Source organism: Wolbachia endosymbiont (group B) of Lycaena phlaeas, from assembly GCF_947251875.1.
Lineage (GTDB): Bacteria > Pseudomonadota > Alphaproteobacteria > Rickettsiales > Anaplasmataceae > Wolbachia.
In genome coordinates this window covers 1,093,715-1,151,385 of the sequence record NZ_OX366392.1, presented here as the reverse complement: position 1 = coordinate 1,151,385, position 57,671 = coordinate 1,093,715, and the positions used below count along the sequence as shown (strand labels likewise).

Genomic DNA, 57,671 nt, shown 5'->3' with positions numbered 1-57,671 from the left:
GTTGTTTCTGGGCAGCCGGCCTATAAATGTCTAAAGAGGCAAGCATCACTTTTTTCTTTTGCTTTTTTAGCTTGAAAGCAAGCTTTCCTGAGGTGGTTGTTTTACCCGCACCTTGTAGGCCCACCATCATAATCACAGCAGGGGGTTTAGCTGCTAGGTTTAAGTCGCTTTTCTCTGATCCGAGAACTGCAACTAAATTATCCTGCACAATTTTGATTATCATTTGCGATGGAGAAACGCTTTTTATGACTTTTTCCCCAATCACTTTATCTTTAATGTCATTGATGAATTTTTTCGCAACTTCAAGTGAAACGTCAGCTTCAATTAAAGCTATACGTATTTCACGCATGGCAAGGTTAAAATCATCTTCAGAAATGATTGACTTTCCTCTCAGTTTACTAAATACAGAATTTAAACTTTCGGTTAACGATTTAAACATAATAGCGCTAGTAGAATACTCATTAAAAATAGAGAAGAAGCTGAAACAAAACTCACTGAGTTATAACTCAGCACTTCTTTAAGTTTAGTAATATTATTAAAGTATAAACTAGCAAGTGAATTAGTCAAGTTTTGCAGTACGTTGGCAGACATTTCTCTCACTTTAAAGACCAGTTGATTGAACAGCAAGACAGTATAAGGTATGAAAGCTCTAAAAATCCAATCAACATCCATTTTAAAATTTATTCTTGGCAAAAATAACTTGCGTAAAGGAATAAACAATAAAGTGGTACATAGTAATAAATAAAACTGAGACCAAATGTTTTGTGTATTGTACACCAGATCAAAAATTGAAGGTTTATTGTAAATAGGTAAGTAAGGGTTGCCAGCGATTACGCATATAAATGCTAAAATAATCATAGTCATTTTGCCTCCCTTATCTGCTAAAGGTTTCGACTTACTTTTTGCAATAAATATGTAGTAAAGAAACTTGAGCCCCACGCTTAAATAAAGCAGTAAATTTAGAGTCTTGTATAAGTTTTTATACACTTCTAAATTAGCACTACTTGCTTCAATCTCGGCTGTAATGTATGATTTACTAATAAATCCAGCGGTTCCAGGAAATGCAGCCATTGTAAGTATTGCAATTATAGCACACATGCCTTCCACTGACATCAGTTTACCTACTCCATTAAAACTAATTGTTCTTGTTCGTGAAATAATCGAATTGCTGACCACAAACAATAATGATTGATAAACAAGAGAGAAGATTATATGCAGTATCAAAATTGGTATTGCCTTTTCCGAAGGGCTGAGTAAACCTCCTGCAATAATCAGTAAGCCCATTTGTCCTACAATATTATAGCATAAAAATCTACGAATATTTTGCTCAAGAGAAGCAAATATAATGCTGTAAATTGCAGTGATGGCGCCTACAAGCGCTAATATTTCAGTACAATCTTGCCATAGGTTATAAGTGTGTAAAAGCATCACTAAAAAAGAGACTTTAGTGGTAAATAAAGAGAGATATGTGGTGCCATGTAGCGATGCAGCAGGATATGCATCAACAACCCAAAATGAAAAAGGAAAACAAGCGCAGTTTATCAATAAACCCAAAATTATCAGGTTAGTGCTTTGAAGTGCCAATCCTGCTATTAATATAACTCCAACGAAAAAGTGTACACAAGCGTACCTTATTGCAGGTCCACTATCTCTACAGCCAGCTGCGATAGTAAAAAATGCACTGACGGTCATTAATTCACAGAATATTATAACCAATATCATCTGCTTGGATAAAATTGCACAGAGTGAACAGGTAGTGTAAGCAGCAAAAGATAGCATCTCTGAAAAAGTCAAATTTTGTGTTGGTAGAACAGCTAAAAATGCAACTGACAAAAAAGATATTAGTACGATACGAAAAGATAAATCAAAATCTAGAATTGGGAGAGACCAATTTACTGCAATGCTCAAATTTTCAGGTAATTTTAGAACTATAACTATTAATGCAGTCAGTAGAAGTAGCAGTGACGATTTATAAAGTTGCACAATAATTTAAACCAATATGGTTTATGCTATCTTAATATATGAATAAAATCAATTTGCATATTAACCACTAATTAAACTAATTACCATATAATTATATCAGGGTTTAGAGGGTTGTAGAGAAACCGGTCAGATTAGGTTTTTAATCTAATCTGACCGATAGCTTTAATAGTGAGGTAAGCTTTAATATAGCACTCCTAATTCATAGTGCTACACTCGTGCATAATTTATTTTTAATTTGTGCACGAGCGTTAGTAAATTATTTACTTTTTGAAATAAAGTTTGGCGTCACTTTAATACCAAGAACTTCAGTAACTCCACCAATTGAAAGTTATTTACTCGCTTTCTCTTAATTATCTGTACAAATCTAATGTAGCTAGTAGTTTTCAATTCACTCATTCAACTTTTATGACCTTTGCAATAGTTGATCCTATTAAAGAATTATTTGTTAATTTAGTTTTTTATGTTTTTTGGATAATGGTATAGATAGGTTCCACTAACAAGTAGCGGAATATTAGATTGTTTTCAGTCTATAGTCAAGTGCTGTAATTACGCATTTGAGCAGCAGATACTGGAACTCAGAAAGCTCTTGAGTAGCTATATAGTGAAAAATTAGATTATAAAATCCTCTAACAGTACATTCTGTGTTGTACCATCATCCACAACTGTGTAATCAATATCACACTTATTGAGCCCACTTAATATCCTATTGTGGAAGTATTTTTCACCATAATCTTCCATAATAACAGTGATATAGTCAACACTGTCAATATCAGGGAGCTTATTACATATTTTTGGATCTTTGACTGCATAGTGTTGCGTAAACTTACACTCATTAACGTCATCTTTACAAAAAGAAATTTTTCCTTTTTGTTTATCATCTGTAGTCATGATAAATCTGTTGCCTTCTTTATCTCTTGCTATAAATTCATAGCTGTTCTTGTCTATAGAGTATTTTTCCTTTGGAAATGACAGTGTTAAGTTGTATGTCATAATGCTACCTTAATAAAAATTATTATTGTAGTATAGATTTATTAATAAATAATATATATTATGATGTAATTAGTGCGAAGTGGGTTTACCAGTTGGACCCATAAAGATTATTTCCTCTCCTTCTCTTAAGCCTCTGCACAAATTAGTGGAGCCGCCAGTTTCAAGCACAATAGTGGAAATAATTCCTTTTTTTTTGTCTACTTCAGTGCCGGTTACAGCTATACCTTCCATAGCAAGGGTTGTATTATTGACTTTTCTGCTATTGATTGCAAAATTTTGCAACCTAAAGAATTGTCCGGGTTTAAAATTTTTTGCCGCAAGTGGTGCTTTGATCACTATTTCCACAACTTTGTCAGTTAAATATTGAATTTTTATAATCTTTGCGGTGAATTGCTCTTTGATTCTATTAAAAAATTTTTCGTTAGCCAGGTGTTCTGATATTATTCCAGCGCGTGACGCTTTAGTGTACAAATGCTGCAATTTGTAGGTAATTCGCATAGTAGGTGGTGTTATGCAAGTAGCTGACACTGTAATCCAGTTCTGACTATACAACCATCTGATGTACTCATTCAAAATTAAGTTTTCTGGATCCCAGTGTCTGGGCACTGGAATGACATCTTTTTTGGTGAAAGTTACTCTTACATTACAACATTCATACAAGTGTGCATATGACTCCGAGATTCTAGCTGGAGTGGGAGAAATGAAGCTAACTCTATTCAAAAGCTGAGAAATGATAGGGTAGCCGTTCTTAGCACTTGCCATAGCTTTCACGACGCTGCCGCTATACGAAGGGTGAAGATCACCAAAAAAGCTAATTGTTTTATTGTCTTGCTTATATACCAATATCCTGTCTTTATCCTGCATCTTAGGAGAAAATACTGGATCTATTTCTTTTCCTAATGAGTTTAAATGAATAAAATATCCATTACTTAGTTGAAAATGCTTTTTATCTTCTGTTGCAATAGCCGTGTTTGGTTCAGTGCCTGCTGCTATGAGAATAGAGCGTGCTTTGATACATTTAATTTCGTGGGATTTTGTATCAATCAGTTTTATCAACTCAGCATGATTATATTTGTCTGTAACAATTTCAATAGGCTCTAAGTTTTCAATGAAGTAGATTCCTTCTGACAATGCATTTTGCACCTCTTCGCTATTTAATCGATAGCTCGGTGAATCTTTTAGCTCTTTTCTGTATATAATTTTCACTCCCCCGAAGCTCTTAGTTAGTTCCAATATTTTTGCTTCTCTATTCTCTTTTTTTGCTAACTCTTGCTCTGCTTGGATCAATTTTGCGTGCGATATAAGCTCATTTGCAATTTCATATTCTTCTTCCGTCCAATCTTTTTCAACATATTTCTTTCCATACTTATCAACTAATATCTCATAACGAAGAAGAAATTTTTCTACTTGAATTGGATAATATGCTAAAGCTTCAGTGGCAGTATCAATTGCAGTGAGTCCTGCACCTATGACAACTATCGGCATGCGAACTTGCAGATTTGCTATGGAGTCGAACTTAAGAGCACCGGTAAGTTGTAATGACATCAGAAAATCAGATGCCATGCGCACTCCGCGAGCCAGCATATTCTTTATTTTGATCATTCGTGGCTTGCCAGAGCCAAGTGCTAGTGCGATGTGATCAAAACCCAAGTTGAAGGCATCATCAACATTAATCGTGCCATCAAAACGAATGCCTCCATAAAGTGCGAAATTCTCACGCCTTTCCAGTAGTAATCTAATAATCTTTAAGTAATTTTTATCCCATCGGGAAGTAATGCCATATTCTGCCACCCCACCAAACCCATCTGCCATGCGTTCACTCAATTTTTCGTGTTTGAAATCTTTAATTAGCTGAAAATTATCGATCAAAGGTTCAATCTTTAGTCCATCAATGGCGATAACGTTATGCCCATCGTTTAATAAATGATGAGCTAAATTAAAACCCGCAGGACCAAGTCCTACAACTAGAACGTTTTTTCCAGTATTTTCTTTTGGCAATGGACGCTGAAAATTTAAAGGATTCCAACGGCTAAGCAGAGAATATATTTCAAATCCGTACGGCAAATTGAGTACGTCGTCCAAAATCCTTGTTTCAACCACTGGCACATTTACAGGCTCTTGTTTCTGATATATGCATGAGTTTATGCAATCATTGCATATTCTATTCCCAGTAGCTGCACATAATGGGTTATCTATCATCACAATTGCAAGACTTGCTATGCTATATCCTTCGCTTTTTACCAGATTCATTTCTGATATTTTCTGCTCTAGTGGGCAGCCGTGCAGCTCAACTCTAAGTGGAGACTTTTTGAAAGTGTTGTCATCATTGATTAGCCCCTTTGAGCAGCTGTCCTTACTTTGCTTATGACAAAATATGCAGTAGTGAGCATTATCTAGTGCTTTATTCAAACTCACCTTTTTGCTTGTTAGATCAAAACCATATCTTCTTTTCACCTCATTTGAATACAGAACCTCAACCTCGTCTACTTCTTTTTTCAAGAATGATACGAGATTTTCGTAATCAATTTTCTTATGTATGCTAAATAGTATACTCTGTTTATTTTTTACTCTCCAAACTGCATATTGAGCCGCAAGTTCTATTTCTTCTTTGTGATCCTCTTTATTTTCAAGCCAACTCATTACCTGCTCAGAAAAGTTTTTTTCTGTTGTCGGTAAAGTAATGAAACTATTTAATTTGTTAGTGACATAATCAATATTTGCTACATCAGTGTATTTCTTCAATGCATAACGCTGAACAAATAATCTTTTGCATCTGTATATTACAGCAAAGTCATTGTGTTTTTCCTTTAACTCTTCTACTTCTTTTTCAATATTGAAAAATTTTGCAATAAATTCATCAAGTAAATGTGAGAGATCCATTATTAACTGGCTATTACAACCATCTTTCATCCAAGCTGGAATCCATCCTTCTTGTTTTCTGGATCCCAGTGTCAAGCACTGGGATGAACACTGGGATGACATCGAAGAAGAAGCTGCTTTTTCTCTTGCTTCAACTAATGAATAAAACAAGCTTTCATCGCACGATTTTATGTAATCCAAAAACGCCTTATCTAACTTTATTAATTCATTACGAGTGTATAAGTTTGAAAATGAGATTTTGAAATTCAGTTGCATCTTTATACTATACAGTGTACATACTGTTTCTTATAGATGAAGATTTTATTTATCTTGCAGTTTTGCTAAGATTGTTGCTCCTGCAACCTCTTCTTTTCCAACAGATGCAACACACTTAAATTTGTATACACCTAAACGCAAACCTTCAAAGTTAGATTGAAGAATTAAGGTATCTCCTGGAGTGACTGGCTTTCTGAATTTTGCGTTTTCAATGGACATAAAGTATACAACTTTATTTTCTACTGTTTTTTTACCGAGAACACATATAGCAGATGCTTGAGCTAAAGACTCAATTATCAAAACTCCTGGCATTATCGGATGGCCAGGAAAATGACCAATAAAAAATTGCTCGTTGAAAGTCACGTTTTTAATTGCTTTTATACTCATACCAGGATCGCATTCTATGACCCTATCTACTAAGAGAAAAGGATAAGAATGTGGTAGTATTTTTATAATATCATTGATATTACATTGCATAAGTCTATTCAATGTTTTGCAAAGCAAATTCGGGTATTTCCTTGTTTACATTTTTTAATACTACATCCGATAAATCTACTTCATCCATAGAGTATAAAACTTGATTCTTTTTTGAAATAAATAGTACCAAATCTATGTTGTTTTTTTCTGCTGTTCTTTTAGCAACTTCTTTTATCTTGTTAAAGACACTTTCTACTGCTTCTCTATAATTTTCTTCTAAATGTGACATTTTCTTAGCGTAATTATCCCTAACACTTACAGTATGCTTACTAAATTGTTCTGTCTTTTCTTTTTTTGCTTCTTCTGACAAAAGGTCAAATTCTTCTTTCGATGGCTTAAATTTTTCTAACTCATTTTCAAATTCCTTCTGTAATCTAGAATTCTGCTCCTTTATTTGTTGTTGTATATTTTGCAGAGCCAGAGATTCATTGATAACCTTATCACTATCAATAATGGCAGCCTTTGTATTAAGCGTGCTCTGAGGTTGATACCCTACAAACTTATACCCCACAAATAAGGAAATAATTAAGGCAATAACTGATGTAAATAACTGTATATATTTCATTTAAATCCCCGCTTCAATAGAAATTTTAACGTTTGTCGATGGTATTGTGTCATAAGCTTCCTTTACTAAAGGAAACCCAAAATCTAATCTAATTCTACCAAAAGGAGAAGGCATTGAAAAGCCAAAACCTGGTGATACTCTTATAAGCTTACTATCGTAATATTTCCCACTATATCCCTTCTTTTCATCTAAACCAAAAAGTGTTGCATAGTCAACAAATAGTGAGCCTTTGATACCAGCATAGTCGTATAATTTAGATAGTGGAAAATCTACTTGCTGTGTTAAATTAAAATAAGTTTTGCCTCCCAATGAGCTTTGATTTTTGTCTTCTGCTCTTGGTCCAATGCCGGAAAGGTCAAATCCTCTAATCTCATTGCCACCTTTAAAGAAGTGCTGGCCAATGTTTAGATCTTCATCGGTATAAGAAAAAATATGACCTGCTGCTACTTTAAAGCGCAGTGTTATATCATCATCAATTTTGCTTAATATAGGATGTGTATAAAAAGATAAGAATTCAGATTTTAGGAAATTTACATTTCCCCATAATCCTGAAATATCCTGACTTAAACGCAATAAATATCCCTCTTTAGGAGTATAGAGGTTATCCAGTTTATTGTACGCTAACGTGTATCCCACTGATGAAACCTGATACTCACCTTCTTGATCTCTTATTATCTCAGAGATATCCTCATCTTTTCCACCCTTATTGTCCATGTGTATGTGATTATACTTATAAGAATATTGAAAGGAATTGGTTAGATTTTCTGAGATTTTATATGATACTTTTGCTATTCCTCCCCAGTTGCAGGTATCGAAAGTAGTGTTTGGTTTGTCTTGTTTTTCATAAAAAACACCCATGCCTAGTGAAGTATCAGAGTCGTTAAAATTATTTTCAACAGCGTCTATACTAGTAGAAAGAACATATTGACTTTTTTCAAGAGCAAAAGATACTTCTTTACCACTACCAAATAAATTACGATCTGTGAAATCGGTTTTAACAAATACTCCACCAGGAAGAGACATACCACCTGTTAAAGATAACGAGGCAGTTCTTTTTTCTTTAACATTTAAATCAAGATTCACTGCATTGTCATCCACTGTATAACTATTTATTTTTACTGTTTCAAAGAAATCACTATATATCAATTTTCTACGTGATTTTTGGATCTCAGATGTGTTATATGCGTCACCTTCTGCCATGCTAAGTTTTCTTCTAATTACTTTATCTAAAGTGCGGTCATTGCCATCAATAGTAATTTGGTTTATATAAATCTTTTTACCTGGTAGCACTTTGTAAGTTACATCCACAATATTGTTATGTTGTGTATATTCTGGATTAACTTTTGCAAATATATATCCTTTTTCGCTTAAATGTTTACTTATTTTTTCTGCTGTATTGTTAATTTTAACTCTATTAAATATTTGATTATTTTCCTCTTTGATAAATTCTAATATTTCTTCCCTTAAACTTAAATCCTGAATCTCAGTTTCAATATCAACTTCATTATTTCCAAATAAGTATTGCTGCTTTTCATCAATCAAAAAAGTTAACTCTATTTGGTTATTATTATCAACCTCAACAATTGGTTGGATATTATTTTGAATATATCCCTTAGATGAATAGAAGCGATCAAGCAGTTCTGTGTTAATCAGTAGATATTGAGGTGAATAATGAGTTCCGCTTTTAAAAATGGCTCTAAATAACTTACTAAATATATCATTGCTATGCCTTTTGATAACTTGCTCTAACTCATTTGCTGAAAAGTTTTTATTACCTATAAATCGTAAACCCTTAATTTTAGAAGTTCTTCCTTCTTTTATCTTAAAAATTAGGTTTATCCTATTGCTACCAAGCTTATCTAGCTCATATGCAATTTTAACACCAATTTTACCACTGTTCCTATAAAGAGTAGCTAGATTTATTAAATCGTTTTGTAATTTTGTTTCAGTGAAAATAGTTAGTGATTTTGACTGGATAACGTTATTTAGCAACTCTTTACTGTTAAATAACTTATTGCCTTTCAATATTACTTTGTTAATCAATGGATTCTCATGAATTTTTACTACTAAGTTTTTTTCATCATCGATATAGGCGTTAATACTAGCAAATAACTTTGTTTTATATAAATCTTTTATAACTGAATCTACATCATCATCATTTATATGATTACCTGGTTCTAATTTTGTATAAAACCTTATTGTTTGATCACTTACTCGCTCATTGCCAATATACTTAATATTTTTTATCTGTACTTTTTCCTTATTTTCTAGAGCAACAAGTAGAGTGGGAAAAGAAATAAATATTATTATTAGTATGTGAAATAACTTTTTCATATGTATCTTAAAAAAGATGCCTAATATCATTTGTGATTGCAACTGCCATCAACAAAAACAGTATGGTAGCACCAAAAGTGGCTGCATATTTTTGATATTTCAAACTCAAATCTCTACGTATAACTGCTTCTATAATATAATGAAATAAATGCCCACCATCTAGTAGTGGTATTGGCAGCAAGTTAATTGCAGCTAAATTCGCTGAAATAATTGCCATAAAATATAGAACCATAATAAGTCCCTTTTTAGCTGATTGCCCTGAATATTTTGCAATTTTTATTGGCCCACCTATTTCATTTATACTCCTTTTACCAACAACAATTTGAAAGAGTGCTTTGATTGTTAAACACATAGTGTGGTAGGTTTCATTCACTGATAGGCTAGCAGCTCCAAGAAAAGATGACTGTTTTAACCCTATCATATTAATTGAGGTAATTCCTATAGTTTTTCTTTCTATTATGTTACCAAAGACATCTCTATCCTCAACTGTAAACGGAGTTAGAATAGTTCTGTACTCTTCGTTATTTCTGCTATACTTAATTTCTATTCTTGTTTCAGGGTTGGACATTATCACGCGTGAAATATCTTCAAAGTATTTTATTTTGTACTCATTGATCTGTGTAATAGTGTCACCTGGTAATAGGCCAGCTTGCTTTGCTGCACTTTCTTCAATTACATTACCAATTACTGGTGGAGTACGATAATAACCTGCCACGCTGAAAAATATTGTGAAGGCTATAACGGTAAATATCATGTTTGCAAAAGGCCCTGCAAAAACTATTGCTGCTTTTTGATATCGAGGTTTTGTATGGAATGAGTATAATTTTTCTTCTTCAGTTAATTTTTGTTGATCAACAGGAACGCTTGCTGCATTAGTATCCCCTAACATTTTAACGTAACCACCCAATGGAAAGGCACTTAATTTCCATCTAGTTCCAGACTTGTCGTTAAAACCAAAAATTTCAGGACCAAAGCCTATAGAAAAAGATTCAACTTTAACCTTGCATGCTTTAGCGACAATATAATGCCCACATTCATGCACGAATACTATGATAGAAATTATTAAAGAAAACGATAAAAAATAATATATTCCAGCGCTAAGTTGATGAGAAATTAATTCCACCTATGTTTTAAATCTTAATCAAACGTTGAGTATATTAAAATGCGCCTTGCTTGACAAGTATTTAGTTTAGTCTTTAAATTAAAAAAAAGTTTAATGACAATGATAGATATCTCCTTATTAAGAAGAAAACTGATGTATAGGAGTTGGCATAGGGGTTGTAAAGAAACTGATATACTTTTAGGGCATTTTGCATTGAAATATCTTGATAAATTTTCCTTAAGTGAACTAATTGAATACGAAAAAATAGTTGATCTTGATGATTGCGAATTATATTGTTACATAACTCGTAAGAGACTTCTCCCCCCTGATTTGAGTAGTGAGGTAGTCGATTTGATTGCTTCCTTTAATCACTTATGCACCCAATAATCTTGTTTACCCTATCTAATACTTCAGCATATTCTACTCTTTTTTCCTCCTTATACTTTTTGCATTCTTGATTTATTTCGTCTAATCGCTTTGTTAATTCTAAAATTTTGTCTTCGAGAGTCAATGCTGCAAGTAAGAAATTTAATGCATCTGAGCCCTTACCTCCAGTTCTTTGAGATATGGAGCTAACTAGCTTGTTGAAGCTATTAGCAAGTTGTAATAAATGGTCCTTCTTTTTACTTTCGCAAGATATTTTATATGTGTTATTATGTATAACTATTTCTACTACTTGCATATGATGCTATATTGTACAACTTTCAAATTTACAATATAGATTTTCATTCATTTATCAAGAGGGATAACTTTTTACTGCTACGAAAATAAGTTTTAAAGTATTGATGTTTTGCAACCTTCTGTGACGTCAAATTACTTGCTTCTTTCAAGTTATAGCTTCTAATTGAAAAAGAACCAAACCCCCTGATTTCAACTCTATTATGATATTTTAACGTGTTTGAAAACACTCGAAAAAAACTATCAACTATGGCTGCTATAATAACCTTATCTAACAAAAGGTTTTTTTTTGCCACTTTTGCTATTATATCAGATTTCGTTGCCATTTATATGAAGCACAAGAAGTTATTTGGCAGATAATATTATATTATATTTTTCAACACCTACTACTTCAACTTGTATTTTTTCTGATATAGAAAACTTTTTATTTTCTGGTAAATGCTCTTGATCTACTAAAAGGGTTACATTGTTCTCAATTTCAACGATTAGACCATTTTCCTCTCTCTTACTTACAGTAACCTGAATTTTATCCCCTACTTTAACTTTCTCTATCAGTTCTTCAAGAGGATCATACTCTATTTGTTTTACTCCAAGATAAATTCTTGTCCGATCTACGTTAGCCCTTATCACTTTTGCTTCTATTTCATCACCTACATTATACTTTTTTATCTCATCTGAATTGTTTTTCGACCAACTTAGATTTTGCATATAAATTGTTCCTTCTACGTCCTCAGATATCTCAGAATTATCAAAAGTCACAGATATTTGTGAACCATTGTTGCTTTTAACTTTACCAGAAACAATAGAACCAAGAGGATATTTATCAATAAATACTTGCCAAGGATTCTCTACGCACCTTTTTGTGCTTAAACTCATCTTATTTTTAATAATGTCAATACCGAGAATTTTTACATCCACTTCTTGTCCTATTGTTACAAAACTACTAATTGGTAAATTACTCTTGCTCCAAGTTATTTCTGATGAGTGTACCAAACCCGCAATCCCAGGTTTAATCTCAACAATGAATCCACAATCTTTTATACCCGTTACGCATCCTTTGTGTACGCTGTTAATTGGGCATTTTGACTCTAGATCTTGCCAAGGATTGTCTCCTAATTGTTTTACACCCAGGGAGATTTTTCCATTTTCTCTATCTATTTTTATAATTTTAGTTTTTATATGCTGACCACAAGAAAAAATTGCAGATGGATGACTTACATTACTCCAAGAGATATCTGTAATATGTAGCAGTCCATCTATAACTCCCACTGTATCTGATTCATGAATGCCAACAAATGCACCGTAGTGAGTGATGCTTTTTATTTTGCCTTCTACTACATCACCTTCATTTAAAGATTCTAAAAACTTAATTTTTTCACCAGCATGCAACTTCTCTAATACCAGCTTTCTTGATACTACAATATTCCCCTGCTTCTTATCCATTTTAAGAACGATGAATTTTTGTTCAGTTTCAATAAGGTGATTAGCATCTTTTATTTGCTTCAAATCCACATGACTCAGAGGTAAAAACGCACTTATTCCATCACCAAGATCAACAATAAAACCGCATTTAATTGAGCGTTTAATGATTCCTGTTACTTCATCTTTTGTAATTGCGCTTTCTTCCAATTTATTCCATTTTTCGTCTCTGATTGCTTTCTCACGACTAAGAACAACATTACCATGGTAATCTTCAATTCTTTCAACATAAACTCTAATTTTCGCGCCAACAGTGATATCATCATTACAACTGAGCTCCTTAATCAGAATTCTTCCGTCTGACTTTAAACCAACATCAACCACAATATCATTAGAATTTCTTCTTGTGATTATACCTTCTACCACATCTCCTTCTTTGATTTTGTTAGCAAAAGAATCTTCACAAAAGTCATTGTCTTGATTATCAAATTGATCTTGAAATATCTCTTCTATGAACCTATTTGATGATAGCCTCTTGATAGCAACTGTACTTTCCATACCTTTTAATTTTAACTTCATTAGAACTCATATATTATATAATATTAATAATTAGTGACAAGTAAATTCTCATTAATTCATTTCGAGAATTGTTTAAGCTATAAAAGATTAAGTTATGTAAGATATGTTATCTAGGAATAATAATTGGATTAGGTCATTTTCCAGAAGATCTAGGTTGAAGTTGAATGTTTTGGAGAAGTATTCTATTAAAAACAGCAAGGAATCTATAAAAAAGATCGTAGACTTACAAAAAAGAATACGAGTAGAAATAGGTTTCGGTAATGGTGAAAATATGCTCCATCAGGCATTCAATGAATCTGATCTATTATTTATAGGATGTGAGCCTTATTTAAAGGGGGTCTCTTCCTTGCTAAAAAGCATAGAAGCACACAGCATAAAAAATATTTTAATATGGACAGAAGATGCAAGAGAATTAATTGCCAATTTTCCTGACAACAGTGTTGAAAAATTCTTTATTCTCTTTCCAGATCCATGGCCAAAAAGAAGTCACAACAAAAGACGGTTAATTAATACGGAATTTTTAAATTTATTAGCAAAAAAAATACTTGTCACAGGTGAAATATTTATTGCAACTGATCATCAGGATTATGCAGAGTGGATAGAGTTACATATAAAGCAGTGTAATTTTTTAACCTATAAGGAAGATAGTTTTGCAAATTATACCCCAACAAAATACCACAGAAAAGCGCTAGAATATCAGCGTAAAATAAAGTTTTTTAAAGTAAATGTTATATCTAAACTGACTTAGATTTACCTCTGCTTGTTAGTACAGATGTGTACATGACACTCTATAGTGCAAGTAGCCTACCATATACTGGGAATAACAGTTTACTGAATTCTTTAATCTCACAAATAGAAAGATCAATAAACTTGATAAACATCAACATTATCAGCCAGCATTGCTTTTGCAACTTCAATTCTACCTTTTTTATGATCGGTTTGGATAATTTTATAACCTATAGCATTTTGTCTAGCAACCAATCTGGTGCTTCTCTACCTTTTTCCCACTTAGCAAATCTCATCTTTTCTTTTAGGTAATATTCTCTATATGCTTCTATTGGGTTATTACATTTATATCGATCAGGTAACGCTTGTGTAAAAGCTTGTATATCAGCTGATCGAAATATTAGCAAATCCTTGTTATTATCGCACCAATCTATAACTTCTTCGGATTTATGCGTTCTTTTGTATCGCAAGCTATATTCTATACACAATTCTTTTCCATGTTTTATTAACCAATCAAAGTTTCCTTTTGATTGTCTAGCCCATAAAGAACAAGGATGGTTTTTGTGAGTAAGTTTATATGGAACTTCTATATTCTGGTTTGTAATGCTGACTAAAGGATTTGGCTCTTTTAATGCTATTGAAAAAACACTGCTAAGCAATTGAGCAGTTTCTAGCGGCATTTTTACTATGTGCTTATCGCATAACATTTGTGCTGCAGTTACAGGATTTTCGTCTAATATAAAGATATTCATCTAAGCACCCAGAGATAGAATTTTTGCGTAGTATTTATTTCAATAAACCCTAAAATATCATTCAGAAAATGGATAAAACTCAGTTAAAAAAATTATACACAATTCCGAGGAACCTTTTCAAGCTACAATGAACGTATCGCTACCACTCTAGCAATATTATTTCTCACCCACTGAAGATATTGCACGGTACTGTCTACTTGATCGTCGTGACGGATTTCTGGAAACATTAAAATCTCATACTCAAAGTCGCTAAGCCATACTGCTTGGTTAGGGAGAAAAACCCGCTCAGATTCTATAATTGGGACAATTCGGTGAAATCGAGTTAATTTGTCATCATGTGGTACTATTTGAATAATAGGTAAATCACTGTTTTTCCTGAGCTCCTGAACCAATTGCTGACCGCTTGCTTTTGCTTCGATTAAAATTGCGTGTGGCTTCCACCTTGCAGCCAGCGACAGAACTTTCTCTTTAAGTTTTGGATATTCAAGTTTTGCGCGATATACATCGAGTAAATAGAATGTATTATCTACTTTTGTCCAGGTAGTGCAGACACTAAAGTCACTTGTATTGTTTGTTGAAATTGCAGTATCCCAACTTTGTGTTACATGCAAGAGGCTATCAGGAAAATTTTTATAGCGCTTCAACCACTCTCGTTTAATTATAGCACTTGAAAGTGGTAGAGGGTTTTGTTGGTATTGAGCAGCAAAACCATAACTCCCAAGTTCAGCTTTTATCATCTCAATTTCTTCTTTTCCTTCAGTTAGGGAATACAACAATTGACCTTCTTTTCTTGAGTATATTTCCTGTTCATGCTCTGGAATATGATTATTAACTGAATAAATAATCTCCTTATCTTCAGCTATTATTGGTAAACAGACATGATGCCATATGTTTCTTGGTTTACAGAGGAGGTGACCAGTTAAATCTTCTAAATGGAGTCTGTGCATCACAAGAACGATAACTCCTTTTTTTCTGTCGTTGAGCCTGGTTACTAAAGCCTGATCAAACCAGTTTGCAGCACGCTTTCTAAATGTTTCGCTCAAAGCTTGTGCGGGACTTAGTGGATCATCCACGATAATGAAATCTCCACCTTCACCGGTTAATGTTCCCCCAACTGATGTTGCAATCCTACATCCTCTTTGCACTGTTTGAAATTTATATTTAGTGTTTTGATCTTTGCATAATTCTACTTTCGGAAATAGCTCTCTATACCAATCAGATTGCATTATGCACCTGGTATCGAGTGAGTGCTTTTCGCTGAGGAGCCGAGAATAACTTGCAACTATTATTCTTGCAGTTGGCTGATTTCCGAGTATCCATGCGGGCCATGCAACACTTACACAAATAGACTTCATTGAACGCGGAGGCATATTGAATATTATTCTTTTCACTTCACCTGAACTTGCCGCTTCAAGCCTATCCGCTATGACTTTTATATATTGATAATCATTATACTCACACCCCGGTACTACCGTTTGAAAGCATAATTCAATGAATTTTAAAAAGTTTATATTGTTCATAAAATTGAGATTTTGTTGATTTTTTAAGATTTTTTTGTATAATTATAGTGAGAGTTAAAATATGAAAGAAACAAGAGAGCAAACTGAGAGAGAATTTATAAAAACTCAAAACGGGATAAAAATAGAGACAATTACGCTTCTTGGTAAAAATCAAAACAATAATCGAGGTGAAAAACATCTGATATACTTTATTGGTGGAAATAGAGCGTTAAGCCCTGGTAAAGATTATTCCCAAAATTGGAATTGGGCCACAGAGCAATGTACATCTTTTTAATTATCCTGGACTTGGTTTAAGTAAAAACAGTTCATTGATACGTAGCAATAGAGTTAAATCTGGTATAGCAGTTGTAACTAACTTATTGGAAAAAGGTATAAAGCCAGATGATATCATATTGTTTGGAGACTGCCTAGGTGGACATGTGGCTGCAGAGGTTCATAAAAATTTTAAGTATAAGGATATACATTTAAGATGCATCGTTAGCAATGCTGCAAGTTCACTTAAACAAGCTTCTCTTTATTATTTTGGATTCATAGCAAAATTAAAAATTTTTCTTGCTCCGATAATCAAATTGGTACTAAAGATTTTTGGCTGCCACTGGAAGACATATAAAATCGTAAATTCAATTACTCCTTATACAATGTACTTTAATCGAGAGGGAGATAAAACGATAAAACAGCCAGCGCAACTTGCAACAGAAATAGAAAAAATAGATCAAAGCGGTAGAAGAAAAGATTACCAAAAAAAAGAAGTATTTGAAGATTTTGAGGAATATGAAGAATTTTTCAAGCAGTATACAATATTAAGAAAAAATGATGAATATATTGATCCTAAAAAAGCTGAGAAAGATATACATAAATTGCCAATTACGTGCTTAAAATCTTCCAACAAAACTGATTACACTTTTCCTGAGCTGATTAATTTATATATTCAAGCGACAGATGAATATTTTTCTAAACATGGCTCACTAAATAATGAAGAGAAAGTTAAAGCATTTAAAGAAAGTAAATTTTATAAAGATTTTTCAAGCTGTAAAAATTCAAAGGACTTTTTGCATAATTACATGAAGAAGCAAGAGATGTCATTTCAGCATGTGACAATAGAATCTGGGGAAAAAAGACCTTTCTTAACAAGTCAAAGAAGTCTAGGGTAGCGAGCTTTAAACTTTTGACGCATATGCTTTTTTCAACATTTTAGCCATCTGTATCTGTTCAGATGCATGCAAATATTGAAACCAGTGTTTCTTTTCTTGTCATCCGAGTACTGGGATCCAGAAGAATTAATTGTGAACAAATAGCTATACGATATTTTCAATGAAGTTACAAAAAAGCTGGATTCCACACTGGAATGACACCGTCATAAACTGCTAGGCCTTCATAATGTCATTCCAGTCCTCATAGTGTTTATCCCGGCCTTCATAATTTCATCCCAGTGTCCTCTTTCTCTTATCATCCCAGTACTTGATACTGGGATCCAGATGCATGGCTAATGCTGAAACCAATACTCCCTTTTCTTGTCATACGAGTACTGGGACCCAGAAGACTCAGGTAATAAGAACTAGATTCCAGCGCCACGCGCTGGAATGACACCGTCATAAACTGCTAGGTCTTCATAATATCATACCAGTACTGGTATCCAACTAAATTGGTGAACACTTTACAGCATTTTTGATAGAAAGAACTAGATGCCAGTGTCAAGCACTGACCCATTTTTTCCTTAAGTTTTTGCAGCTTGTGTTCTATTACAAAACCACTGCGTTACTAACGAGCGGCAAAATGGTAGCGAATCTAAACTAAAAAAATACATTTTTACACTGCTTGAAAGTCTACTCGATTCAATTTTAAAAACAATTATTGAAACAATTATAATATACTTTGTGCGTGGTTAAGATAGCTCTGGAATAGTATAAAGAACTATGTCATCATTGAAGAGAAATTCATCTGTTGTTTTGTACTCTTTATTAATTTTATAAGAATCATAAACATCGTAATCTGCTTTTGTATGGTAATCACAATATTGAAACTTACCCTCTTTATTGAAAAAGCCAAATTGATCAATTAATGTAGCCATTTTCTCACGTTTTGCTAATTCAAATACATCAGCTGGGCAGTGGCCTGAAGAATCTTGATTAGTAGTTCCTTTTGCAATAAAAAAAGATGGTTTATCGTTAAGTAACTTGCAGAAATTTGGCTTATATCCCTTTTTCATATAGTTTAAACTTGTATACTGGTATTCATCTGGAACATTTGAGTATTGAGAATCATACTTTTTATGTTCAAAAAACTCATTACCTAAGAAATTACAAAATGTTAATTTATAATCATCATTATTACTAGACTTAACGACTTTAAGATAATGAAAGTTTCTAGGAATTTTTATCTCTTCTTCTGTAACGTGATTATGTATGACCAATTGGTCATCAAGCATGCAGTAACCTATTTTTGGTAAAGTAGCTACAAGCTTACCGTTTAACATGATATCTGCTTGATAGATATTATCCGATAATTCTTTTCCCTTTTGCAAAGTAAAATTCTGCCCTGCCTTAGCTGGTGCACTGCATTGCTCAGTTTTAGTTAAGTTTTTTATTATTGTTGATATCTCACTAATTTCTAATATATCATGCTCATTTTTTGTGTATTGATACTTATAGCAACTACCATCTTCACATACTGGAAGACATTTTCCTTCTTCATCTGATATATAGATATAATCACCTTCTATTGTAAAATAAAGTCCACCTTTTTCTTCTTGAATTTTTTGTAGTACTGGGTCATTTTCATCGTTAAAATTGATAAAATTGAGTACTCCAGTTATATCTCTACCAGACAATTTGAGGCCAAAGTTAGGACTATCTTTTATGTTGTAAAGCGAAATCAAGATAGGTTTTGATTCAAGCTTTTCTATAATATTGTTTCTATTTGTACTTATTATAGCTTCTTGTTCTACAATAAGATCCTCTTTAATAGAGTTTCCACTTTCATCAGATCTTTCTGCCTGCAGGGGTAAGTTTCCTTCATATAAAGATATTTTATCTCCCTGCTTCTTTAACTTCAAACCATTAATATCCTCTACTTTAATTGTACCAATATGTGAATTGATAACCTTACTATTTTTGTTTAATATATAATATTCAGCAGGAAGTTTAATCAATTTTTTATAGAGCGGATTTTTATCCTCTATTTTAAATATATGTTTTTCCATGATATTACCTTAAATAACCAACAACTTGCTGATTAATGGCACTTAGGCTACTAGGAGGAGAGACATAACTCATAAAACTCCTTGGCTGCTCATTATCTGCCACTATTTTTTCAGTATTAACGAAAGCTCTTTGCTGCTCATTTAATCTTTTTTCCATATGATCTTTGAAAGTAGCCAAACATTTACTAGTTTGTTTGTAATCAGGTAATGATTTTTTCGCAGCTACACACAAGAACTTCAACAACTCATTATGATTTTCATCATTAAGTAATGACTTATTGATAATGGTTGACTGCAGTTCTACTGGATTAAAATTTAGACTTTTCTTTGAAATGCCGCATTTCACAGCTGTTTCTCCTAATACTTCTTCAAATTTTTTTACAATATCTACTGCATCTATTATTTTTGTCACTCGATTAAGCTCCTCTATTTCATTTTTTACTTTATATTTGTCCTGTCCTACCGCAGGGTAAAAGAAATTTATTACTTGAGATATAAATGAAGTTGGTCTGCTTGCTCCGCTTGTCACTGATGATTTTTTAGTTTCCCTCCTTCTTCTGCGTGCACTACAAACTTGATCTGCAGGATTTGTTGTACAAAACATATCTCTTACGCTACTATGCAATGCTTCCGCATTTTCTGCGGATTGAAGTGCTTGATCAGCAGAATCTTCAGCTTCTCCTGTAAGATTCACTGTTTGATTGTGTAGTATTTTAACCTTATCTTCCGTATCTTTAGCTTGTTTGGCAAAACCTTCTGAAGCATTTTTAGCTGCCTCTGCTGCTTTTTTAGCATCCAGAGTTTCATTTTTTGCTTTTCTTATCTCACGTAAAAACTGATCAGCTAATGTAGCACCTATTCCATCTTCTCCCTTGGAACCTGGCAATCCATTCGCACCTGGAGCTCCGGTATCTCCTTTTGGACCTTGTGGACCTGGCATACCCTTAAGACCAGATCTACCAACTTGACCTTTAGGTCCTTGCAAACCTATCTCTCCCTTAGGTCCTTGCAACCCATTCGCACCTGGTTCTCCTTTGTCACCTTTAGAACCTATCTCTCCTTTCTCACCCATATCACCTTTTATTCCCATGGCTCCGTCTAATCCTTTAGGACCTATATCTCCCTTTGTTCCATTTATACCTGGCTCACCTTTTATACCTTGAGGTCCTATATCTCCTTTTAATCCTTCTATACCCGGCTCACCCTTGTTACCTGTAAGACCTTGCGTACCATTGAAGCCCCTCAGACCTGGCTCTCCCTTAGGACCTTCTGGACCTTGCAATCCATTTGCACCTGGTTCTCCTTTCTCACCCATATCACCTTTTATTCCCATGGCTCCGTCTAATCCTTTAGGACCTATATCTCCCTTTGTTCCATTTATACCTGGCTCACCTTTTATACCTTGAGGTCCTATATCTCCTTTTAATCCTTCTATACCGGGCTCACCCTTGTTGCCTGTAAGACCTTGTGTACCATTGAAGCCCCTCATACCTGGCTCTCCCTTAGGACCTTCTGGACCTTGCAACCCATTCGTGCCTGGTTTTCCTTTGTCACCTTTAGAACCTATCTCTCCTTTCTCACCCATATCACCTTTTATTCCCATGGCTCCGTCTAATCCTTTAGGACCAATATCTCCCTTTGTTCCATTTATACCTGGCTCACCTTTTATACCTTGAGGTCCTATATCTCCTTTTAATCCTTCTATACCCGGCTCACCCTTGTTACCTGTAAGACCTTGTGTACCATTGAAGCCCCTCATACCTGGCTCTCCCTTAGGACCTTCTGGACCTTGCAACCCATTCGTGCCTGGTTTTCCTTTGTCACCTTTGGAACCTATCTCTCCTTTCTCACCCATATCACCTTTTATTCCCATGGCTCCGTCTAATCCTTTAGGACCTATATCTCCTTTTTCTCCCTTTGGACCTTGGACTTCTCCTGGATTTTTCCTTAGTTCTTCTGCAATGCTTTGTGTTAGCTCGGTATTATTTGCAAGGTTTTCTACTAATGTATGATTAGAATCACTTAGTAACACATCTGCTAGCTCTTCCATTCTGTTATCAGCTAATGCAATGGCTATTCCTGTTTGAATATCTTGATTACTAATAATTCTTCCTGCAACTTGCTTCTCTAATACTAAATCTCCGCCTTGGTCACGATATTCAAGCACCTGATTAGCAATAGTGCCATTATTAATTAATTTTTGTGCAACTTCTTCAGGACTTGCATCTCTACCTTTATCACCTTTAGACCCAGTATCTCCTTTGTCACCTTTAGAACCTATCTTTCCTTTCTCACCCATATCACCTTTTATTCCCATGGCTCCGTCTAATCCTTTAGGACCAATATCTCCCTTTGTTCCATTTATACCTGGCTCACCTTTTATGCCTGGCTCACCTTTTATGCCTGGCTCTCCCTTAGGACCTTGTGCACCTGGCAATCCATCTGTTCCGGTATCTCCTTTATCACCTTTAGAACCAGTATCTCCTTTGGGACCTTTTATCTTTCCTGGATTTTGTCTCAATTCTTCTGCTATTCCTTCACGTAAGACTGGATCATTTACCAGCACTTTTTTATCTTGATCATCTTTTGCTTCTAGTACTGCTCTTCCTAATTCACCTACTTTTTGAGTGTCAAAGAACTGATGAACAATATTTTCAACTATTGTTTTTGCTGCATTCACATCGCCTTTTAATTTGGCATACTCAAGCAAATACTCAACTAATTTTTCCTTGTCTATTTCTTGCTTCACGATTTCTAGAGCCTTTGGCTGATTATTTAAATCACTATGAAGCAGAAGATACTTAGCAAGTGCCCAATCGCTCACCTTACCTTTTATAAGATTGTGAGCTTCTATCTCGCTCATACTGCTTCTATCAACAAGTAGTTTAGCAAGCTTTTCTGCAAATTTTTCATATTTTTGGAAGGCTATAGGATCGGGATTATTTTTCTTTGTGGCATCGCTTGTTATCTTACTCACAGTATCTTTTATAATGTTTTTTGCTTCCTCTAAAGAAAGTTTACTTACTACTCCTTCAGTAAGTTTTGCTACATCAATTTTATTCACAAGTTCCTGCGAATTAAGATTAATTTTACCGGCAATCTGAGTTGCAAGATTTTCACCTTTGATACCATTTGCGTTAAGAACTGCTTCTCCTAGCTCAGCTTTTTTACTGGTAACTAATTCAGTTGCAATTTCTATAGCACTTGAGGCATCTCCCTTCTCACCTTTTGAGCCAGTATTTCCTTTAGAACCTTCTGGACCAGGAAAACCTCGGTCACCCTTATTACCTTTGGGACCTTGTTCGCCCTTTAACCCCCGTTGACCGTTACGACCTGGTTCGCCCTTTTGGCCTGGAGGACCTTGTACGCCTTTAACTAACGCTTTTAAAGAATCTTCTCGCTTTACACGCTCACCAAAAAGATGTGCTATTCTTTCTGAAAATCCCATGGAATTACTCTGATCTTCTTCCATTATAGCTGCTGCTAAAGGATATAGATGGGCTCTGTTAGAAGAAAATTCGGTAACAACTTGACTAATACTTGGAGTTATTCCATTAGTGCCTTGATTCCCTTTTTCTCCTTTAGGTCCTTGATCACCTTTTGATCCATGCGCACCTGACGATCCAGTATCCCCCTTGTTACCTTGAGGACCAGGCGCTCCATCGAAGCCTCTATCACCTTTTTGTCCCCTTTCACCTGGCTCACCTTTAGGACCTTGTACACCAGTACGTTCTAATCTGTCTATTCTGCGTTTTAAAAGTTCAATTTCTGTTTCTAAATTTATATGTTCTTGAATATTCACATCAACCTCCAAAAAGTTATCAAAATTTTCTAAGTTATAATAATAAGGATATGGACCTGGTCTATTGTCGTGCTCATACCCAAAAGAATTAGGGTTAAAATTATAAAAATTTTTGCATGTGCTATTTTCATACGATATGCAACCAACATAACTATTGCCTAACTTTTTTACTGCAAAATAGGTATCTTGTGCGTTCAAGCTCTCCATTTCATGAAAAGGGAATAACTCGAATGTATTGCTTATACGAGTAAATGCTGAATTGATATCATTCAATATGCCAACTTTTCTACCAATTGAATCATATACCTGAGCGCTCCTATATAATTTGTATATATTTCTTGATTCTTTAAACAAATAGTCTCCTATTTTTATTTTGAGTCTTTTATCAGGTGAACTTTTAAGATCTTCCAAAATAAGACTGACATTTTCGCTACTAATTATGTCTTTTGGATCTATTAAAACCTTCCTATTTTCTAGCAGTTCATAATAAGTACTACAGCTTTCACGATTATATGCCTTAACATGTAAACCATTTGTGTAACCATGAGGTATACGATCAATAGTAGCTATGATAGTATTTTTGCCATCATAGTAATAATAATAAGGTTGATCAGAGGTAGTAACTAAAGCGAATTTGTAATCATTTCCTACCCTTTCTAGCTTTAATTGTGGCCATTCAGATAAGTTGTTTAGTATACTTGCCACGTCATGCTTCAAATCCCAAATTTGAAAACTCAGGCCAATATTGTTGTCGATGATAATGTAAGATACACTAGGCAGGCTAAATGTTGTTTTGTTATTTAATCTTATTTGTGCAGGTATCCTACGACCAGTTCTATTATTACAATCTTTTTGTGGAATATCTTCCTTTTCTAGTTTAAAACGCATCTCCACCTCCCTTTGCGATTAGATATAATTAATTTATGGGTATTAATTATTGATTAATACTGATGATCAGTAAATATAATTATATTTTACACTAATTTAGTTATAAATTAACTTGTGAAAGAAAGTTGTTTTTTTACAACTGAGCATAAAAATGCTTTGTATTATCGAACTTCTTACCACTCCAGCTCTTTCATCTTATGGATGATATCGTTCCAGTGCTTGATACTGAAATCTAGTTCTTCCATAACCTCGTTGGAAAGGTTTTCAGTATAGGGACAAATTTTATTAATCTACAGAAACACCCTTACCCTCAGGATAAAGAAGCTAGTTAAATTTGTCAAGCAATTTTTTCATGACCAGCTAGATAAATAGCTACTTCTTCAATTTGATTGAGGTGAAAAATTGATTGCCGTTGCGGTAAATAAGCAGCATTACTGAATCTTTGCCGTCTTTTTTTACTGCTGAATCAATTTGTTTTTGAAAATCATTAGTATTTTCAATATCGATTCCATCTAGTTGAATAATTATATCACCTTTCTTAATAACACGTAGTGTAGAATTACTACTACTATCTACACTAGTAACTACTACACCCTTTGTGGGTGCATTGTTTTTTAGTTCTTTTGGCAAATTTGAAACGGTTAAACCACTTATATAACTAGATGTTGATTTATTTTCTTCTTGATTATTACCTGAATCATCATTTGTAGATTCCTCGATTGCAACCTTGATATTGACTTCTTTACCTTTTCTAAGTAACTTAACCTGTACTTTCTTTCCGGGCTCAGTTCGTGAAACCATATGAGGTAATTGCGTCATTCTATCAATTTTTTTGCCGTCAAACTCTAATAGTATATCACCTACTTTGATTCCTCCTTTCTCTGCAGGACTGCCCTTTACTATGCTTGCAACTAATGCACCTTTGATATCTTTTAAACTCAAGGATTCAGCAAATTCTTTTGTTATAGGCTGAACTTGCACGCCAAGCCAACCATGTTTTATTTTTTTACCACTTTTTAATGTGTCAATAATTGAAATAGCTAGATTAGATGGTATAGCAAAGCCTATACCCACGTTACCGCCAGATTCAGATGGGGAATAAATAGCAGTATTAATGCCTATAACTTTTCCATTTAGATGAAATAGTGGTCCCCCTGAGTTACCTCTATTAATTGCAGCATCAGTTTGAATAAATTCATTCATAGTACCAATACTAATGTCTCTAGATCTTGCAGACACAATTCCTGTACTTACAGAGCCACCTAAACCAAAAGGGTTGCCTATTGCAATAACTGTATCACCAACTCTTGCTTTATCAGAATTACCAAATTCAACAAAAGGAAGATCTTTATCAGAATTAATCTTAAGCACAGCAAGATCAGTTTTTGCATCATAGCCTAAAACTTCTGCTTTGAAATAAGTATTATCGTTCATAGTAACTGTAATATCTTGGGCATTTTTAATAACGTGATAGTTGGTTACTATGGTTCCACTTTTATCTATAATAAATCCAGACCCAAGTAACGTCACTTCTCTATTAATGCTAGGAGCTCTATCGAAAAATTGATCAAAATGCTCGAAAAATTCTCTAAAGTCATCAAAGAAATTATTTCTTGGCGTAAAAGGGATTTTAGTTCTATTGTTATTTTCTTGTTTAATTATTTGTTCACTTGAAATATTTACAACTGCAGGAATAAGTTCTTCCACTATATCAGCAAGCCCTTTATTACAACTACATACAGGATCTGCAACTGTTTTTGCAAACAGATTAGCATATGAAGAAAATGAAATTAAAAAATATGCAAATATAGATAAAATAAATGCTTTACTTTTCATAAACTATTTCCATCCCTTGTTCAAAATATCTAAGAAATTATTATTTGGTGAAAGCACAAATTTAGTATTACCCTCAGCAAATGATTTACTGTAAGCTTTCATAGAGCGATAAAAGTTAAAAAACTCTTCATCAACCTTGAATGCCTCATTATAGATTCTAGTTGCTTCAGCATAACCACGGCCTCTTATTTCATGTGATTCTTTTACTGCACTAGAGACAATTCCCCTTTTTAATTTATCAGCTTTTGATCTAATTTCTTGTCCAGCTTGTTCTCCTTCTGCTCTAATTTCTTTTGCTTCCTTTTCTCTTTCAGTTTGCATGCGGCGGAATATTGCAGAACTATTTTCTTCTGGTAGATCTGCTCTCTTAATTCTTACATCTATTATCTCTATGCCAAATTTTCCAGCTTCAGAATAAACTCCACGTTGAATTAATTGCATAACTTCTGATCTCTTTTCATTCAATAAACTAATTAATGAAAATCTTCCTATATTCTCCCTTATGTGAGCTTCTATGACAGGATATAATCTTCTAACTAGCCCTGATTCATTTTTCACAGTCTGATAAAAAGTGATAGGATCTATTATTTTATATTTTGCATAAGCATCTACTATAATACGCTTTTGATCTGCAGTTATCACTTCCCTTGGAGTTTTATCAGGACTTAGATCTAAAATTCTCTTATCAAGAAATTCTACGTTATTTATAAATGGCAATTTAAAATATAAACCACTGTCCCTAACATCTTTTACGACTTTACCGAGTTGTATAACTATTGCTTGTTTTGTTTCTTGAACAACAAAGATTGAATTAGATAATGCAATCAATAATGCAACAAATACAAAAGCAAAAACAATTTTAATATTACTACTCATGACTATTTTCCTAGATTTGTAAGAGGTAAATAAGAGAACATACCTTTCAGATCGTCTGTTATAACAAATTTATCTACCTTGCTAAAAATATTTTCCATAGTTTCAAGATAAATACGATTCTTAACAAGAGAAGGATTTTGTCTATATTCTTCATAAAGAGATAAAAAGCGATTTGCATTACCTTTCGCTTCATTTATTATTTCGTTCTCATATGCTTCTGCATCTAATTTTATCTTTATTGCTTCACCTTTTGCACGAGGTATAATATCATTACTGTAAGCATATGCTTCGTTTATAGTACGCTCCTTATCTGCACGAGCACTTTGTACATCCCTAAATGAGCTAATCACTTTTTCTGGTGGGTCAATTTTTTTCATTTGAACAGATAAAATTTCTATACCCATTTGATATCCATCAAGAATCTGTTGCAATAAAATTCTAGTATCTCTGGAGATTTCAGCCCTACCTTGACCTTCGAGTGCAAAAGAGATCGTATTTTTACCTATTATTTCTCTCATAGCACTTTCAGCAGCATTTTTAACGCTGAAACCAGGTTTATAATCCCGCACTTTGAATAAATAATCTTTGGCATCTCTAACTCGCCACTGGACCTCAAAGTTAACGTTGACTATATTCTCATCTCCGGTAAGCATCACTCCTTCACCACGATCTGTATCTCGCCCATAAGAGCTGCTTATCCCAATTTCTTCACGATTTACTTCTTTAACATTCACTTTAAAAACCTTACCAATAGGGTAGGGAAAGTGATAACGCAAACCAGATGTTTCTGTATTGGAATATTTGCCAAAAGTAAGTTCTATACCTTCCTCACTCGGATGGACAATATAGAAACCAGTACAAAGATAAAACAACAAAACAATAAAAATGATGAAATAAGGTTTTTTCCCTCTATTTCTGGTTAAGCCATTAAAAAAGCATCTTATATCAGACACAGCTTTACTTAAAATATCTTCATTACTTGAACCTGACGGTTTCTTTCCAAGATTCCAAGGATTACGCTCATCCATAAAAATTATTAATTGTATAACTAATACGCTGATATTACTTAATCTTATCAAAAAATGCAAAACTATTTTGTTTGCAGATTAATGATCGGAGTGAAGGATGTGATCATACACTTCCTTTTTCTCTATATTATATGGTCAATTCTACAGAATTTCTGGCTTTTTTTGAATTCTTTATTGTCGTTTTTGATAAGCATCTTTAGTTGTATATTAATTATTAACATAAAAGACAATGCCTGGGATTTAGGAAACTTAATTTTAATCAAGTAGCTGCATAATAAATCATCGTCAAGTAATAGAATGACATTATCTACTATACAAATTACCTGCAAATTGCAATGTTCGAACAATTGTGTATCTGAGTTTTGAGATGACGAAACTAGGGTTGTATAATCTATACACATTTGTGACAATTTCTTACCTTCGCTCAAATAACTTTTCAATATCGCTTAATTTCATTTCTATATAGGTTGGTCTTCCGTGATTGCATTGTCCAGAATATGGTGTTTTTTCTATTTGCCTCAACAACTCATTCATCTCCTCTAATTTCATCTTTCTACCTGCTCTAATTGATCCATGACAAGCAATTGTAGCTAGTATTTTATTTATTTTATCCTCTATAGGTAGAGTATCTTCTATTTCTATTAATCTATCCACTATATCAATTAGCATTTTCTTCACATCTATTGACCCTAAGATTGCAGGTATTTCTTTTACTATGATCGCATTTTCTGATTTAATTTCGATATCAAAGCCCATTTCGAAAAGCTTATCCTTATAAACTTCTATCATTTCCATACCGGCTTGACTTTTGATTTCAACCATTTCAGGCAAAAGAAGTTTTTGTCTTTTTATACTTGATTTCTCCTTTAAGCACTCGTATACTAGTCTTTCATGGGCTGCATGCTGATCTACTATAATTAGTTTGTCTCTTACCTCGGCAATAATATAAGTATTGTAGATTTGACAGTGTGCAAACCCAAGTGGATAATCCCTTATTAGATCGGTTTGTTTCCTTTCCAAAATTGTAGTTTCTGCTCGTGGAGGAGATTTTTGCATACCAGTATAATCAAACGATTTTGAATGTTCTGATAAGCTTTTTGTCTCTATATTTGGAGAAGTAAACTCTCTCATTAACTGGTTTTCAAAAGGATCCGACCTTCTTCCATAAAATTCATTTTTAAGACTAGACCTACTAAAAGGATCTGATGATAGATGATTCGTTGTTGTTCCATTCTGGGCCAATACAGTTTCTGCAAGATCTATTCTCTTTGATAGCACTTTTATTAGCCCTCTTCTCACTATTTCATATATTAGCCTCTTGTTCTGAAACCTTACCTCTGATTTATTTGGATGCACATTTACATCAACTTGATCATACGGTATCTCTAAGTGCAGCGCTGCAAAAGGATATCTATTGCTTGGAATAAGGTCGTGATACGCATAACGAATTGCACCAATAAGTAGATTATCTTTAATTGGTCTACCATTAACAAATGTATAGATCTGAGTTGAATTGCTACGATTGACAGTAGGTTTACAGATGTATCCTGTAAGTCTAATGCCATCTTCTTCTTCACTAATTTGCAAAGAGTTTTCATGAAATTCTTCTTCTACTTCGCATAGCCTGCTAAATAATGAGTTCTGCTTAGCATACTTAAGAAGCTTCTTATTATCGGAGATAAGAGTAAACTCAATTCCATAATTGATCATTGCTAAGTTGTTTACAATATCAACAATGCTTTGTGTTTCTGCCCTTTCGGTTTTGAGAAATTTTAGTCTATTTGGTGTGGCAAAAAATAAATCTCGTACTTCAATATATGTTCCTATCGATAAAGGATAAGGAACAAGCTCTCCTATTTTTTCTCCCCCCTCATACCTTATAGACCATGCTTGATCTGCTTTGCTTGCCTTAGATGATAATTTTATTCTGCTTACTGCTGCAATTGAAGGCAAAGCTTCTCCTCTAAAGCCAAGATGCTTGATCTCTATCAATTCACTGTCACTCAATTTTGAAGTAGCATGGCGCATAAACGCAAGTTCTAAATCATCCTTTTTTACTCCGCTACCATCATCGATTACAGTAATGAGGTTACGCCCACCACTTTCTATCTTAATTTCTATCTCTGAGCTTCTGGCATCTATTGCATTTTCCACTAATTCCTTTACCACACTTGCAGGCCTTTCTATTACCTCTCCTGCTGCTATACGATTTATGGTTTTTGTATCTAAAAGAACTATTGCCATTATAATGTTGGTTTTTCTTTTACTGCTTTAGTTTGCCCCTCTCTCCATTTTTTTAATCTATCTGCAATTTCACTATTAGAAATCGACAATATAGATGCAGCAGTAATAGCGGCATTGCATGCTCCACTCTCTCCTATAGACATTGTTGCAACTGGAACACCTTTTGGCATCTGCACTATAGATAATAGACTATCTAGCCCATTTAATTGCTTGCTATGCACAGGAATACCGATAACAGGTAAATAAGTAAGCGATGCAGTCATACCAGGTAAATGAGCCGCTCCTCCTGCACCAGCTATAATAACCTTAAAGCCTTTTTCTTGAGCAGACTTAGTAAAATTAAAGAGTCTCTCTGGTGTTCTGTGTGCGGATATTATAAATACATCATGTGAAATTTCCAATTCTTTTAATAGGTTAATAGCATGCACCATAGTGCCATAATCCGACTCGCTTCCCATAATTACAGCAACATCCTTTTTCATTTTTTCTGTATTAGACATGATTTTATTTACTAACCAAATAGTATTTCAGAAGCAACAGATATTTAAATTAAATTACGAATATGATATAGCATTCTTATTAAATAGAAACTTTAAAAATTGAAATGAATCCCTATATTAAAATATAGAGGTATAAATTTCGGATATAAGGGTCTATTCATAATCTTTTTAGAAGCAAAGCGGTGGAAGCAAGAAGACGATTTGTAAGCTAGTATTGAATTTTGCTTATCACAATTGTCTACACTTTTCTATAAGAGTATTAGAGACTTACCTTTTGACAATACGGCAAAGATTTCTACAGTTACATCCTTTTATTTGTTTCTTTGCAATTACTTTTTTATATATATTTCAAAACACTTTCTTTACTTCCGCTATGTTTTTTACTTCATTTATTAAAATAATCTTGCCATTTTGAAAACATTGTTGATTCACTGAAGCCACTTTTTAGGACCTGTAACACTATGTAAAATATATCCTAAATCTTCTTGATTTTGTTTCTTTCTACAGAACTCTACTCAGTTTTTCTCCTACTCATCTTGCTCTGTTTTCATAATTTACATACTCTATCTCCGGTTTATTCCTTTCTTGAGATCATGTACAGTCTCTAAAACGAGTTTGTAAAATGATTATTTCTGTATTTTAAACTTTGCAATTTCAACTTATTCTCTTTAATAGTAAGTTTTTTACAAAATAATAGTTTGAAATTACTAGTATTTTGATAAAAATTATAGTCAATTTAAAATTTTGAGTATCAGATAGTTATTGACAAGTTATATACTATTAATATATTGGTATATTAAATATTATGATATAATATTTAATAAAGCTAGTTGGTATGTGAGAGTAAAAATTATGGAAACAATATCATTAAACAATCTGGATAGTGAAGCAATAAAAAAAAAATTGCTGAGCATAATAAGTAAAATTATAGGAAAAAATACTTGGACTCAAGCTTGTGCGGCTGAGAAACTTGGTATTGATCAACCAAAGGTGTCACAAATTAAAAGTGGTAAGACAAGTGGTTTTTCTTTAGAGAGACTGTTAGGTTTTTTGAAAAAGCTTGATCATGAAATAACAATTACAATAACAGAAAATCAATCAGTAAAAGCTAAAGAAGAAAAAGTAGAATGTAGAATTGGATCTCAATAGATCTGAAGTTGACATCTTATTTTTTGTGATATAGTATAAAGCTTATCAAGGTGGTATTTTATGGTTGAGTCTATTGTAGAAAAGTGTGTAGAACAGGTACACAACCGTTTTAAATTGGTTCTGCTAGCAAGTCAAAGAACGCATGATTTGAGTACAGGGGCAAGCGATCCCGTTGAAATGGTTAAGTTTAAAGATCATAAGGATACGATAGTTTCTTTATATGAAATAGCAGAAAAGAAGGTGAATACTCATGAGTTGTTTAACCTTTTGGTGAAAAGGTGCAAGGAGCACATGAAAGGAAAAACAGATAATACTTATATTAATAGTCCAAGTAAGCTAGCAAATTTGTTAAATTTTTCTGATCATCAACTTAACACAAGTCTGGATGTAAGTCAAGAAAGCCACGATGATGAAATAGATGATCAAGATAGTGGTGAAGAAGTACCGATTTAGAAATCTACAGAGGTTATAATAGTTTATAAATGATTAGTATTGCTATCTATGTGCTTTTGTTCTGTATGAGTGTAATGTTATGTTGTATAGTATTTAGGTCAAGTGACGTTTACAATAAGATTTTAGCATTCAATAATTTATCAACACAATTAGTTTTACTCATAACAGCAATATCGATTGTTCTGAATGATTTTTTTTTAATTGATATAGCATTACTATATGCTAGCATCAGCTTTATATCAACTATAGCGCTAATGAGATTAATGTTGTTTTGATAATTTATGGTAGCATCCATTCTCATATTTTTAGGTGTTTGTTTAATAGTCATTTCAAGCGTAGGAGTAGTAGTATTTCCTGATTTCTATACTAGACTACATGCTGCAGGTATTGCAGATTCCAGTGGCGCAATGTTGTTGTTGATTGGTTTTGCTTGGCAAAATGAATTTTCAATCAATACTATTAAAGTTATATTATTGATTTTTATAATATGGATAGCCAATTCAACTAACAGTTATATTTTAGCGCGTACATACTGTAATTGCTATTGAATGATGGAGAGACATACTCCATTATTTTAGCACGAAGTAACAAATTCAATGAATTAGTTCTTCAAGAATAATTTAAACTTTTACAGTAGGAGTAGTCTCATGAAACATTATAGCGGGTTAGATGTCTCACTCAAAGAAACTTTTATTAGTATCATTGATGAGAAAGGAAAAATTGTTAAAGAAGGGGTTGTTGCAAGTGAAAGCAGTGCAATAGCTGAGTTTCTGCTTGGTCAAAACAAAAAATACGAGTCCATAGGAATAGAAAGCGGGCAATTATCAATATCGATGTGCAAAGAGTTGAGGAATCTTGGATTACCAGTAACTTGTGTAGATGCAAGGCATATGGCAGCAGCATTATCTGCGAGAATCAATAAGAATGATAAAAATGATGCAAGAGGCATAGCACAAATGATGAGAGTTGGGCTATTTAAGGAGGTATTAGTAAAATCAGACGAAGCTTGTCAGGTTAAAATAATACTTGGAAGCAGAAGACAATTAATACGTTGCAGAGAGCAAATTGCGGGAACAATAAGGGGATTACTGAAAATATACGGGATAAAAGTTAATCAACGTCTTAGTTCTGCAAACTTTGCTTTAAAAGTGCAAGAAATGGTTAATAATCTAGATGAAATTAGCCAAACCTCAATTGAATCATTAGTACATAGTTTAGAAATAATAGAAGAATCAATAAGAAAACTTGATAAAATGCTCTCAGAACAAAGCAAAAAAGATGAGGATTGTAAATTATTAACTACTGTTCCAGGAGTTGGTATTATAGTAGCAATGACATATAAAGCTGCAATAGATGATCTGCATAGGTTTGAAACATCTTATACAGTTGGAGCCTATATGGGATTAAGTCCAAGACAGTACGCTTCTGGTGAGATTGATCGACACGGAAGTATATCAAAAATGGGACCAGTGGACTGTAGGAATATGTTATATGAAGCCGCGCAGGTCTTACTGGTAAAATGTAAAAGGACATTTAAATTAAGAAGCTGGGGATTGAAGCTTAAAAAGAAAAAGGGCATGAAAAAAGCAATTGTTGCAGTAGCAAGAAAATTAGCCGTGATTATGCATAAGATGCTAATCGATAGAAAAGAGTTTTGCTATCAATAAACACTAAAGAAGTATAAAACAATAATTTTACTGAAAGTAAAGATAGCAATGCCGATGGAAGGGATAAGCAAGAGGATAAGTTCTCTAATTGCATAAAAGTCAACAATAATTTTTTGTATCATGAAAAATATTTTTTGATGTAAAATTCAGCTCTAATACAACCTTTTATTTATTATTGTATTATCTTATTCAATCAAAAGAGGTTTTATTGGCAATAAAAACATCAACACTAATTTCCAATTAATCTCTTTTAAACTATGTAGCCAATGAATATGTGGATAAATACGTCCACACAAACTTAAAGTATTTATCCACATATTCATTAAGCTTATAAAAACTAAGGTATCATTCTTTTCCTCTATAGTCTTAATGATTTTACATAAGTTAAAAGTAGCATGCTTCCATTGTTCTCTCCGCGGTCTAATATGGCTAATTCATATTGTAGCCAAGCCGCACTATACTTGTTAGGCGGAAGTGGACGGCAACATGTACGCCACGAAGTCTATGCTTCAACTTATCCTCTTGCTTATCCCTTCCATCGGCATTGCTATCTTTACTTTCAGTAAAATTATTGTTTTATACTTCTTTAGTGTTTATTGATAGCAAAACTCTTTTCTATCGATTAGCATCTTATGCATAATCACGGCTAATTTTCTTGCTACTGCAACAATTGCTTTTTTCATGCCCTTTTTCTTTTTAAGCTTCAATCCCCAGCTTCTTAATTTAAATGTCCTTTTACATTTTACCAGTAAGACCTGCGCGGCTTCATATAACATATTCCTACAGTCCACTGGTCCCATTTTTGATATACTTCCGTGTCGATCAATCTCACCAGAAGCGTACTGTCTTGGACTTAATCCCATATAGGCTCCAACTGTATAAGATGTTTCAAACCTATGCAGATCATCTATTGCAGCTTTATATGTCATTGCTACTATAATACCAACTCCTGGAACAGTAGTTAATAATTTACAATCCTCATCTTTTTTGCTTTGTTCTGAGAGCATTTTATCAAGTTTTCTTATTGATTCTTCTATTATTTCTAAACTATGTACTAATGATTCAATTGAGGTTTGGCTAATTTCATCTAGATTATTAACCATTTCTTGCACTTTTAAAGCAAAGTTTGCAGAACTAAGACGTTGATTAACTTTTATCCCGTATATTTTCAGTAATCCCCTTATTGTTCCCGCAATTTGCTCTCTGCAACGTATTAATTGTCTTCTGCTTCCAAGTATTATTTTAACCTGACAAGCTTCGTCTGATTTTACTAATACCTCCTTAAATAGCCCAACTCTCATCATTTGTGCTATGCCTCTTGCATCATTTTTATCATTCTTATTGATTCTCGCAGATAATGCTGCTGCCATATGCCTTGCATCTACACAAGTTACTGGTAATCCAAGATTCCTCAACTCTTTGCACATCGATATTGATAATTGCCCGCTTTCTATTCCTATGGACTCGTATTTTTTGTTTTGACCAAGCAGAAACTCAGCTATTGCACTGCTTTCACTTGCAACAACCCCTTCTTTAACAATTTTTCCTTTCTCATCAATGATACTAATAAAAGTTTCTTTGAGTGAGACATCTAACCCGCTATAATGTTTCATGAGACTACTCCTACTGTAAAAGTTTAAATTATTCTTGAAGAACTAATTCATTGAATTTGTTACTTCGTGCTAAAATAATGGAGTATGTCTCTCCATCATTCAATAGCAATTACAGTATGTTGAAGCATAGACTTCGTGGCGTACATGTTGCCGTCCACTTCCGCCTAACAAGTATAGTGCGGCTTGGCTACAATATGAATTAGCCATATTAGACCGCGGAGAGAACAATGGAAGCATGCTACTTTTAACTTATGTAAAATCATTAAGACTATAGAGGAAAAGAATGATACCTTAGTTTTTATAAGCTTAATGAATATGTGGATAAATACTTTAAGTTTGTGTGGACGTATTTATCCACATATTCATTGGCTACATAGTTTAAAAGAGATTAATTGGAAATTAGTGTTGATGTTTTTATTGCCAATAAAACCTCTTTTGATTGAATAAGATAATACAATAATAAATAAAAGGTTGTATTAGAGCTGAATTTTACATCAAAAAATATTTTTCATGATACAAAAAATTATTGTTGACTTTTATGCAATTAGAGAACTTATTATAAAAGTAAAGACTATTAAAGAAGGTTAAGATGCTAGAAATACTGAATCTAATATTACTTTTGCTGTTACTCACGGTTACAGTTTTTATAGTTCTTTCGAAACATTTGGTTGTAAGTGCTGTTCTAATGTGTGTATTTAGTTCACTTATTGCACTTATGTACTTGATTATGAATGCGCCAGATGTTGCAATTACTGAAGCTTCTGTTGGTGCAGGATTGAGCACAGTCTTTACGTTTGCAGCACTCTCTTTGGTAAAGAATTACAAAGCAAATTTATCTCATAGCCCCACAACACTTTTTTTTATGTTATTTTTGACTGCATGTTTATCATACTTTATGATTCAATTACCAGATTTTGGCAGTCATAATGCTCCAGTTCACTTGCACGTTGCTCCTTATTATGTAGAAAATACTGAAAAAGCTATTGGTATTCCTAATATAGTGACAGCTGTTTTAGCAAGCTTTCGTGGCTATGACACATTTGGAGAAACTATAGTAGTTTTTACTGCTGCACTTTGTATAATGTTAATATTAGAAGAGAAAGAAAGTGATTAAAGATCCGGTATTAAGTGCAGTAACATTTTTGATGATACCTTTTATCATTTTTTTTGGTTTATACATACAGTTTCATGGTGACTATACTCCAGGTGGAGGTTTTCAGGCGGGAATAATTATTGCTTCTGGGATAATATTATATTCTATGTTATTTGATATACCTACAACTTTAAAAGCAATACCTTACTCTATTATCAAATTTACTAACGTACTAGGTATTTTAACCTATGGAGGAGCTGGTATTATAACAGTTTTATTTGGCCAAAATTTTTTATCCTATAGTATATTGTCAGCTGATAGTAGAACAGGTCAAAAATTGGGTATTTTCTTAGTGGAGCTGGGTGTATTGCTTACCGTCTCTTCTTCCATGTTAATCATATATATAAATTTTGCTCGCAAGAAAAAACAATGACTCTATATAATTATGTAGGCATTACTATATTAATGGTGCTAGGTTTCTATATCATTGTAAATGATAAAAACTTAATCAAAAAAATGATGGGATTAAGTGTCTTACAATCATCTGTTTTGTTGTTTTACATATCTTTAGGGTATGTAAAAAATTCTTTACCTCCTATATTGACTTCAAATTTTCACTTATATACCAATCCTATACCTCACGTCTTAATGCTTACTGCTATAGTGGTTGGAATTGCAACATTTTCAGTTGGATTGTCCATATTAGTAAGAATAGAGAGATTAGTTGATTAAGAAGAATGTGAATAAATTGATAGTATCTTAAACTATATGAAGTAGCAAGTAACTATAAATTAAGAATAAAACTATAAGCTTGCTAATTGTAAGTTTATTTGATAAATAAGAAATAAAATTATAAACTGTAAAGGTAATGATGTCAACTATTAATGGTACGGAAGATAGGAAAAAGATCATCAAAGATCTTGTAACCAAAAGTATAAGAAAGGGCGGTTTTATCACTTTTGATGATATAAATGATAAGTTGTCAGATGAAAATTTTTCAACTGATTTTATAGATGATACTATAGCTTTATTGCAAGACTCTGGAATTAACATACTCGAAAGTAGTGAAGATGAGGAAGAAGCTCCTTCTAATAATGATGGTAATAAGCTTGATGATGATGAGACATCGTTGAATACTACTACAACTTTAGTGCAAAACGATGATCCAGTAAGGATTTATTTACAGGATATGAGCTCTGTAAAGCTTTTGTCACGAGCAGATGAAATTAAGATAGCAAAAAAAATTGAATCTGAAAAGCATAACATGTTACGTGCAATAATTGAAACATCAGTGGCATTCAAAATAATCAAAACATGGCGTGATGATTTAAGTGGTGGAACTTTTTTACTGAGAGAAATTATAAATCTGGATGCAATTTATAACTCTGATTTCAATATGGTAGACAAAGAAGAAAGTGAAGCTGAAGATGTTAGAGATTGTGTTAATGATGAGGAAAAAGGTAATGATGAAAAGGGAAATGAGAGTGAAGACATAAGTTCAGCTAACTTAAATATTTCTGTTCTTGAAATGGAAAGTGATTTATTGCCAAAGGTTATCACGGCATTGGATGAGATCATTGCTTTAACAAATGAAGCATTGGTATTGAAAAAAAATTCTAAAGATTTCTCTAATGAGCTAGAAAATTTATATAATCAAATATGGTCTGTAGCATTACAAATTCAGTTTAGTGATGCTGCTATTACCAGAATTACACAAAAACTTTACGAAATAAATAGACTAATCACGTTTGAAGAAGCTAATCTTATTACTGAAGCTAGAAAGTACGATATTGATAGAGAAAGTTTTTATAATGTTTATGATGATGTGCTTTTAGAGCACGAGTTTAGTGAAATAAGTTTTCTCAAGATTAATGAAAATCAATCTCTTTTTACAGGTGAATTAAAAAATAAATTCTTAAGGTTTATAAACGATAGCTATGAGTATATAGCTAGTGCCTTAAGCAATATTAAGAGTTATGTACAAGGAGATAGAATTCAGGAGTTTAAGAAGGTAATCAAGAGAATACAGAAACATGAACAAGAAGTCTCTCAAGCAAAGCAAGAAATGATTAAGGCTAATTTAAGGCTGGTGGTTTCGATTGCTAAAAAGTATTCAAAAAGAGGCCTTGATCTGCTTGATTTGATACAAGAAGGTAATATTGGTCTTATGAAGGCTGTGGATAAGTTTGATTACAAACGTGGGTATAAATTTTCGACTTATGGTACTTGGTGGGTAAAACAATCAATCACTAGGGCAATACCTGAACAGTCTAAAGTAGTTAGAATACCAGTACATATGGTGGAAATTATCAGTAAAATCAACAAAGCATTAAGAAAGATGACTCATGAAATGGGTAGAGAGCCTACATTAGAGGAATTGAGTATAGAATTGGCGATGCCGCTAGAAAGAATACGCAAAGTTATGAAGATAGCAAGAGATCCGGTAAGTCTTGAAGCTCCAACAGGAAAGGATGATAGTAGTACCTTCGGTGATTGTATAGAAGATAAGCGAGTTTCTAAACCAGAGGATGCTGCAATACTTGCCGACTTGCGTGGTATTACGACCAATGTTCTTGCAACTTTAACACCAAAAGAAGAAAGAATTCTAAGGATGCGCTTTGGCCTTGGTAAAGATGGAAAGGAGCATACCTTAGAAGAAGTAGGAAAAATTTTTAATGTTACACGTGAAAGAATTAGGCAAATAGAGGCAAAAGCACTACGTAAGTTGAAACATCCAAGCCGTGCTAAAAAACTTAGAGGTTTCTTTTAAGGCAGAAGGGCTGCTCAAAAAATAGGTAAAATTCAGCCAAAGTTCTATAATTTCACCCTATTTTTCTTTTTTTATAGGCTTTATAGAGCAGTATGATTAGATATTGAATGTTATGGCAAATAAAAATAATAACTCTAATTCAAAGTGTAAAAATTTTTGTGTTCTGGGTGATAGTTTATCTGATAATGGTGTAATTATTGAAATTTTAATAACTTATCCTTTGTAAGAAACGTGAAACTTAATGCCCCTTTTTATTAAGGAGGATTTTTAGCAATGGCCTTACTGTTGTTGAATATGTATCAAAGTATTTAGGTTTAGAAGAATTTAAGTCATCATGGAGATGCTCATTTTTTGATCGATACTATGAACAGCAAGGTCATAACTATGCGATTTTATATGCAACAGCATCTGAAATTCTTAACCCTATTTTTTCTTATTTCCTCAATAAATTTCGTTTAGTTAATCAGCTAAACGCAGTAATTAAACATCATCCAGACGTAGGTAAAGGAGATTTTATTTTTCATTATAATCGAGGAAATAATATTATGGGTGCCACTGCTTATAACAATGTTAAAGCAGAAAAAGTATTGAAATAAAGCGGTTAGTGAAATATGTAATGCATTTGGTTCTAAATGAATATGGTGTAAAGCATGTGATTGTTGCAAATGTGACTGAGGTTGGTTTGATACTAGCTTTAATAAAGACGAAAAGCAAGAGAGCTGGCTGCAACAGCTTACACAGAGTTTTAATACAAAATTAGCTAATAATTTAGATTATATGAAGAAAGGTGCAGATCTTGAAATAAAAGCATTCGATCTTAACTCTAAAATGAAAAGTATGCTTGGTAAATATAAGAGCAAAGGGTTAAATGATCGAGATGCATACCTATCAAACATCGTAGACCAGTTTAGGGTAGGGTGATTTGGAAAAAGTATAAAGATACTCTTGTTGATATTTAAAGGAAGACTTGATACTTACTATAATTCTGGATGCAGCACAGAAATACTAAAGGATTATTTCTTTTTTGATTATTTTTATCCAACTGCAGAACCTTGTTGTGAAGTTGGTAATGAAATGTATGAGTTGATAAAAAATTAGATTTCTTTTAAACATCTTTACGGTTTGTAGTAACTATCTGCGTAGCTGAATGGTAAAGGGAGGGGGGTAAACAAAATAATCTAAAATATAGAGAAAATACAACGGTGCTTGATACATACTATTGCGATTTTATCCTCTTTTTGTCATTTTAGTGCTAGAATGACATTCTGCTAGTGAAGTTTATTCTTTGATATATTAACTATAAATATAGAGAAGTCTTACTAAATAAAAAGGTAAAAGGAACCTCTGAGTAGTGAAATTTTGACTCTATATTGCTGTAAGTGGTGCTGTAATAATGTTCTAACAAGCGCGACTTGGCTGAATATAGAAAAAATTTAAAAAACCGCTATAATTTTATGTAATCTACCAATAAACACCTAAGTTTTTACTGGATTTTGTGATTGATCCTACAGTCAAAAACAAATTTTGAGTCATAAATACTTTTAGTGCCATAATAAAATAGGGAGGTTTGTCAAGTAAAGTTCTTTATTTCATTAGATGCGCTGCCAAATTGTTATGCAAGCAAGTTTTTTAGTTTTCGTATATCCGAAGTAATTCTTGTGCATTGGCCTTGATTAGAGTCGGACATTCTCTATCATTTAATAATGAATGCAATATTTCAATTGCACCTTTAATGTCGTTACTGTGTATCTTTACTATAGCGATAGCTTCTTGGCTTGAATAAGGGTACACTGCATTTGATTCTAAATTACTAATTTTATCTTTATTTGTTTTTTCACCGCTGGAGTGAAGTAAGCTCATTACTTCTAAGTATTGTGCTAACTCACGTAAAACATCAGGAGCATCTTTATCGTCTGCCAAATCATTATAAATAATAGATGCTGTGTCTGTTGGCATTGAATCTGAGATATGATTGAATGCGCGTTCAAAATTTGCTAAATACTCCCAATGTGAATCTATTTCTTCTAGCAGCGACTTATTATCTTTTTTTAAGAATAATACTTCGTAAAACTTGTCACCTGCAGTTATAGATTGTTTTGTGTTATCAATGTTGCGCAATAAGTATAATGTGATGCCAACTAACATTGGCGCAAGTGTAAGCAGAAAGATGTATTTTTTCATGTTAATATTCCAAATAGTTATATATTTATACATTAATGCTTTTGATTTGCAAAAACATATTGACATAGTGATTATATCACATAATAATATCCTTAAAGTTGTTTGAATAGTTGGAGATTAAAATATTTCTAAAGTAGAAATAAAGACAGCAGTATTAAGCTAAATTATTTTTTGTCGGATTTATCCGATGTACCCTCAACCTTTTATAGGTTGAAGTCTAAATTTGAGAGTTTGATCCTGGCTCAGAATGAACGCTGGCGGCAGGCCTAACACATGCAAGTCGAACGGAGTTATATTGTAGCTTGCTATGGTATAACTTAGTGGCAGACGGGTGAGTAATGTATAGGAATCTACCTAGTAGTACGGAATAATTGTTGGAAACGACAACTAATACCGTATACGCCCTACGGGGGAAAAATTTATTGCTATTAGATGAGCCTATATTAGATTAGCTAGTTGGTGGGGTAATAGCCTACCAAGGTAATGATCTATAGCTGATCTGAGAGGATGATCAGCCACACTGGAACTGAGATACGGTCCAGACTCCTACGGGAGGCAGCAGTGGGGAATATTGGACAATGGGCGAAAGCCTGATCCAGCCATGCCGCATGAGTGAAGAAGGCCTTTGGGTTGTAAAGCTCTTTTAGTGAGGAAGATAATGACGGTACTCACAGAAGAAGTCCTGGCTAACTCCGTGCCAGCAGCCGCGGTAATACGGAGAGGGCTAGCGTTATTCGGAATTATTGGGCGTAAAGGGCGCGTAGGCTGGTTAATAAGTTAAAAGTGAAATCCCGAGGCTTAACCTTGGAATTGCTTTTAAAACTATTAATCTAGAGATTGAAAGAGGATAGAGGAATTCCTGATGTAGAGGTAAAATTCGTAAATATTAGGAGGAACACCAGTGGCGAAGGCGTCTATCTGGTTCAAATCTGACGCTGAAGCGCGAAGGCGTGGGGAGCAAACAGGATTAGATACCCTGGTAGTCCACGCTGTAAACGATGAATGTTAAATATGGGGAGTTTACTTTCTGTATTACAGCTAACGCGTTAAACATTCCGCCTGGGGACTACGGTCGCAAGATTAAAACTCAAAGGAATTGACGGGGACCCGCACAAGCGGTGGAGCATGTGGTTTAATTCGATGCAACGCGAAAAACCTTACCACTTCTTGACATGAAAATCATACCTATTCGAAGGGATAGGGTCGGTTCGGCCGGATTTTACACAAGTGTTGCATGGCTGTCGTCAGCTCGTGTCGTGAGATGTTGGGTTAAGTCCCGCAACGAGCGCAACCCTCATCCTTAGTTGCCATCAGGTAATGCTGAGTACTTTAAGGAAACTGCCAGTGATAAGCTGGAGGAAGGTGGGGATGATGTCAAGTCATCATGGCCTTTATGGAGTGGGCTACACACGTGCTACAATGGTGTCTACAATGGGCTGCAAGGTGCGCAAGCCTAAGCTAATCCCTAAAAGACATCTCAGTTCGGATTGTACTCTGCAACTCGAGTACATGAAGTTGGAATCGCTAGTAATCGTGGATCAGCATGCCACGGTGAATACGTTCTCGGGTCTTGTACACACTGCCCGTCACGCCATGGGAATTGGTTTCACTCGAAGCTAATGGCCTAACCGCAAGGAAGGAGTTATTTAAAGTGGGATCAGTGACTGGGGTGAAGTCGTAACAAGGTAGCAGTAGGGGAATCTGCAGCTGGATTACCTCCTTAGGCTTTGTACGTAATTCACCATTTCAAATAATAGTGTCATTATGTACTATACTGCTGTCTTTACTTCTACTTTATTTTTTAATTTCTCGATAACGAAATTTTATGAGTAACAGGCCTCTTTCCCCACATTTACAAATATATAAAGTACAAGTTACTAGTTTTTTTTCTATTATGCATAGATTGACTGGTATCTTGCTATTTCTTTTATTAATCATACTTTCTTGGTATTTTATATTATATGTTTACTCCCCTAAGTTAATTATAGTAAGGTGCTTAAATGCATTATTGTTCACTCCTGTTGCTAAATTAGCTTATATCTTATGCTTTGTAAGCTTTATGTATCATTTTCTCAATGGTATTCGTCATTTATTGTGGGATGCTGGGCTTAATTTAGAAATTGCTAGTGTTTTAAAAAGTGCTATATTACTAACAATAATGCTATTTCTTTCTACTATGGCTTTTATATTTATATGAGTCAATCTGTAAATTCAGTACATCATTGGTGGATCCAGCGTGTTTCTGCGGTGATTTTGTTATTTTTATTTCCTTGGTTTATTTACTCATTTTCTTGCACATTTTATGTTGATAGCCCTTTATCTTTTAATGAAAAATTATTTCAGGCTATTAATCATCCACTAGAGCTTTTGTTTTTTGTTATACTGGTGTTTTGCATTTTTTGGCATGCAGTTCTTGGAATGCAGGTAGTGTGTGAAGATTATATAGACAGCGTACTTCTAAGGATTTTTACAATTACATGCATAAAATACTTATCAAGCATTACTTATATAGTCCTTGCTTTTACGACTTTTTTCTTTTATAGGCATATTTTCTTGTAAAATTGTTAGTTCTGTGTTAGTATATTATTAGTTTACTAATTTTATTATTGAGCTATAGTGATTTTGGTTTGACAACATGTTTGGAGTGTTAAAAAAAGGAGTAGCAGACTTTACGCTTAAAGCAAAAGGTTTATTTGCTTCATCTGAATCTCAAATTTATGTCAAGGATCTTAGGAAGGTAATGACATATACAGATGGAAGAAAATGCAAATATCCAAAGAATTACGATCAGATTGTGAAATCTGGGAAAGTTGTAGAAAGTAAGAATAGTAATGGTGAGACTATATATAAACTTTTGTATGACAAGAAAACTTTTGAATTAGCTCTTGTCGAGAAAACGGATGATAGGTCCTATTTTACCATTGACTTTTTAGTTAATCGGGAAAAAAACAAGGATGTTAAGCATTATGATGGCTACTATAAACCATTTGGGTTTTCAAAAATTGATCTTGAAAAACATATTCCAATTTTTGAAGCTCGGGAAAAAGATGATAAGTTTGAGCTAACTAATTCCTCTTTTCTTGCTAAAAAAGGCTGCTTCATCAATGATGACACGGGAGAAGTTGATGAGAAAGATAGAGATGAAAAAGGAAGAAATGGAAAATTACTATACGCTAGTGATTACAAGAAGCTAAGCACCCATTTTTCAGAAATTAGAGATCAGGATGGTAATCTAGAGCTAGATAAAAGTCTGATATCTGTTCCTATTGTTTTTGTTGCGGGTTTAGCTAAGATTTGTGCTAGAATGCTGACTTTTATTCCTATGAAATTAGGAGAGAATTTGATAGCTAGAAAAAATCGAGTTGCAAAATCTTTTGGTTATCTTTTTTTCACTCCTGCAGTGGTAGTAAAAAATTTAGTAAATATGGGAGCTACAATACTTAAGGTTCCAATTTTATTATTTGTAGAAAATGAGAAAAAGTATGGTAATGCTTATCTTACTATGTCGAAACACCAATTGAAAGAATGTTGGAAAGAGGCAAAAAGTGACTTTAATATTATTAAAGGTGAAGAAGGGCTAAAGCCGGAGCAGAAGGATCATAAGCCACTCAGTATAGTGGGCACATGGGATGAGCTTGACGCTAGAAGTCTAGGTATTGAAAGAGACTTGGAAAAGGCGCTGAATAAAAGTAGTGAAAGTATAGATAAATCCAGAGAACCAGGTGTTGGAGAAAGCTTAAAGGAGAAGCCGCAAAACAAAACTGATAAAAAAATAGCTGCAGCCGTTAATCAAAAAAGCAGCACTCCTCATATTGATAGAGAGATAGAAAGAAGACAAGACTCATCACGAAATGTAGGGATTCCATAATGCTCGTAGTCAACCATCACTTTAAATTACTTTTTACTTTAATCATCTCACAATAAAAACTTGCATGCATTTTGCCGTTAGTATAAGATATTAATCAAATAATTAATATCTTAATTAAATGCGCCCTGTAATACTGTGTGGTGGTAGTGGCAGCAGACTTTGGCCTCTATCTAAGCCAAAGCAATTTCAGAAAATATTTAGTCAGAATACTATGTTTCACAACACTTTGTTGAGGCTAAAAGGCGATTATATGCCACCCATCATTACCACAAATATACAATATGAGTCATTATTGATGCAGGAATTACATGCATTACAGGAATGTAAAGTAGTTTTTGAACCAGTTAAAATTGGGACAGCGGCAGCAATACTAATTGCTGTGCTTCTCTGCGATAGGAACGAGACAATCTTAGTTCTGCCTTCAGACCATTTTATAGGTGATTTGAATAGTTTTTATGTTTCTATTGAGAAAGCGTCTAAGCTAGCCTCTGAAACTGACTCTATAGTCACTTTTGGGGTAAAGCCTCATGAATTCAATTCTGAATACGGCTATATAAATGCAGTATATGGTCAGAAAGAAAAATGTCATATAGTAAAAGATTTTACAGAAAAACCCGAGCGTAAGGTAAGTAACGATCATTATTGGAACTCTGGAATATTTGTGTTTAGAGCAAAACGCTATATAGATGAGATAAAAAAAATTGCTCCGACTCTCTATAATTTATGTTGTGAAAGTATGAAGCATTTTGTATCACGAGAGAGATTTCTGTATTTAGAACAGCAAAATTGTGCAGGAATGGGTGATACATCTATTGATCACCTAGTGATAGAAAAAGCAGAAAATATTGTAATGATAGAAGCCAATTTCGATTGGATGGATGTTGGCACTTGGGGTTCAGTTTTAGAGTTAAGTAAGAGATTTAATAAGAATTTTGAGTCGTTTCAAGCTGTAATCAAAGGAAGAGAGCCAGTTTTGATGACAGAAAATGATGCAAAAAATTTACTAGGTAGAGTTTATAAACGGCCAAGTAAGAGCCTAATGTTGTTCATTAATAAAGTTAAGGAAGTAAAGCCAATAAGGAAAGAGGTTAAGCCATGGGGATTTTATAGTGTAGTTTTAATGGGCAAGGATTTTCTTATAAAATACCTTTTTATAAATCCACTGAGCTGCACTTCTAAGCAATTTCACCACTATAGAGATGAGTACCATATAATACTATCAGGGGTTGGATGCGTGAGTTTAGATGACAAAACATATGCTATAACAAAAAATCATGTAGTAGAGATTCCAAGGAAGGTGTTTCATAAAATTGAGAATAAAAGTACAAGATTTCCTCTTGAGATAGTTGAGTTTCAGGTAGGAAAGTTTTTATCTGATAATGATATAGTAAGATTGGACGATATATATGGAAGGTCTTAATATAGAACATTGAATATATTCTATAAGCTTGCTAAATTTAGACAACCTCATTTGAGGTAAAGGAAAAATTACAGTTATATGAAGCATAAAAAGTATGATATTTAAATCTTAGTATAATGTCTATTGCCTTTGAATTTACTATGGCTATTCGCTATTTGCGAGCAAAGAATTCTAGATTTTGCTCTATAATGGCCTTGTTTTCTATTATTGGTATTGCTCTTGGAGTTGCAACGCTAATAGTAGTAATGTCTGTAATGAATGGGTTCAGAGCAAAGCTGCTCGACTCTGTACTTGGCATTAATGGTCATATTAATGTTTACTTTGATAGAAGCATAAATTCAGATTACCACGCAGTGTTAAAATCTATTGAGAAAATCCCAGGTGTATTAAAAGCTACTTCTATGACCAATGATCAAGTGATCGTTGCAGCAAATAGTGGAATTGTGGGTAGCGTAGTCCGTGGTGTGTCAACTAAAGACTTACTTAATAATACTATCGTTAAGAATAATGTAATTATGGGTAACGTGGAAAAATTCGATGAAGGTATCATAATAGGGGCAAGATTAGCAGAAGCTTTGAATATTGATTATGGTGATAACATTATGCTTATATCACCTGAAGGATTTGATGCACTGTCTGGTGAAATACCAAAAATGAAAGAATATAAAGTTGTAGCAATATTTGATATGGGTATGTTTGAGTACGACAATACCTTAATGTATATGCCCATAAAGTCAGCTAAAGCTTTTTTTAATTATAAAGATAATGTGAGAAATATAGAAGTGTTTGTAGATGATATTGCTATGGCTAATAAGCTAGCAAACGCTATAGCAAAAGAAACAGGAATGAGAGCTGAAAGTTGGCAGTCTCAGCAAAGCCATTATGTTAATGCTTTAAAGACTGAAAGAAATGTGATGTTTTTAATTCTCACTTTAATTATAGTTGTAGCAGCATTTAATATTGTTTCAAATTTGATGATGATAGTGCAAGAAAAGAAATCTGCAATTGCAATTATGCGTACGTTTGGTGCAACAAGCGGAAGCATTATGCGCATATTTTGTGCTTGTGGATTGCTGATTGGTTTTACAGGAACTTGTCTTGGCTCTATTATAGGGGTTGTTTTTTCTCTCAATATTGAAAGTATTAGAGTGTTTTTAGAAAACATTACCAACATCAAACTGTTTGATCCTATGATATACTTTTTTTCAAGTTTGCCAGTGATATTAGTCTCTCAAGATGTGATTAACATTTCTGCACTTGCATTGTTCTTATCATTTTTAGCGACAATTCCTCCTGCATTACAAGCAGCTGCTCAAGATCCTGTGGAGATATTACGTTATGAATGATACTTGGAGAAAATGCATAGGTTGGTTCTTAATTATATTGTTGTTTGTTAGCTATATTACAATAAATAACATAATATTTTTTAAAATAAATCAGCAAGAGAGTGAAAATAGTATAAGTATTGTAACGGAAAAGATAGATGAACTTAAAATGTTGCTTGAAGTTAATCAAATTAAGGTAGAGAAAAAGATATTTGATTTAAAGAGAAATCTGCACACTCAATGTGAGCAAGGTGACGGTAGTTCAAGACATAAGAACCTCGCAAAGTTGCTGCTACTTGTGATTAAGATGAAGAATTCGTTATTGCAAGAAGCCAAGTTTGATAATCATATAAATTCAATAAAGCCTTTGATATCAGAGCTTGACGATCCAGAAATAGAAAATGCAGTCAATGAATTGGAAAATTTGAAAGAGGTAGATACTTTATGCGGGTTGAAATTGTCTTTTGAGAAGAACATGACTGTTATTAACTACAATAAAAGTAACTTGTTTAAAAAAATCATTTCAAATTGGATCAAGATAGATGATCGTAGTGATCCACTCAGGTTAAAGCTTGCGGAAATTGAAGAATTAATAAGCGATAATGATTGGCAGAGCATAGCCACCGCAATAAGTGACTTAACATACCCAGAATTCAAACCATGGCTTAATAAATTGAATGATTTTATTGTAGCTTTCAAGAATACTTCAATAATATATCGTCACTTATTACAATACATCTCATGATTTATTTTATAATTTTTGCTTTTTCGTTTTTATTTGGCATATGGATCAAGGTAAGTGGTGAAGTAATAAAATTGGAATTAGGCAATTACACTATAAGTATTGATCTATATTTCGTTATTCTTGCTTGCGTAGTCTTATTATTTTTATTGATTGCAGTTGCACGTTTTTGTTCTTCTATTTCATCAACATTTGCTAACATAAAAAATAGAAGAAGAAGTAGGGAAGAATTGCTTCTCTTTGAAGCTTTCTTTAGCTTAGATTTAGGTAATATAGAGAACACCAATAAGCTAATTAAAAATCTAAATGAAGAAAGTGATAAATTATCTTTAGTAAAGCTCTTTAATTCAGGTAAAACGGGAAATTACAGCTTTTTCAGCCATAATTTAACGAGTATTGCAAGTAAAAATCGCAACTTAGCTCTACTTCTGATCAATAAACTGATTATTCACCTAAAGCAAGAAAGGTTAGTCTTTCAAAAATTTATAGAATATTGCTCTAGTTCAATTAATGATAAAATTTTGTCTATTCCCTTTCAAATAGAGCATTGTATATTGCAAGAAGATTGGATAAATGCAATTTCAAAGTTAAAGGAAGCTATCAAATTCAATATTTTTCTTCCCTTTGATCGTAAAAAGATGTTAGCGGTTTTTTATTGCGCTTTAGCAAAGCAATACGAAAGTAAAGGAAGTTTTTGCAAAGCTATAGATTATTTAGCTAAAGCACAAAGTTATTATGCAACTTTTCAGCCCATCAATTATTTAAAGGCAGAATTATATATCAAGCTTGAAAAAATCAGAAAAGCTTCCACAGTATTAGAGGAAGAGTATAGAGTAAATCCTACTCCTCAATCAGCTAGAATGTATATCAAGTTAAATAATAAAGGCGCTGAAAGACTATATAACTTACGCCCTGATTATTATTTTAGTTATTGCTTGCTTGCTTTGTCTTCAATTAGCTTAGGGAAATATGATCTTGCAAGTCAGCATTTAGATATTGCTATGAAAAAAGCTAATTACATATCAATCTACCTTGTTATGGTACAGCTCAAGATTATGCTACAAGAGTATGATCAAGCAATTTACTGGCTAAATAAGATGAACTCAGAAGCTGTGCCTGATCCAGGTTGGAAATGTGTTGATTGTAATAAAGAGCTAAAGCAATGGGATTATAAGTGCTCAAGTTGCAATAGTCTTAATTGTATTTACCTTATATTATAAGACTCCATAAGGTGTGATACTTTTACATCGAGATTGCTTTAATATAATCTTTATCTCAAAACAGTAAATCTGTGAGTTTCTTAGTTAGGTTTGATTCCAATGTCAAAAAAACTTGTTTTTAGACATTACCAGTTATATATTTTAATAAATTAGAATTATATATAAAATGAAGAGCTTAAAGGAATTATCCTTAAGAATTAAAAATATTAAGTCTGTGCAGAAAATCACGAAAATAATGCAAATGGTTTCTGCAGCAAAATTATTACAAAGCCAAAAGAAATTATCAAATTCAAAATTGCATATATCTAAGCTGCATAGCATTATTTCTTCACTAGCGCTATCAGCGGATCAAGAGTTACTAGCAAGAATTCTAAATATCAATAATGAAGATTCTTTCCTAGTATTTATTATTGCATCTGATCGTGGTTTATGTGGCAGCTTCAACTCCTCTGTTGTTAAATTTAGTCAGGAGCATATAAACAAATTAATTGCAAATGATAAGAAAGTAGACATTGTTTTTTTTGGTAAGAAAGCTTTTGAGACAGGCAAAAATAGATTTAATTCTAAAAATATCTTGAAGGTTGAAAATAGTAAGGGAATCACACTAAAGCGTGTGGAAGCCTTGGTTAGTGATATAGATCTAAGTAAATACAATAAAGTTAAGGTTTTTTACAGTAAATTCTATAATACCTTCATGCAAAAGCCAATATTAGAAACAATAAAACCATGGAGTAAAGACTCATTATTAATTGATAATTCTGTAGTTAGTCCTCTAACAGATTACAGCTATGAGTATGAACCACAAAATATTGAGTTTATTTTAAAATCTTTGACTCAAGATTATGTTACAGCTTCTCTTTATTCTGCTTTACTTGAAAGTGCAGCAAGTGAAAATAGTGCTAGGATGGTTGCTATGGAATCAGCAAACAGAAATACAAAAGAAATGCTAAATAAACTAGCATTACTTTATAATCGTTCTCGTCAAGCAGCAATTACAACTGATTTGATTGAAGTTATAGGTGGTGCAGAATCTTTATAGAAACTCAAGGAATGAAAAATGAATATATTAAATATTGCAGCAGATATCACTAAACTAATAAAAAAGCAGAATCAAGACGCAGAAGTTACAATATATGAAACTAATAAGACCTCGGTTTCTCAGCGTCTATCAAAAATTGAACAAATATCACAATCTAAAAACTGTACTGTCGGAATTAGAGCTATAGCAGGTAAGAACAAAGCTGCGTATATTTCCACAAACGATTTGAATAATCTTAGTAGTGCAGTGAGCCAAGTGGTGGAAATGGCAAAGAATGCCCAGGAAGATCCTTATATTAGTTTTGCTGTAGATGGCAGTAATTATATCTCTTCTGCAGATTTAAATATCTCAGATAATAATGTTGTAACAATTGATAACTTAAAAGAAATTACTGAAGCTACAGAAAATTCAGCTCTTGCACATAAAAATATTATTAATTCCGAAGGAGCTTCATCTTCACATACTTCAGTAAATACAGTATTATCAACCGTTTCTGGTTTTGTTGGTTCATTTAGTAAGTCAACTTTTGTTAATCAGGTTTCTGTTGTTGCTGGAGAAAAGAATGAAATGAAAATAGGCTACGATTACGATGTAGCATGCAACTTCAGTGATTTAAAAACACCGGAGTCAATAGGGAAAGAAGCAGCAAAAAGAGCAATAGATCAATTGGGTTCATGTACAATCAGGACAGGCAAATTTCCGGTTGTTTTTGAAAAAAGAGCAGCAAAAGAGCTAGTAAAGAGCTTTGCTTCTGCCATAAATGGTAGCAATATTGTAAATAATAGCTCTTTTTTGAGAAATAGTTTAAATAATCAAATTTTTAATACTGAGATTAGCATTATTGATGACCCATTGTTACCAAGGGGTATAACATCAAGACCGTTTGACGGGGAAGGAATAATGAGTAGAAGAAATGAATTTGTAAAAAATGGAGTACTGCAAAACTGGATTTTAGATCTATATTCGGCTAGGAAATTAAACTTGGAAACGACCGCAAATGCAACTCGTGCAAGTAATGCTGCAATTATTCCTTCAGCTAGTAATTTCTATTTCAAAAATGGTAATAGATCGTTTAAGGAATTAATTGAGGAAGTAAAAGAAGGAATATATGTAACTGATTTATTTGGTTTTGGTGTTAATTTAATCAATGGCGATTATAGTCAAGGTGCATGCGGATTTTTTATAGAAAATGGTAAAATAACGTATCCAATACACGAGATTACTGTTGCCGACAATTTGAAAAATATGTTTAGCAATTTAGTTGTTGCAAATGACCTAACTTTCTGTGGGCAGTTTAATTCACCAACGATTAAAGTTAGCGAAATGACAGTAGCAGGTTCACTTAGTGATTAAAAATTTTAGTTGCATTAAGTACAATAATTGTGTACTATTACTATGTAATGTTAAGAATAGACTATGGAGTATAGAAGTTTAGTTGCAGTAACTAAGCTTAAAGCATTCTAAATCGTAATTTCAAAGTTTTTCATCACATTAATAATGTTAGTTAGTAGTTTAGGAGTTATCCATATGGAATTTGGTAATATAAAATGGTTTAATGTTGAAAAAGGCTATGGTTTCATCAAGCCAGAAGGTAAAGGTGAGGACGTTTTTGTACATGTTAGTACATTAGAACGTTCAGGAATAAGACCTGATGAACTTCGAGGAGAGGATAAAAAGAGAGGAATGAAAGGGGAAAGAGTAAGTTATGAGCTTAAAGAAGAGCGTGGTAGGAACGGAGAAGATAAAAAGTCTGCAATAAATTTAAGATTGGAAGATTAGTCTATCGTGAAGCTTTTTAATAGGGTAATGTATTGTGAGTAATTTTCATGAAATGGGGCTTCCAACTTTGCTTAGGCAAGCTCTAAGTAAAAATAATCTTTGTGTTCCAACCCCGATTCAGGTGCAAGCGATTCCTCTAGCTCTTCAGGGCAAAGATATTCTTGGGTCTGCTCAAACGGGAACTGGAAAAACCTTAGCGTTTGCTATTCCACTGGTTGCTAAATTGATGAATGAGCCAAGCATTGGTTCAGCTTTAGTCATCGTGCCAACCAGAGAGCTTGCTCATCAGGTAACAAGTGAGATAAGAAAACTCTTATCTCAAAGTTCTTTACTAAGAGTTGCTTTGTTGATCGGAGGCGAGCCTATTTTTAGGCAGCTAAATCAGCTTCAGAAAAAACCACAAATTATAATAGGTACTCCTGGTCGTATTATAGACCATATTGAGCGTAAAACTTTAGTTACTCGGAATGTTGGTATTCTTGTGCTTGATGAGACGGATCGTATGTTTGATATGGGCTTTGGAATTCAGATTGAAGAAATTATGAAGCATTTGCCTAAAATAAGGCAAACTCTTATGTTTTCTGCAACTCTTCCTGGAGAAATAGTAAAACTTACTGAAAAATATCTTAATCAACCAGAGCGTGTTTCTGTCGATTGCCAGGCTACAACTTCTGTAAAAATTAAACAAGAAGTTGTTTATGCATCAGAATCAGAAAAATATGGCAAGCTTGTTACACAATTATGTCAGCGCAAAGGATCAATCATTATTTTTGTCAAAACAAAGCGAGGAGCGGATCAGCTAGCTGACAAATTGCACAAAGATGACTATAGCGCTTTGGCAATTCATGGTGATTTAAGGCAGCACAAGCGTGAAAGAGTCATTGATTCTTTTCGTCGTGGCCGCAATCAAATCATGGTTGCAACAGATGTTGCTTCTCGCGGTCTTGATATTCCGCACATTCAACATGTTATCAATTATGATGTACCACAATCGCAAGCTGATTATGTTCATCGTATAGGTAGAACTGCACGTGCGGGAGCTGAAGGATTTGCATTATCTTTTGTTACACCTCAAGATAAGAGAAGACTGCCTGCACTAGCAGATAAAGAAGGAGAGCCAAATTTTGATTGTAGTATGCAATCTCAAAAACGTAATAGCAAAAAGATCTTTAAAAGGCCAAGTACGTTAAAGGCTAAATACGGTAGAAAAAAGATCAATGTATTTAAGAAGAAAAGCAGAGTACTAGAAAAAGCGTATTAATGTACTTAACTATTCTTCTATTCTTTAAAAGCTCCAGTAAACTTGCTGCAAAGTGAAGTGATTGGAGGATGGTAGAAAGAATATATAGCTAGCCCAAATTAGATTTACCTACAATTTGATAATCTTAATTCTGCTGCTTATAACGTTTTGAGATTATCACAACGGTATAATGTTAGGCTGTGTGGACTATAATCTGTAGCTTAATTCAATTTGGCTACAACGAGCTGCTAGATTTCAGTTTTTTTAATAATTGTGTGCTACTAATTATATATAAATTTACACTTTTAAAGAGAATAGATGATTTCTAAAAATTTAGAGGCAAGTTTAAATAGAGCGTTACAGATTGCTTCTGATTGTAAGCTTAAATATGCAAAAGTGGAACATTTGTTGCTAGCATTAACCAAAGATGTGGATGTAAATTATGTTTTATCAAGATGTAACATCAGAGCTGGTGAAATCATAAATATAGATAATATTATATTAAGGAATGATCGTGGTAATAATGCAAAAGGTTTTTTACAAGACAACTCCGAATTAACTGTCAATAAAGTTGAGCCTGATGTGCTATTTCAACGCATAATACATAAAGCCATGATACGAGCTCATCGTCTGGGAAGAAAAGAAATAAATGGAGCAAGTATTCTATTAGAGATTCTGTCTGAGCAAGATTTATACATTGAAGAGCTATTATGCAAACAGAATGCAAAGGATTCTAATTTGATTTATAACATATCCAATATAAAATATTCAGGTGATATAGAAGAATATGTAACTAATCGCAAGATAAAACTTGATAAGAATAACGATATCTCTACTGTAGCAAATAAAGGTGAATTATTAAAAGATGAAGAAGTTCTACAAAATTATTGTAGAAATTTAAATGATTATGCAAGAAGCAAAAAAATAGATTATGTCATTGGTCGTGATTATGAATTAAATCGCACTATAGAAATCTTGCTAAGACGCAGAAAAAATAACCCTTTATATGTCGGAGAACCAGGTGTTGGTAAAACAACAATAGTTGAAGGCTTGGTATTGAAAATTATTGAAGGTAGTGTTCCGAGTGCACTGAGATCCAGCATAATTTATGCTTTGGATTTAGGATCACTTCTTGCAGGAACACGCTATAGAGGTGACTTCGAAGAGAGAATAAAATCTATAATAAAAGTAATTGAGGCAAAACCTGGCGCTATTCTTTTCATTGATGAAATACACACTATTATTGGAGCAGGTTCAACAAGTGGCAGCTTTCTTGATGCTGGCAATCTGCTCAAACCTGCACTTGCAAGAGGTGCGTTGCGTTGTATAGGTGCAACTACATATAGAGAATATAGCAATAGCTTTGAAAAGGATAAAGCATTAGCAAGGAGGTTTCAAAAAATTAATGTAAAAGAGTCTTCTATTAATGATACAGTAAAGATACTAGATGGTATAAAGCATTACTATGAAAGGTATCATGGAGTATATTACACGAAACATGCCATTAAATCTGCAGCTGAACTTTCACACAAGTATATTACTGGGCGAATATTACCTGATAAAGCAGTTGATGTTATAGATGAAGCAGGGGCATATTGTAAGTTACAAAAAAGCAGGCGAAAAATTATAAACAGTAGAGACATTAAGAGTACTATCGCTAGGATTACAAACGTACCTTGCGGGTTTGATGATATGCAAAGAGTAAAATCTTTGAAAGAAAATCTCAATAGGGCCATTTTTGGTCAAGAGCAAGCGATAGAGTTTCTCGTTAATTCTATTAAAATTGCTAAATCTGGTCTGAGAAGTTACAATAAACCCTTGGCAAAGTATCTTTTTGCAGGGCCAACTGGTGTAGGTAAGACTGAGCTTGCGAAGCAGCTAGCACAAAATATGGGTATGAACCTTATTCGGTTTGATATGTCTGAGTATATGGAACCTCACACAATATCTAGAATGATTGGTTCCCCTCCTGGATATGTGGGTTACGACCAAGGTGGATTGCTTACAGAATCTGTATCTAATAATCAATATAGCGTAGTACTTCTTGATGAAATTGAGAAAGCTCATAGTGATATTTATAATATATTACTACAAATCATGGATTATGGTTGTGTTACAGACACTTACGGACGTAAGGTTAATTTTTCCAATACGATTTTAATTATGACAACCAATGCAGGGGCATTTGAACGTAACAAAAGTTCTATTGGCTTTGGGTATAAAAACTTTAACATCAGTGACAGCGAAAAAGCAATGGAACGGGTTTTTAGCCCCGAATTTCGTAATCGTCTTGATGCAGTCATTTCCTTTTCTGATTTGGATGCGGATGTCATTTTGCACATTGTGGATAAATTTATTCAGGAATTAAAAAAACAACTTGTGCAAAAGGGTATAAGCTGCTCAGTGGAAGAAGAAGTAAAGTCTTATCTTGCGCAAACAGGTTATAGCAAAGAAATGGGAGCACGCCCAATAGAGAGGCTGATTGAAAAAGAGATAAAAAGTCATTTGGCTGAAGAAATACTGAATCGTCGATTAATTAAAGGAAAGAAATTAAGGATTTATATTGGTAAACACGGAATTGCTTTTGATATAGTTTAAATTCTTGCTTGAGTATTAAATTTGTAGTATAGTCACTATTTTTTAATGAGGCTATAGTGGCAAGTTTAACCAGAAATCAATATTACAGTAATCAAGATTTACGGAATTTATTTTCAAGGCTGGGAATAAAAGCGGAAGAAGTAATAAGCCAGGAGTTTGATGATGTACTTAAGTTAGTTGAGCGGCGCTTTAGAAGAGCTTCATTAAAATGTCACCCTGATAAAGTAGTAGGAGAGAAAGAGAAAAAAATAGCTGAAGAAAAGTTTAAAAAACTTAGTGCAGATAAAGATAAGCTAGAGAAATATCTTAACGACTTAAAAGCAGCTGGCATATCTATAACATTACAGCGAGAAGTGCAGGAAAAACAAAGGAGAATCAATGAGATTCTATTGCGTAGAGAGAAAGCTGTGAATAGAGCATGTTTATTTTTTATATTAGCAAATGTGGTACTTGGTCCGTCGCCTCAAGTCAAATATTGCTTATCACAACTTGCTAACAGTGGCAAAGTGCAAAATATTGCTTATAAATTTTATGCATTCAGCATTGGAGTTTGGCCATGGTTATTTATTATATCCTTTTGTAGTATTATCTATGCAGCAAGTAAACAAAGAGGCTCACAAGAAGGAAATCTAGATAGGTTAAATAGAAGATACAATCTACTTATTGCTGCTGATAATTATGTAATATGTATATCAGCAGCGTTTGCTGTATGCAGTTTAATGTCGGAAGTTGCACAAAATGGCTGGCCTGTTCAATATGGAACGATGCTAATAGCTAATTTAGCATTAGATTTATTACTTATTGCTTTACTTAGGACTTTTGTGAAAGCTTTTGAACTATATGGTGAATACTGTATCCAGTGTTTATATGAAGAAGATGCG

The 57,671-nt window shown here is 33.5% G+C and carries 47 protein-coding genes, 1 rRNA gene and 1 pseudogene (2 of these 49 running past the window's edge); 27 read left to right on the top strand and 22 right to left on the bottom strand.

Going from position 1 to position 57,671, the window contains the following annotated elements; genetic code table 11:
* The 8 genes from ffh to rseP all read right to left on the bottom strand — a co-directional run.
* On the bottom strand, positions 1-439 hold the beginning of the coding sequence (gene ffh, locus OPR37_RS05280) for a signal recognition particle protein (protein ID WP_264684862.1). 905 nt of this gene lie to the left of the window's left edge; only the first 439 of its 1,344 coding nucleotides appear in the window; it begins with the start codon at positions 437-439; the stop codon falls past the left edge of the window.
* Complete coding sequence (locus tag OPR37_RS05275) at positions 424-1,983, bottom strand: proton-conducting transporter transmembrane domain-containing protein (protein ID WP_264684861.1); 1,560 nt, start codon at positions 1,981-1,983, stop codon at positions 424-426. Before OPR37_RS05275 ends, ffh begins: the two co-directional genes overlap by 16 nt.
* Positions 1,984-2,592: 609 nt before the next feature.
* Complete coding sequence (locus tag OPR37_RS05270; RefSeq protein WP_213863887.1) at positions 2,593-2,973, bottom strand: hypothetical protein; 381 nt, start codon at positions 2,971-2,973, stop codon at positions 2,593-2,595.
* A 69-nt stretch (positions 2,974-3,042) separates the two neighbouring features.
* Positions 3,043-6,108, bottom strand: coding sequence for a WPE palindromic element domain-containing protein (locus OPR37_RS05265; protein WP_213863888.1), 3,066 nt, complete (start codon positions 6,106-6,108; stop codon positions 3,043-3,045).
* Between the two features lie 45 nt (positions 6,109-6,153).
* Positions 6,154-6,585, bottom strand: coding sequence for a 3-hydroxyacyl-ACP dehydratase FabZ (gene fabZ, locus OPR37_RS05260; RefSeq protein ID WP_006014455.1), 432 nt, complete (start codon positions 6,583-6,585; stop codon positions 6,154-6,156).
* Between the two features lie 4 nt (positions 6,586-6,589).
* Entirely contained in the window at positions 6,590-7,150 is a 561-nt protein-coding gene (locus OPR37_RS05255) for an OmpH family outer membrane protein (RefSeq protein ID WP_007302414.1), read from the bottom strand.
* Positions 7,151-9,484, bottom strand: a complete 2,334-nt coding sequence (gene bamA, locus OPR37_RS05250) for an outer membrane protein assembly factor BamA (RefSeq protein WP_265016844.1) — start codon at positions 9,482-9,484, stop codon at positions 7,151-7,153. It abuts the gene before it with no gap.
* Between the two features lie 7 nt (positions 9,485-9,491).
* Positions 9,492-10,607 carry an RIP metalloprotease RseP gene (gene rseP, locus OPR37_RS05245; RefSeq protein ID WP_007302416.1) on the bottom strand — a complete coding sequence of 372 codons (1,116 nt, stop codon included), beginning with the start codon at positions 10,605-10,607 and terminating at the stop codon, positions 9,492-9,494.
* Between the two features lie 99 nt (positions 10,608-10,706).
* Here rseP and OPR37_RS05240 point away from each other — a divergent pair, with 99 nt between their 5' ends.
* Complete coding sequence (locus OPR37_RS05240) at positions 10,707-10,973, top strand: succinate dehydrogenase assembly factor 2 (protein ID WP_019236875.1); 267 nt, start codon at positions 10,707-10,709, stop codon at positions 10,971-10,973.
* Here the strand turns inward: OPR37_RS05240 and OPR37_RS05235 are convergent.
* From OPR37_RS05235 to OPR37_RS05225, 3 genes are read right to left on the bottom strand one after another with little or no spacing between them, the layout of a single operon-like run.
* Entirely contained in the window at positions 10,951-11,268 is a 318-nt protein-coding gene (locus OPR37_RS05235; RefSeq protein WP_007302417.1) for a cell division protein ZapA, read from the bottom strand. The two genes, OPR37_RS05240 and OPR37_RS05235, sit on opposite strands and share 23 nt — an antisense overlap.
* A gap of 43 nt (positions 11,269-11,311) precedes the next feature.
* Positions 11,312-11,590 (bottom strand): HU family DNA-binding protein, encoded by a 279-nt coding sequence (locus tag OPR37_RS05230; RefSeq protein WP_007302418.1) that lies wholly within the window; start codon positions 11,588-11,590, stop codon positions 11,312-11,314.
* 19 nt (positions 11,591-11,609) lie between these two features.
* Positions 11,610-13,262, bottom strand: a complete 1,653-nt coding sequence (locus tag OPR37_RS05225) for a 30S ribosomal protein S1 (protein ID WP_264684860.1) — start codon at positions 13,260-13,262, stop codon at positions 11,610-11,612.
* A 103-nt stretch (positions 13,263-13,365) separates the two neighbouring features.
* Here OPR37_RS05225 and trmB point away from each other — a divergent pair, with 103 nt between their 5' ends.
* Entirely contained in the window at positions 13,366-14,010 is a 645-nt protein-coding gene (gene trmB / locus OPR37_RS05220) for a tRNA (guanosine(46)-N7)-methyltransferase TrmB (RefSeq protein ID WP_007302420.1), read from the top strand.
* A gap of 208 nt (positions 14,011-14,218) precedes the next feature.
* Here trmB and OPR37_RS05215 read toward each other — a convergent pair whose 3' ends face one another.
* Both OPR37_RS05215 and terL read right to left on the bottom strand, forming a co-directional pair.
* Positions 14,219-14,740, bottom strand: coding sequence for a pyrimidine dimer DNA glycosylase/endonuclease V (locus OPR37_RS05215; RefSeq protein WP_007302421.1), 522 nt, complete (start codon positions 14,738-14,740; stop codon positions 14,219-14,221).
* Between the two features lie 122 nt (positions 14,741-14,862).
* Positions 14,863-16,260, bottom strand: coding sequence for a phage terminase large subunit (terL, locus tag OPR37_RS05210; protein WP_012481978.1), 1,398 nt, complete (start codon positions 16,258-16,260; stop codon positions 14,863-14,865).
* A 61-nt stretch (positions 16,261-16,321) separates the two neighbouring features.
* On the opposite strand from terL, the pseudogene OPR37_RS05200 reads away from it, so the two are divergent.
* Positions 16,322-17,411, top strand: a pseudogene (locus OPR37_RS05200) (alpha/beta hydrolase family protein).
* 731 nt (positions 17,412-18,142) lie between these two features.
* On the opposite strand, the gene OPR37_RS05195 reads toward OPR37_RS05200, so the two are convergent.
* From OPR37_RS05195 to purE, 7 genes are all read right to left on the bottom strand, one after another.
* Positions 18,143-19,459 carry a hypothetical protein gene (locus OPR37_RS05195; RefSeq protein WP_019078607.1) on the bottom strand — a complete coding sequence of 439 codons (1,317 nt, stop codon included), beginning with the start codon at positions 19,457-19,459 and terminating at the stop codon, positions 18,143-18,145.
* Positions 19,460-19,463: 4 nt separating this feature from the next.
* Positions 19,464-24,149: a collagen-like protein gene (locus OPR37_RS05190; RefSeq protein ID WP_265016843.1), complete on the bottom strand. Its 4,686-nt coding sequence runs from the start codon at positions 24,147-24,149 to the stop codon at positions 19,464-19,466.
* 372 nt (positions 24,150-24,521) lie between these two features.
* Positions 24,522-25,985 carry a DegQ family serine endoprotease gene (locus OPR37_RS05185; protein ID WP_264684857.1) on the bottom strand — a complete coding sequence of 488 codons (1,464 nt, stop codon included), beginning with the start codon at positions 25,983-25,985 and terminating at the stop codon, positions 24,522-24,524.
* Positions 25,986-25,988: 3 nt separating this feature from the next.
* Positions 25,989-26,861: a protease modulator HflC gene (hflC, locus tag OPR37_RS05180; RefSeq protein WP_007302430.1), complete on the bottom strand. Its 873-nt coding sequence runs from the start codon at positions 26,859-26,861 to the stop codon at positions 25,989-25,991.
* Positions 26,862-26,863: 2 nt separating this feature from the next.
* Positions 26,864-27,889 (bottom strand): FtsH protease activity modulator HflK, encoded by a 1,026-nt coding sequence (hflK, locus tag OPR37_RS05175; RefSeq protein WP_007302431.1) that lies wholly within the window; start codon positions 27,887-27,889, stop codon positions 26,864-26,866.
* A gap of 414 nt (positions 27,890-28,303) precedes the next feature.
* Positions 28,304-30,133, bottom strand: a complete 1,830-nt coding sequence (mutL, locus tag OPR37_RS05170) for a DNA mismatch repair endonuclease MutL (protein ID WP_052264667.1) — start codon at positions 30,131-30,133, stop codon at positions 28,304-28,306.
* Entirely contained in the window at positions 30,133-30,633 is a 501-nt protein-coding gene (gene purE, locus OPR37_RS05165) for a 5-(carboxyamino)imidazole ribonucleotide mutase (protein WP_007302433.1), read from the bottom strand. The genes mutL and purE overlap by 1 nt, the downstream gene beginning before the upstream one ends.
* Before the next feature lie 852 nt (positions 30,634-31,485).
* Here purE and OPR37_RS05160 point away from each other — a divergent pair.
* The 5 genes from OPR37_RS05160 to OPR37_RS05140 all read left to right on the top strand — a co-directional run bounded on the left by OPR37_RS05160 (position 31,486) and on the right by OPR37_RS05140 (position 33,902).
* On the top strand, positions 31,486-31,782 hold the full coding sequence (locus OPR37_RS05160; protein WP_064085421.1) for a helix-turn-helix domain-containing protein: 297 nt from the start codon (positions 31,486-31,488) through the stop codon (positions 31,780-31,782).
* A gap of 60 nt (positions 31,783-31,842) precedes the next feature.
* Entirely contained in the window at positions 31,843-32,235 is a 393-nt protein-coding gene (gene rpoZ / locus OPR37_RS05155; RefSeq protein WP_213863893.1) for a DNA-directed RNA polymerase subunit omega, read from the top strand.
* Positions 32,236-32,264: 29 nt separating this feature from the next.
* Positions 32,265-32,510 carry a monovalent cation/H+ antiporter complex subunit F gene (locus OPR37_RS05150; protein ID WP_012481980.1) on the top strand — a complete coding sequence of 82 codons (246 nt, stop codon included), beginning with the start codon at positions 32,265-32,267 and terminating at the stop codon, positions 32,508-32,510.
* A gap of 6 nt (positions 32,511-32,516) precedes the next feature.
* The gene (locus OPR37_RS05145) at positions 32,517-32,783 is read left to right on the top strand and encodes a monovalent cation/H(+) antiporter subunit G (protein ID WP_263858687.1); all 267 of its coding nucleotides are present in this window, start codon (positions 32,517-32,519) and stop codon (positions 32,781-32,783) included.
* A 99-nt stretch (positions 32,784-32,882) separates the two neighbouring features.
* Entirely contained in the window at positions 32,883-33,902 is a 1,020-nt protein-coding gene (locus OPR37_RS05140; RefSeq protein WP_214303242.1) for an IS110 family RNA-guided transposase, read from the top strand.
* A 593-nt stretch (positions 33,903-34,495) separates the two neighbouring features.
* Here OPR37_RS05140 and OPR37_RS05135 read toward each other — a convergent pair.
* Positions 34,496-35,515 carry an IS110 family RNA-guided transposase gene (locus tag OPR37_RS05135; RefSeq protein ID WP_214303242.1) on the bottom strand — a complete coding sequence of 340 codons (1,020 nt, stop codon included), beginning with the start codon at positions 35,513-35,515 and terminating at the stop codon, positions 34,496-34,498.
* Positions 35,516-36,104: 589 nt separating this feature from the next.
* On the opposite strand from OPR37_RS05135, the gene OPR37_RS05130 reads away from it, so the two are divergent.
* From OPR37_RS05130 to OPR37_RS05110, 5 genes are all read left to right on the top strand, one after another.
* Positions 36,105-36,629 (top strand): DUF4040 domain-containing protein, encoded by a 525-nt coding sequence (locus tag OPR37_RS05130; protein WP_010404272.1) that lies wholly within the window; start codon positions 36,105-36,107, stop codon positions 36,627-36,629.
* A complete protein-coding gene (locus OPR37_RS05125; RefSeq protein WP_007302439.1) occupies positions 36,622-37,041 on the top strand; it encodes a Na(+)/H(+) antiporter subunit B in 420 nt (139 codons plus the stop codon). Before OPR37_RS05130 ends, OPR37_RS05125 begins: the two co-directional genes overlap by 8 nt.
* The gene (locus OPR37_RS05120) at positions 37,038-37,340 is read left to right on the top strand and encodes a cation:proton antiporter subunit C (protein WP_012481982.1); all 303 of its coding nucleotides are present in this window, start codon (positions 37,038-37,040) and stop codon (positions 37,338-37,340) included. Before OPR37_RS05125 ends, OPR37_RS05120 begins: the two co-directional genes overlap by 4 nt.
* A 139-nt stretch (positions 37,341-37,479) precedes the next feature.
* Positions 37,480-39,378, top strand: a complete 1,899-nt coding sequence (rpoD, locus tag OPR37_RS05115) for an RNA polymerase sigma factor RpoD (protein WP_264684855.1) — start codon at positions 37,480-37,482, stop codon at positions 39,376-39,378.
* Between the two features lie 777 nt (positions 39,379-40,155).
* A complete protein-coding gene (locus OPR37_RS05110) occupies positions 40,156-40,299 on the top strand; it encodes a hypothetical protein (protein ID WP_007302443.1) in 144 nt (47 codons plus the stop codon).
* 708 nt (positions 40,300-41,007) lie between these two features.
* Here OPR37_RS05110 and OPR37_RS05105 read toward each other — a convergent pair.
* Positions 41,008-41,625 (bottom strand): hypothetical protein, encoded by a 618-nt coding sequence (locus OPR37_RS05105; RefSeq protein WP_213863895.1) that lies wholly within the window; start codon positions 41,623-41,625, stop codon positions 41,008-41,010.
* 153 nt (positions 41,626-41,778) lie between these two features.
* Between OPR37_RS05105 and OPR37_RS05100 the strand changes: the two genes are divergently transcribed.
* The 14 genes from OPR37_RS05100 to OPR37_RS05035 all read left to right on the top strand — a co-directional run.
* Positions 41,779-43,282, top strand: a 16S ribosomal RNA gene (locus OPR37_RS05100).
* A gap of 102 nt (positions 43,283-43,384) precedes the next feature.
* Positions 43,385-43,756, top strand: a complete 372-nt coding sequence (gene sdhC / locus OPR37_RS05095) for a succinate dehydrogenase, cytochrome b556 subunit (protein WP_012481985.1) — start codon at positions 43,385-43,387, stop codon at positions 43,754-43,756.
* Positions 43,753-44,118 carry a succinate dehydrogenase, hydrophobic membrane anchor protein gene (gene sdhD, locus OPR37_RS05090; RefSeq protein ID WP_012481986.1) on the top strand — a complete coding sequence of 122 codons (366 nt, stop codon included), beginning with the start codon at positions 43,753-43,755 and terminating at the stop codon, positions 44,116-44,118. Before sdhC ends, sdhD begins: the two co-directional genes overlap by 4 nt.
* A gap of 76 nt (positions 44,119-44,194) precedes the next feature.
* Complete coding sequence (locus OPR37_RS05085) at positions 44,195-45,427, top strand: hypothetical protein (protein WP_007302448.1); 1,233 nt, start codon at positions 44,195-44,197, stop codon at positions 45,425-45,427.
* A 118-nt stretch (positions 45,428-45,545) separates the two neighbouring features.
* The gene (locus OPR37_RS05080) at positions 45,546-46,847 is read left to right on the top strand and encodes a sugar phosphate nucleotidyltransferase (RefSeq protein ID WP_012481987.1); all 1,302 of its coding nucleotides are present in this window, start codon (positions 45,546-45,548) and stop codon (positions 46,845-46,847) included.
* A 116-nt stretch (positions 46,848-46,963) separates the two neighbouring features.
* Positions 46,964-48,193 carry a lipoprotein-releasing ABC transporter permease subunit gene (locus OPR37_RS05075; RefSeq protein ID WP_007302450.1) on the top strand — a complete coding sequence of 410 codons (1,230 nt, stop codon included), beginning with the start codon at positions 46,964-46,966 and terminating at the stop codon, positions 48,191-48,193.
* Complete coding sequence (locus OPR37_RS05070; RefSeq protein ID WP_007302451.1) at positions 48,186-48,917, top strand: hypothetical protein; 732 nt, start codon at positions 48,186-48,188, stop codon at positions 48,915-48,917. The genes OPR37_RS05075 and OPR37_RS05070 overlap by 8 nt, the downstream gene beginning before the upstream one ends.
* Entirely contained in the window at positions 48,914-50,134 is a 1,221-nt protein-coding gene (locus OPR37_RS05065; RefSeq protein WP_019236883.1) for a tetratricopeptide repeat protein, read from the top strand. Before OPR37_RS05070 ends, OPR37_RS05065 begins: the two co-directional genes overlap by 4 nt.
* A 166-nt stretch (positions 50,135-50,300) precedes the next feature.
* Positions 50,301-51,173, top strand: a complete 873-nt coding sequence (gene atpG / locus OPR37_RS05060; RefSeq protein WP_007302454.1) for an ATP synthase F1 subunit gamma — start codon at positions 50,301-50,303, stop codon at positions 51,171-51,173.
* An 18-nt stretch (positions 51,174-51,191) separates the two neighbouring features.
* On the top strand, positions 51,192-52,526 hold the full coding sequence (locus OPR37_RS05055; RefSeq protein WP_007302455.1) for a TldD/PmbA family protein: 1,335 nt from the start codon (positions 51,192-51,194) through the stop codon (positions 52,524-52,526).
* Positions 52,527-52,700: 174 nt separating this feature from the next.
* Positions 52,701-52,952 carry a cold-shock protein gene (locus tag OPR37_RS05050; RefSeq protein WP_007302456.1) on the top strand — a complete coding sequence of 84 codons (252 nt, stop codon included), beginning with the start codon at positions 52,701-52,703 and terminating at the stop codon, positions 52,950-52,952.
* Between the two features lie 34 nt (positions 52,953-52,986).
* Positions 52,987-54,213, top strand: a complete 1,227-nt coding sequence (locus tag OPR37_RS05045; protein ID WP_012481988.1) for a DEAD/DEAH box helicase — start codon at positions 52,987-52,989, stop codon at positions 54,211-54,213.
* Positions 54,214-54,510: 297 nt separating this feature from the next.
* Positions 54,511-56,790 (top strand): AAA family ATPase, encoded by a 2,280-nt coding sequence (locus OPR37_RS05040; protein ID WP_007302458.1) that lies wholly within the window; start codon positions 54,511-54,513, stop codon positions 56,788-56,790.
* A gap of 56 nt (positions 56,791-56,846) precedes the next feature.
* Positions 56,847-57,671, top strand: the 5' portion of a protein-coding gene (locus OPR37_RS05035; protein WP_264376718.1) for a molecular chaperone DnaJ. 174 nt of this gene lie beyond the right edge of the window; 825 of the gene's 999 nt are visible here — the first part of the coding sequence; it begins with the start codon at positions 56,847-56,849; its stop codon lies off the right edge, out of view.

Coding starts and splice junctions, on each gene's coding strand:
- OPR37_RS05270 (WP_213863887.1), bottom strand. CDS start 2,973: ATGACATACAACTTAACACTGTCATTTCCAAAGGAAAAATACTCTATA.
- OPR37_RS05265 (WP_213863888.1), bottom strand. CDS start 6,108: ATGCAACTGAATTTCAAAATCTCATTTTCAAACTTATACACTCGTAAT.
- fabZ (WP_006014455.1), bottom strand. CDS start 6,585: ATGCAATGTAATATCAATGATATTATAAAAATACTACCACATTCTTAT.
- OPR37_RS05255 (WP_007302414.1), bottom strand. CDS start 7,150: ATGAAATATATACAGTTATTTACATCAGTTATTGCCTTAATTATTTCC.
- bamA (WP_265016844.1), bottom strand. CDS start 9,484: ATGAAAAAGTTATTTCACATACTAATAATAATATTTATTTCTTTTCCC.
- OPR37_RS05240 (WP_019236875.1), top strand. CDS start 10,707: ATGATAGATATCTCCTTATTAAGAAGAAAACTGATGTATAGGAGTTGG.
- OPR37_RS05235 (WP_007302417.1), bottom strand. CDS start 11,268: ATGCAAGTAGTAGAAATAGTTATACATAATAACACATATAAAATATCT.
- OPR37_RS05230 (WP_007302418.1), bottom strand. CDS start 11,590: ATGGCAACGAAATCTGATATAATAGCAAAAGTGGCAAAAAAAAACCTT.
- OPR37_RS05225 (WP_264684860.1), bottom strand. CDS start 13,262: ATGAAGTTAAAATTAAAAGGTATGGAAAGTACAGTTGCTATCAAGAGG.
- trmB (WP_007302420.1), top strand. CDS start 13,366: ATGTTATCTAGGAATAATAATTGGATTAGGTCATTTTCCAGAAGATCT.
- OPR37_RS05215 (WP_007302421.1), bottom strand. CDS start 14,740: ATGAATATCTTTATATTAGACGAAAATCCTGTAACTGCAGCACAAATG.
- terL (WP_012481978.1), bottom strand. CDS start 16,260: ATGAACAATATAAACTTTTTAAAATTCATTGAATTATGCTTTCAAACG.
- OPR37_RS05195 (WP_019078607.1), bottom strand. CDS start 19,459: ATGGAAAAACATATATTTAAAATAGAGGATAAAAATCCGCTCTATAAA.
- OPR37_RS05190 (WP_265016843.1), bottom strand. CDS start 24,149: ATGCGTTTTAAACTAGAAAAGGAAGATATTCCACAAAAAGATTGTAAT.
- OPR37_RS05185 (WP_264684857.1), bottom strand. CDS start 25,985: ATGAAAAGTAAAGCATTTATTTTATCTATATTTGCATATTTTTTAATT.
- hflC (WP_007302430.1), bottom strand. CDS start 26,861: ATGAGTAGTAATATTAAAATTGTTTTTGCTTTTGTATTTGTTGCATTA.
- hflK (WP_007302431.1), bottom strand. CDS start 27,889: ATGGATGAGCGTAATCCTTGGAATCTTGGAAAGAAACCGTCAGGTTCA.
- mutL (WP_052264667.1), bottom strand. CDS start 30,133: ATGGCAATAGTTCTTTTAGATACAAAAACCATAAATCGTATAGCAGCA.
- purE (WP_007302433.1), bottom strand. CDS start 30,633: ATGTCTAATACAGAAAAAATGAAAAAGGATGTTGCTGTAATTATGGGA.
- OPR37_RS05160 (WP_064085421.1), top strand. CDS start 31,486: ATGGAAACAATATCATTAAACAATCTGGATAGTGAAGCAATAAAAAAA.
- rpoZ (WP_213863893.1), top strand. CDS start 31,843: ATGGTTGAGTCTATTGTAGAAAAGTGTGTAGAACAGGTACACAACCGT.
- OPR37_RS05150 (WP_012481980.1), top strand. CDS start 32,265: ATGATTAGTATTGCTATCTATGTGCTTTTGTTCTGTATGAGTGTAATG.
- OPR37_RS05145 (WP_263858687.1), top strand. CDS start 32,517: ATGGTAGCATCCATTCTCATATTTTTAGGTGTTTGTTTAATAGTCATT.
- OPR37_RS05140 (WP_214303242.1), top strand. CDS start 32,883: ATGAAACATTATAGCGGGTTAGATGTCTCACTCAAAGAAACTTTTATT.
- OPR37_RS05135 (WP_214303242.1), bottom strand. CDS start 35,515: ATGAAACATTATAGCGGGTTAGATGTCTCACTCAAAGAAACTTTTATT.
- OPR37_RS05130 (WP_010404272.1), top strand. CDS start 36,105: ATGCTAGAAATACTGAATCTAATATTACTTTTGCTGTTACTCACGGTT.
- OPR37_RS05120 (WP_012481982.1), top strand. CDS start 37,038: ATGACTCTATATAATTATGTAGGCATTACTATATTAATGGTGCTAGGT.
- rpoD (WP_264684855.1), top strand. CDS start 37,480: ATGTCAACTATTAATGGTACGGAAGATAGGAAAAAGATCATCAAAGAT.
- OPR37_RS05110 (WP_007302443.1), top strand. CDS start 40,156: ATGAAGAAAGGTGCAGATCTTGAAATAAAAGCATTCGATCTTAACTCT.
- OPR37_RS05105 (WP_213863895.1), bottom strand. CDS start 41,625: ATGTCAATATGTTTTTGCAAATCAAAAGCATTAATGTATAAATATATA.
- sdhC (WP_012481985.1), top strand. CDS start 43,385: ATGAGTAACAGGCCTCTTTCCCCACATTTACAAATATATAAAGTACAA.
- sdhD (WP_012481986.1), top strand. CDS start 43,753: ATGAGTCAATCTGTAAATTCAGTACATCATTGGTGGATCCAGCGTGTT.
- OPR37_RS05085 (WP_007302448.1), top strand. CDS start 44,195: ATGTTTGGAGTGTTAAAAAAAGGAGTAGCAGACTTTACGCTTAAAGCA.
- OPR37_RS05080 (WP_012481987.1), top strand. CDS start 45,546: ATGCGCCCTGTAATACTGTGTGGTGGTAGTGGCAGCAGACTTTGGCCT.
- OPR37_RS05075 (WP_007302450.1), top strand. CDS start 46,964: ATGTCTATTGCCTTTGAATTTACTATGGCTATTCGCTATTTGCGAGCA.
- OPR37_RS05070 (WP_007302451.1), top strand. CDS start 48,186: ATGAATGATACTTGGAGAAAATGCATAGGTTGGTTCTTAATTATATTG.
- OPR37_RS05065 (WP_019236883.1), top strand. CDS start 48,914: ATGATTTATTTTATAATTTTTGCTTTTTCGTTTTTATTTGGCATATGG.
- atpG (WP_007302454.1), top strand. CDS start 50,301: ATGAAGAGCTTAAAGGAATTATCCTTAAGAATTAAAAATATTAAGTCT.
- OPR37_RS05055 (WP_007302455.1), top strand. CDS start 51,192: ATGAATATATTAAATATTGCAGCAGATATCACTAAACTAATAAAAAAG.
- OPR37_RS05050 (WP_007302456.1), top strand. CDS start 52,701: ATGGAATTTGGTAATATAAAATGGTTTAATGTTGAAAAAGGCTATGGT.
- OPR37_RS05040 (WP_007302458.1), top strand. CDS start 54,511: ATGATTTCTAAAAATTTAGAGGCAAGTTTAAATAGAGCGTTACAGATT.